Raw genomic sequence first — 57,671 nt, 5'->3', positions numbered from 1 at the left:
CGAAAAATCCATTTTTTCAACAGTTTGCAAAAAGAAATATAAAATAAAAGAATCGTGATTTTTAAACTGTCGAAGGAACAATTAAGAAATAGGCCTTGGTTTGTATGAATGCTTACAAAAAACAGCAAAAGAAAATGACAAATTAAATAGATATAAATATTATAAAATCTTTTTTTAACATTTTCATTTATTAATTCTATTTGTTTTTTTTATATTCGTCGATTTGTTCTTAATTTCTTTAACTGTGTTGACGAATTCGATATTCTCCGTTTATCATATAAGATATAAGTGTTTTTTTATCCACTTAAAAATAGGGTACATAGGAGGAGAAGGTATGAAAAAGTTTAGGGTGATCGGCGGGTTGATTTTGCTCAGCAGTTTATTAGTAACGATGACTGCTTGTTCAGGCGGCGGTGAAACAAAAAAAGCTGAGAAAAAAGAGAACACAGCACAAACATCAAAGGTCGAAATGAGTGTCGAAGGGGGAAGCTACATTATTCCTGATGGTGAAAAGGTCGATGATGAAACAGGCTTCTTGGCACTGGAGATCAAAGTCAAAAACAAGTCAAAGGACAAATTAGATGTTTCTTCCAATGATTTTGCTTTATACGATGAAGATGGAAAAAAAGTTTCTTCAGAGCACGTCTATGATTCCAATGATAACTTTAAAGTAATGAGCAGTGAAAGTTTATCCGAAGATAAGAGCTTTACGGAACCATTGGTATTTGAAGTGAAAAAAGATGGGGAATATGAGCTGCATTACAAGCCAACATATTATTCAGAAGATGAAAAAGATGAAGGTATTGAACTGAAGCTTGATACTAAGAAATACAGCGATGATACCAAAGCTGTGCAAGCACTGGTGAGTCAATATGTAACAAAAGTCTTTTACGGTTCTGATGAAGTGAAGGATGAAGATAAGAAAGCAGCTGGGAAACTAGAATTAGCCAATGATGTTGAAGCAGAGCGTAAGACCTTCAAAGAAGACAGCGCCAATAGTTTGAAGGAAGAGTTCTCAGATTACGAACCTTCGACAGCTGAGCTGGAAAAAGTAATCACTCAGATTCAGCAGACCAATGCTGAAAAAGGCAAAGTAACTTACAGCTTTAAAGAATTCTTCCCAGAATCAGCAGTGATCTATGTTCGTCCTGAGATGGTATTCTTAGACGATGTCGATACCGAATCGATCACGGATAAATTTGTAGAAGAAAATAAAGGGAAATATACTGATTACACTAGTGTTCGTCGTGATGCTGAAAAATATTTATTGCAAGAATTACCAGGGAAAATCAATGAGGCACCGATCAACACGGATGACAACATGAATGGCGAAGGCTATCAAGTGAAGCTGGAGAAAAAAGACGGCAAATGGGAAATTAATTCGTCTAATGAAAGCCGAAACTACTATTTTAAATCATTGAAAGCGGCCTTCAGAGGCGGACTCAATGACTAAAAAGACTGGAATGCTGGCAACGATCGCGTTAGCAGCGCTGATTATTTTCGGATTTGTTGGCTATTCTAGTTATAAAAATAGCGAGGATGCAACGGTGGATCGCCTTGCGACTGCGTTACTTGAAAATGATGAGGCAGCAATCAAGGGGTACATGCCGAGCTATTCAAATAAGAAAAAGATTACGAAAGACGCGCGAAACGTGTTTCAACAACAGCTGAAGAAGCTGAAAAAGAAGCAAGTCATTAAATTACTGAAAGACGAAAACAGTTTTTCGATTAAAAAGGGTGCTTCTTTTTTGAAACCAGCGCAAGTTTATCCAAATGCTCGTTTTTTTGTAATAGAGCTGCCTAAGGGCGCCGAGCTTCGAGCGACGCTTCAGGGACAGGACATTACTGGCGACTATGCGGAGCAATGGCAGAAATACACTTTCGGTCCCTTTTTACCTGGGAAATACCAAGTGGCCTATGAAACGGCGCATCCAAAATTTGGTTCAAAGCAGGAAAAAGAATCGCTTGACCTCAATGCAGAGGATCAACAGTTGACGGTGAAGGAAAATAGTTTATATGAAGGCAATCAAAGATTTGAGAAGCATTTGCTGGCTTCTGCGGTCAACTACTTCGAATCTTTCAATAAAGGGGTTCGTGAAGATCTGAACGTCTCTCAGCTGGCGGCTTCTAAGCAGCACAAAGAAGAGATGGCGCTCAGCTTTGAGAGTTTGAAGCCTTATTTGAAAAGCTTTGATCAGCAATTTCAGACGATCAAGCTTGATTGTGATTCGATCTCAGTCAACTCTGGTCAGACAAAGGTTCAATTCGATTTATACATCGATCTTAAGCGTTCGATGCAATTAGTCGAGGAGATTGGGATCGACGAAGCGTTGTCTTCGGACAATAAAAATGCGATCGCGAGTCTTGTTTACGATGAGGATCAAGAGAAGTGGCTGGTGGATGATCTCGATTTCAACACCTATCAGCAAGACCCTGAGAAATGGGAGCACGTCCAAAGCTATCGTGCGGAAAGTGAACAGAAAGCGCATTGGAATAAAGATGAAGCAGCTGAGGTTGTTTAGCTGAGTTGTTTAAATGGGAAGAACTGCGGGTGGATAGCTGCCCGCAGTTTTTTTGACATTAAAGGAAGTATAAAGTTTTCGCATGAATAAATCGCTTAACAGCAATGATATCCATGTTTGGCTTCACGAACTAGCTTTTCTATGTAAGCTACGCATATTGCTAAATTACATTAAGCAGAACTAGCATATCGGCAATAAGACCAAAAACTGAGCGCGCTCGCGAAGCCTTTCTTATGGTCACAGCGTGAAGTCTGCGAGGGAAATATCTGGTCCCATAAATGTGTGAATAGGCTGTTTAGAGGAATCGTAGGGGAAACGAGGTCTTCTTTTCCTGCTTTTTAGAAAAACTCCTACCATTCAAGGAGCCTGCTGATTATTAAATTGATGGCAGCAAGTCGAATGGAATCTTTTATTTTCAAGCAAAAACAACTATAATAGGACAAGATGCTTAACTAGAGAAGGGGAAAAAAAGTGCGCTTACTATTCATTGGAGATGTTGTTGGTTCGTTAGGTCGGCAAATGCTGAGTGATTATTTACCGCGATTGAAGAAAAAATACCATCCACAATTGACGATCGTCAATGGCGAGAACGCGGCGGCAGGTCGCGGAATTACAGAAAAAATCTATAAAAAATTTTTACAAGATGGTGTCGATGTTGTTACGATGGGGAACCATACATGGGACAATAAGGCGATTTTTGAATTTATCTCTGACGCGAAGAAAATGATCCGGCCGGCAAACTTTCCAGAAGGCACACCGGGAAAAGGCCATTTGTATGTGAAGGTGAATGATTTAGAACTGGCGATTATCAACTTGCAAGGCCGTTCTTTTATGACGGATTTAGATGACCCATTCCGTATCGCGGATCAGCTAATTACGGAAGCTCGGAAACGCACCCCCTATATCTTTGTTGATTTTCATGGGGAAACAACGAGTGAAAAGCAGGCAATGGGCTGGTTTGCAGATGGCCGCGTCTCAGCGGTAGTTGGCACGCATACGCACGTTCAAACCAATGACGCGCGTATTTTGCCCAAAGGGACGGCTTATCTGACAGATGTCGGAATGACGGGACCCTATGACGGCATTTTGGGAATGAAGAAGGAACCGATCATTGAGAAGTTTCTGACGGCGCTGCCCCATCGTTTTGAAGTGATCGAGGAAGGCCGGACGTTGTTGTCCGCTTGTGTGATCGACATCGATAAAAATGGTCATGGACAAAAAATCGAAACGATCGTGATCAATGACGATCGTCCATTTAGAGAATAGAAGCAGAGGGATAACATGAATTTAGCAAATGAAGCCGCTGTCGAAGCGGCTTTATCTCATTTAACAGCATTATTAGGAAAAAATGAAGAGATCATCCGTTTCCAGCAGCTCCAAAAACGAGTAGAAGAAAACGAGACGCTGCAGGAATTAGAAGAAGGAATCAAAGCTGCACAAAAAGATGCGGTCCAATTCGCTCATTACGGCAAACCAGAAGCAGAACGCGAAGCGCTGAAGGAAGCCGATCGTCTGACCAAAGAATTCGATCAGCATCCGTTGGTGGTTGCCTACCGTGAACAGCTTTATGAAGCCAATGATATACTCCAGCATTTGACGACTATGATCCAAAAAGAAATCAATGCCGCGATAGAAGCAGACGAGGCTTCAGAAGATTCAGCCAATTGATTTGGCGGATGTTTCAATCGTTAGTTTCGCTGGATGAACGAAATAATAGATAAAGATAAAAGAAACTAGGAGGAGCAGAATGCCTCAAAAAACAAAAAACACGCCAATGATGGAACAATACTTGGCGATCAAAGAACAATACAAGGACGCGTTTTTATTTTATCGTTTAGGAGATTTTTACGAGCTTTTTAACGAAGACGCGATCAAAGTGTCACAGCTATTGGAATTAACCCTGACCAGCCGGAACCGCAATGCAGACGACCCGATCCCAATGTGCGGCGTGCCGCATCACTCAGCCCAAGGCTATATTGATACCCTAGTCGAACAAGGATACAAGGTTGCTATCTGTGAGCAGATGGAGGACCCGAAAGAAGCCAAAGGGATGGTCAAACGCGAAGTCGTCCAATTGATCACACCTGGAACTTTGATGGAAGGCAAAGGCATCGAAGCTAAAGCCAATAACTTCTTGACCGCAGTCACACACGTCAAAGACAAATTTGGTTTTGCCTATGTCGATCTTTCAACCGGCGAACTGAAAACAGCGCTGTTACATGATGAAGAAGCCGTAATGAATGAAGCGACCGCTCTGCAAACCAAAGAGATCGTCTTAGGCAGTGAGATCCCGGCAGGACTGCAGAAAAATCTAGCCGAACGTCTCGGCCTAGTCTTTTCGCAACAAGAAAGAATCGAAGACAATGCGGAATTCAGCTTTTTAACCGCTGATATTACAGAGGAACTGGAAAAAGAAGCGACCGGGAAACTGTTGACGTACTTATCGGTCACTCAAAAACGTAGTTTAGGGCATATTCAAAAAGCTGAAGAATACCAGCCAGAGCACTTCTTGAAGCTGGATTATTTCTCAAAGACAAACTTGGAATTGACCCGTTCGATTCGAACAGGAAAAAAACAAGGAACACTTTTGTGGTTATTAGATGAGACAAAAACCGCGATGGGCGGACGCCTATTGAAACAATGGATTGATCGTCCGTTGATCCAAAAGCGTCAGATCAACGCTCGCCAAGCGATGGTTTCTTCTTTATTGAACGCTTATTTTGAACGGATGGATCTAAACGAAACCCTGACTAAGGTATATGATTTGGAACGTCTCGCTGGACGAGTTGCTTTTGGCAGTGTCAATGGCCGTGATTTGATCCAATTGAAAACCTCCTTGATGCAGGTTCCTCAGATTCGGCAGTTACTGACCGGGATCAATCAAGGGGAGTGGAACGATCTTTTAGTGGATATGGAACCGATGGATGATTTGGTGGCGTTGATCGAAAAAGCTATCAACGATGAAGCGCCGCTGCAAATTACCGAAGGAAATGTGATCAAAGACGGGTATAACGAACAACTGGATCAATACCGTGAAGCCATGACCAACGGCAAGACCTGGCTGGCGGAGCTGGAAGCGCGAGAACGTGCCGACACCGGGATCAAAACGCTGAAGGTCGGTTATAACCGGGTGTTCGGCTACTATATCGAGATCACCAAGTCGAATCTTGCTAACCTTGAAGAAGGCAAATATGAGCGGAAACAAACGCTAGCAAATGCGGAGCGCTTTATCACACCGGAATTGAAAAAATTAGAGACGTTGATTTTAGAAGCTGAAGAAAAATCAGTCGCCTTAGAATACACGCTCTTCCTAGAAGTCCGCAACGAAGTCAAGAAAGCCATTACGCGTTTGCAAAAATTAGCGAAAAGCTTGAGCGCGACGGATGTGCTGCAAAGCTTCGCGACAGTCAGTGAACGCTATCAATATGTCCAACCAACGATGGAAGTCGGCACCCATAATTTACAGATCAGTGAAGGCCGCCATCCAGTTGTAGAAAAAGTTCTTGGACACCAGGAGTATATTCCTAACAGTGTTCACATGAACCCTGATGAGTTGCTGCTGCTGATCACTGGACCGAACATGTCCGGTAAAAGTACGTATATGCGTCAATTAGCCTTGACCGTGATCATGGCGCAAATGGGCTGTTTTGTCCCTGCTGAAAGCGCCGCGCTGCCGATCTTTGATCAGATCTTTACTCGGATCGGTGCCAGTGATGACTTGATCGCCGGTCAATCGACCTTCATGGTGGAAATGATGGAGGCCAATCAGGCATTGCGTCATGCGACACCAAACAGCTTGATCCTATTCGATGAATTGGGCCGTGGAACAGCGACCTACGATGGCATGGCATTGGCTCAAGCAATCATCGAATATATCCATAAGAATGTTAAAGCCAAAACATTGTTTTCAACGCACTATCATGAATTGACCGTCTTGGAAGAAAGCCTGCCGCAATTAAAAAATGTTCACGTTGGTGCCGTAGAGCAAAATGGCGAAGTTGTCTTCCTGCACAAATTGATGGATGGTCCTGCTGATAAAAGTTACGGGATTCATGTAGCGAAAATTGCCGGGATGCCGACAGATCTGCTTTCACGAGCGGCGACGATTTTATCCTCCTTGGAGGCAGACGCGCCAGTACAGAAAAATACGGATATTGTTGAAGAAAACGAGCAGCTTTCGTTATTCAACGAGGTGTCTACTGCCGAACTTGGCGTGGTGGACAGTATTAAGAAAACCAATCTACTTGAAATGAACCCGATGGAAGCATTAAACTTCCTATACGAATTACAAAAACGGATTTAACTTTTTAAGAAAGGACGGATAGGATGGGAAAAATCCAAGAATTATCCGAACGCTTAGCCAATCAGATCGCCGCGGGTGAAGTTGTCGAACGCCCGGCATCAGTCGTCAAAGAATTAGTCGAGAACGCCATTGACGCGAAAGCCACGCAAATCGATATTTTGATCGAAGAAGCCGGTTTGAAAAAAATTCAGATCGTGGATAACGGTGAGGGAATCAGCCAAGCCGATGTCGAAAATGCCTTCAAGCGGCATGCTACCAGTAAAATTCACAATCGAGACGATCTGTTCCGGATTCGCACATTAGGATTCCGCGGTGAAGCCTTGCCGTCGATCGCCTCTGTTTCCGAGATGACTTTGGAGACAGCGACCGCTGATGAGTCACAAGGCTCTTATCTATTCTTAAAAGGCGGCAAGATCGAAGAGCAGCGTCCTACCTCATTGCGGACAGGAACGAAGATCACTGTTGAGAATCTATTTTTCAATACACCTGCTCGTTTAAAATATGTGAAATCACTGCAAACGGAACTATCGAATGTTGGCGATATCGTCAACCGTATGGCGTTGAGCCATCCTAATGTGGCCTTCCGATTGGTTCATGATGGGCATAAAATGCTGAGCACCAGCGGCAGCGGTGATTTGAAGCAGACGCTTGCCGGAATCTATGGTGTGGCAACCGCCAAAAAAATGCTGAAGGTCGAAGCGAAAGATTTGGACTTTACGCTGAATGGCTATGTGTCGCTGCCCGAGGTTACAAGAGCAAGCCGAAACTATTTATCAGTAATTATCAATGGCCGTTATATTAAAAATTATGCGTTGAACAAGGCGATCGTCCAAGGCTACCAGTCAAAATTAATGGTGGGACGATTTCCGATCGCGGTGCTTGAAATTACGATGGACCCGTTATTAGTCGATGTGAATGTCCATCCCACCAAGCAGGAAGTTCGTTTATCGAAGGAAAAAGAATTAATGGACCTGATCAGCAGCGGAATCGCTGAGAGCCTGCGCCAAATCAATTTGATTCCTGATGTCGGCGAGAATCCCAGCTTCAAACGCAAGGTCGAAAAAATCCAAACGGAACAATTGGATCTGCCATTAGAAGAGCAGCCGAAGAAGAAAAGTAATCTGAATTACGATCCGAAGACCGGTATTTTCTATGTTGAACCCAAAGAAACTGAACCAATTGAGACGCAAGTTCCAATCCAAGAAGAGGTGCCTGAGGGATCATTTTCTGTGCCGCTGGATCAACCAACAGAGGAAAGAATTTCGATCGTGGAGGAAACACCCGAAGCCGTTCTAGAGACACCCGAAGAAGCGAGTCCTCCGGTTGAGGAAGAGGTCTATGAAGAAGCAGCTAGTGCCGATCACCCTGAGTTTGATCTAAGTACTCAATCAGGAGAAAAAGTGATCGAACAAGCCATTACGAAGTTGGAAAAAGAACGGCCTAAAGAACGATTCCCGATGTTGGAATATTTTGGTCAAATGCATGGAACGTATTTATTTGCCCAAAGCCAAGATGGGCTATACATTATTGATCAGCATGCAGCGCAGGAACGAATTAAATATGAATATTTCCGTGAAAAGATCGGGGATGTTTCTGATGATCTGCAAGAATTATTAGTGCCTTTTGTATTGGATTATCCTAGCAATGATGCGATCAAGCTGAAGGAAAAAACAGAATTGCTGCAAGAAGTTGGCATCTATCTGGAAGAATTTGGTCCAAACAGTTTCATCGTACGGGCACATCCAACTTGGTATCCAGCAGGACAAGAAGAAAGCATCATTCGCGAAATGATCGATATGCTGTTGATCACAGGTTCAGTTAGTGTTAAAAAGTTCCGTGAAGCGACCGCCATCATGATGAGTTGCAAACGTTCTATCAAAGCGAATCATCATTTGAATGAGGCTCAAGCAAGGGTGTTGTTAACAGACCTGGCCCAATGTGAGAATCCTTTCAACTGTCCTCATGGCCGACCTGTATTGATTCACTTTAACAATGGTGATATGGAACGCATGTTTAAACGAATCCAAGACCCGCATTAGCCAAAAAGGGAGCACAAACAAATGACAGTTATTTTAGCGTCACAGTCACCAAGACGGCAAGAATTATTACGTTGGCTGATTGCTGATTTCGATGTTCAGCCTGCGGATATTGACGAAGAAGTCAAAGACCAGTACGCACCGACAGAGTATGTGATGGAGATGGCTCGACAAAAAGCAGCGGTAGTTGCCGACGAACACCCAGAAGCATTGGTGATCGCTAGTGATACCGTCGTCGTGCTGGATGAACAAATCTTAGGTAAACCCAAAAGTCGTGAAGAAGGATTTAGTATGCTGAAAAGAATGAGCGGCGGCAGTCATTTGGTTTATACTTTCGTCGTAATTCGGCAAGGCGGACAATCAGCAGAAAAACTAACTTCGGCCACAGTAACCTTCTATCCTTTGAACGATGAAGAGATCAATCGCTACCTCGACAGCGACGATTACAAAGATAAAGCTGGCGCATACGGTATTCAAAACGGCGCAGGTGTCTTTGTTAAAAAAATCGCAGGTGATTATTACAGCATCGTCGGATTTCCAATAGGGACGGTAAATCAGATGTTGAAAGAATTTGAGTATTAAAACTATTAAAACGGTGGGCTTCGGCTCATCGATTTTTTTGTTAGAGCTAGCTACTGCACACTTAGAGCAGCGGTTTTTAGTAAGATACAGTAGAAAATAGTATCGTTCATGAGCATATTCTTCGTATCTTTCCCTGATCGGGTGTATGCTCGGCGTGTTCAAAGGATGCTTGAAAGAGGGGAAGAATGATGGAACAAGAAGAGCTGAAAAAGAAACTTTCACCGATGGAATACGCAGTGACACAGGAAAACGCGACTGAACGTCCATTTTCAGGAAAATATGATGACTTTTATCAAAAAGGGATTTATGTTGATGTCGTCAGCGGCGAACCGCTGTTTTCTTCTAGTGATAAATACGATGCTGGCTGCGGTTGGCCAGCCTTTAGTCGGCCGATTGAAAAGCGCGGTGTCGCAGAGAAAGCTGATTTTTCTCACGGCATGCATCGAGTAGAGATTCGCAGTAAAGAGGCAGATTCTCACCTCGGACATGTATTTAATGACGGCCCGCAAGATCAAGGCGGTTTACGCTATTGCATCAATTCCGCAGCGTTGCGTTTTATCCCGATTGAAGAAATGGACGAAGCAGGGTATGGAGAATATAAAAGTCTTGTGAAGTAAGATGTGCTGATTTTGGCACATCTTTTTCTTTTCAGAAAATGCGTGAAATTTCGACAAAACTTGGAGAGGAAACACTCATTTTTTCGCTATACTAGAAATATCTTATTTTTAGAAAAGGCGATAGTAGTGAAGATGTTTAAGGAATTAAGTTTGTTAGTACTCTATTCAATTGTTGGAGAAGGCGTGCGGATTTTTTTTCATATACCGGTTCCGGGAAGTATTATCGGTATTTTACTTTTGTTTATTTCTTTCCAAACCAAGCTTTTGAAACCGATGGCAATTGAAGATACAGCAAATTTTTTGTTGAATCATTTAACGATTTTATTTGTACCGGCAGGTGTCGGCTTGATGCAATATTATGGAGCAATCAAATATACTTGGCCAATTCTTCTTGGTGCGGTTGTGGTCTGTTCGTTAGTGTCACTTGTGGCAGTTGGAAAAACGGCGGAATTTGTCGAGAAAATCAGCATGAAGAGTCGTGAAGAAAAAGCGCGTTTGGCTGAAAAGGTTGAAAAGATGAGAGGTGAAGCGGATGATCTCAGCGCTGGCGAATAATCCGCTTTTTGGTCTAGCCCTCACTTTACTAATTTACACATTGATGGAAAAGGTGTTGAGTAAAATCAATATTACCTTTATCAACCCTTTGATTGCAAGTGTGGTCATTATCATCGTCTTGCTGAAATTCAGTGGAATCAGCTACAAGGATTACAATATAGGCGGTAATTTATTCACGATGATGATTACACCTGCAACTGTAGCACTAGCTTTACCGTTGTATCAAAATTTTGATAAGCTGAAGAAATATTTCTTGCCAGTTATTCTAGGAACGCTAGTGGGCGTTGTTCTTAATTGCTTATTAAGCGTTGGAATCGGGCGATTATTTTCATTGAACAAAGGGATTATTGTTTCCTTATTGCCGAAATCGGTGACGACAGCGATCTCTGTTGACCTCTCCAGTCAGATGGGCGGAATTTCACCAGTCACCTTAGCAATCGTTGTCTCTACAGGAATTTTTGGTGCTTTAGTGGGGACGAAGGTCTTCCAGCTTTTCAATATCCAAAGCCCTGTTGCCAAAGGTATTGCATTAGGCAGTACCTCCCATGCGATTGGCACTGGCCGTGCGATTGAGATCGGCGAACTGGAAGGCATTTTAGCTGGCCTGTGTATTTGTGTCAATGGGATAGCGACGGTAGCGTTATTACCGATTTTGTTTCACTTGTTCGAAGGTCTTTAGTAACGGCTCCTTGCGCTCTTTTGCTAAAATAGAGTGCGAAGGAGTTTTTTTATGTATATCAAAGCGCTGGAACTGCAAAATTACGAAAAAGATATTTATTTTAGTGTTCGTCTAATGGAGCTATTGAATGATGGAGCACCCCATAAAAAAAGCGATTTAGCTGAAGCGGTAGGCTTGGATGCTCGGAGTGTGCAGCGATTGTTGGAAGAGTTAAGTAAGAACTATCGGCGATTCACTGAAGCGGAGCTCTCTTTATTTGAAAAAGAAGGCAATAATTATCGTCTGCTGATCGCAAATCAAATTATGGAGCAAAATCAGTTCTTGGTTGATCTGATCCGCCACTCGTTATCCTATCGCTTGCTGAATTTATTGGTCGCTGGAAAAGCGCGGACGGTCAAGGAACTAAGTGACAAGCTTTTTCGTAGTGAGTCCACGATTCGCCGTAAATTGAAAGAGCTGCGTAACGAACTGGAGCCATTGCAGTTAACGATCGAACGGGGAGAGGTTCTTTTTCAAGCGTCGGAATCAGTCGTGCGGATGTATTTGTCCGTCTATTATTGGCGCTTGTTTCGAGGCAAGGATTGGCCATTCGCTCCTTTGCAGCATGACTTAGTTGGAGAAATCAGCACTGGAATCCAACGATTTTTCCAAGTTGCTTTGAATCCTATTAAAGAGCAACGTTTGGAATATTTGGTAGCGGCTCATTTATTGCGAGAAGTTCAACATTATTCGTTAGAAAAAAATTCAGCAAGTCAAAAGACACTTGCCGATGATCCGCTTTTCAAAGCGTTTTATCGTCAGCTAAAACCGGTTTTACCAGCATATTTTCACAAATCAGAATCCGTGGGTAACCTATTTTTAAATTTGTTGACACGAGAAGAATACTATCATGTACCTGCTATCACGAAAAAAATTCATCATTTGCTGGCAAAGAAACCCTTCGTAGTAATGGATGAAATGGATGAGATGTATCAGCTTTTAGAAAAGAAGATCAATGATCCCATTACATGGAAAAAATTCCGAGCCTTGCAGGCGGAAAATTATTTGATCAGCGGGCATTTGTACCACCGTCTATTTCCGATGATCCGATTTAACATCAATGGCAGAGCGTTTTGGACGAATATCACTCAGCAACAGCCGCAGCTAGTCACTTTTGTGACGGAAATTTTATTGGATCAAGGAGGCAGCGAATCGATTTTATTTGGCCGCTATCTATCGGTGCTGCGTCTTCTGCCGGAGCTAACTGTTCAACCCGTCTTACGAATCTTTTTGCAAACGGATTTGCCTGAGTTTGAAGAGACAATTTTAAAGGAAGATTTACGGCGTTTTTTATCGAATGATTTTCAAGTTGTTTTTGTTGAGAAATTGGAAAGCAGTGATCTTTGTCTAACAACGAGTCTGCTCTATGAGGATGATGAGATACCGACATTAGCGATTACGCAGGAATTACGGATGTCAGATTATTTTGCTTTATTACAGTTATTGCAAGGATTCGGCGGTAAGAGTTTTTAACCGCCGCTTTTTGTGCTAGAATAATGAGAACATATGTGCAGAAATGCCAACTCAACGCGCTGTAGTTTTGATTCGATCATCTGGCATCAAAGTAGATTGAATTGTCTAGTTGAGTGGTAAAGAAGTACTGTATATTACCTATCAAGAGAGGAACAATTATGTACGAATATATTACAGGTCGTTTGACCTTCATCAGCCCTAGTTATGTAGTGCTGGATGTGAATGGCATCGGCTATCAAATCGCGTTAGGGAATCCCTATCGTTACAGTAGTAAAATGGAGCAGTCCGTAACGATTTATGTTCAGCAGATCATTCGCGAAGATGCTCATTTATTATATGGATTTGAAACTTTGGCGGAAAAAGAACTATTTCTGCGTTTGCTTTCAGTCTCTGGGATCGGACCTAAAAGTGGGTTAGCAATCATGGCGAACGATGATCATCAAGGCTTGATCCAAGCGATCGAAGCTGGTGATGTGACCTATTTGACGAAATTTCCAGGAGTTGGCAAGAAGACAGCGCAGCAAATGGTCTTAGACCTAAAAGGCAAGTTGACTGAGCTAGTCGAGGACCCAATGTCCTTGTTCTATGAAGGCAGTGACGACACAGCTCTAGCCGAGGCGATGGAAGCTTTGCAGGCGTTGGGCTACAGTCCAAAAGAGATCAAAAAAGTCGAAAAAGCACTGGAGAAAGAAACGCTGCAAAATACCGACGATTACTTGCGGGCAGCACTGAAATTAATGATGAAGAAATAAGGGGGCGACATAGATGGATGAAGAACGTTTGCTATCACCCGATGCGGATGATGGTGATAAAAGCTTAGAAAAATCGCTGCGTCCTCGTTATCTTGCACAATATATCGGTCAGGACAAGGTCAAGCAAGAACTGTCGATCTATATTGAAGCGGCCAAAAATCGTCAAGAAGCGTTGGATCATGTTCTGTTATATGGACCGCCAGGCTTAGGGAAAACAACAATGGCGATGGTGATCGCTAATGAGATGGAAGTTCAGATTCGTTCTACCAGCGGGCCAGCCATTGAACGTCCGGGTGATCTAGTAGCAATTTTGAATGAGTTAGAACCTGGCGATGTGTTGTTTATCGATGAGATCCATCGTTTGCCGCGAGTGGCGGAAGAAACGCTGTATTCCGCGATGGAAGATTATTATGTAGATATCATGGTTGGACAGGGACCAACCGCGCATCCGGTTCATTTTCCATTGCCGCCCTTCACTTTGATTGGGGCGACGACACGAGCAGGAATGCTGTCTGCACCTTTGCGTGATCGTTTTGGGATCATATCCCATATGGAATATTATGAGGAACACGATTTACGTGAGATCGTGCTGCGTTCGGCGGATATTTTTGCTACCGAAATCGTCGAAGAAGGTGCGGTCGAAATTGCCCGCCGTTCGCGAGGAACGCCGCGAATCGCCAATCGTTTGTTGAAGCGAATTCGCGATTACGCTCAAGTTCAGTCTGATGGTGTGATCAATCGGAAAATTGCGGATCAGGCTTTGGGGTTATTGCAAGTCGATGGTGCAGGACTAGACCACATTGATCAAAAATTATTAAAAACGATGATCGAGTTGTATCATGGCGGTCCGATTGGACTTAGTACGTTAGCTGTGAATATCGGCGAAGAACGTGAAACGGTGGAAGACATGTACGAACCGTATCTGATCCAAAAAGGATTTATCAAACGAACACCGCGGGGCCGCATGGCGACGCCGTTAGCTTATGAACATTTCAATTATCCTTATCAAACATAGAAGGTGAAAAAATGGCGGAAGGAAAAGCGACCAAAGAAACATTTGTGCAAGCGTTAGTTGCATTGTGCCAAGAAAAAAACTATGACAAAATCACTGTTCAAGATATCAGTCAAAAGGCCAGCTTGAACCGCCAAACATTTTATTATCACTTTAAGGACAAGAACGATCTGCTCCATTACGCGTATTATCATCGCGGGCTGCAGTACCTAGTCTCTGATGAATTGGCGCTGACCAATTGGGAAGAGTCCGTCCTGAAAATGTTGAAAGAGATGCAAATCTGTCATCGATTCTATTTGAATACGGTGACCGCGACACCCAAAGTACTAACAAAAGAGTTCAATGAGCTAGCGCAGCGACTATTTGTCCGATTATTTGATGAGGTCGATCAAGAAGGGGCGCTTTCTCAGACAGATAAAGAATTTTACGCTCGCTTTTTAGCACATGGCTGCGGCGGGATATTGATCGATTGGCTTTTAGCTGGAGCTGATCAACCGCCGATCACAATTGCGGCGCAATTATTTCGTTTTGCCAAGGACATCGAATTTTTTGCTTATCGCTTATATGAAAAAGACTGGAGCGAGCGTTAAGCCCAATCCAGTCCATTTACGATATGTTTGATGGGTTCGTGTTTTTCGATGGCAATCGCGTTTTTCGCGACGATCTCTGCCATTTGATCTCGAGCTTCCACACTGGCATTGCCGATATGCGGTGTTAAGATGACATTGGCTAATGCTTTCAAGCCGTCTGTTACGCTTGGCTCGAACTCATAAACATCCAAAGCGGCACCCGCAATTTCTTTGTCTTTTAATGCTTGTAGCAAAGCTTCTTCATCAATCAACGGACCGCGGGACGCGTTGATCAGAAAGGCGCTGTTTTTCATTTGTTTAAAGCGCTCGCTCGTTAATAGATGATGTGTTGCTTCAGACAAGGGGGCGTGTAAGGTCAAAATATCGGACTGCTGAATCACTTCCTCTTGTGAATAGTAGGTTGCCTGTAATTTTTCTTCTAGTTCAGGAGTTAAGGGATGACGCTGGTTATAAATGATTTTCATACCAAAAGCGCGCATCATTTGTGCTAAGGCTTGGCCAATCTGTCCCATACCGATGATTCCTAAGGTTTTGTCTTTTAATTCGTGGCCTAGGAAAAACAAAGGTGCCCAGCCGTCAAACCCTTTGCCGTGCATCAAACGGTCGCCTTCAACGATTCGGCGAGATAAGCCGATGATTAAACCAGCGGTTAATTCTGCCGTTGCATTGGTTGAGACTACCGGGGTATTCGTTACATAAATTTTCCGCTCTTTTGCATAAGCGGTATCAATATTGTTGAAGCCGGCACCAAAGTTTGCGATCAATTTCAGCTTTGGCGCGGCATCAATGACTTCCCGATCCACTTGGGTAGAAAGCGGACAAATCAACACGTCGCAATCAGCAACGTTTTTGATCAACTCTTTTTTTGAAATTACCCCGCTGCCTTCATAAACCTTATATTCAAGTGCTGCTTTTTTTAATAGTTTTGTGCCAAGCTCAGGTAGTTTGGCGGAAAGATAAATTTTACTCATTTACGATCCCTCGTTTCATTTCGATAAATTGACTATAGCACAGGAGGAATGACATGAAAAAGATTCTATTTGTTTGTATGGGAAATATTTGCCGTTCACCGATGGCGGAAGCCATTTTCCGTGATGCCTTTCAAAAAAATCAAGAGGATCAATTCCAAGTTGATTCGGCGGCGACTAGTCGTTGGGAAGTTGGGAATCCGCCCCATCAGGGTACGCAGAAAATATTAGCACAGCACCATATCTCTGCTAAAGGGATGCAGGCGCGTCAAGTGACCGCTGCTGATTTTTATACCGCTGACTACATCATTGGGATGGATCAAGAAAATGTTTATGATCTAGAGTCAATGGCACCGGAAGGCACAGAAGACAAAATATATTTATATTTGGATCGAGTGTCTGGGTCTGCCGGTGAAAATATTCCTGACCCATGGTATACAGGAAATTTTGAAGAAACCTATGATTTAATTCAAAAAGGTTTAAACGAATGGTTAACTTTTTTTGAATTGGACTAGATTCCTTGTTTTTTCCTCAAAATTTAAGTAAAATCATACTACATAACCATGCTCTTGATAGGAGGAAGCTGAATGACTAAAAACGAGAAGCCTAAAAAGAATTTAATCAAGCTGTTTTCGAATTCGTCGTACCGTTTCATCTCGGATTTTTTGAATGATTCTGCTGAAAAACGAGCCCAAGAGCAAGCCAACGAGAACATTTTTCTCAAACTGAAGATGGCAGCTCTGCAAAATAGTTTAGTAGTCATTCAAGTTCAAGACGAAAAAGACGAAGAAAAATTTCAAACGATCTCAGGCTGGTTGCCTAAAGTAGTGACGAATGAATCCATCGTTATTCGAACCCAAGATAATCAATTGATGATGCTGACGATTGATCGGATCAAAAAAGTAACAACTTTGTCACCAAGCGGAGATCAAGAAAGCATTTCGCGTTAAAAGTATTTCATACCTTTACGAGTGAACAGACATCTGTTATACTCTGGGGGTACTAAAAAATAGAATAATACTGTCGCAAAGGGGAGCCTTCGGGCTGAGATTGAGATGACTCTAAACCCTAGTACCTGTTTCGGTTATTCGAGCGTAGGAATTGTGATGAAGTAATGATTGTTACTTCTCCTTTGTGGACTGTATGTTCAAAAGGAGGAGTTTTTTTATGTATAAGACAAGAATTTTAGTGGAAGGCACAGTGGTGGCGGCTTTGGCGCTGGTATTAACTTTCATACCAACGACTATTGGCAGCAGCTTTACGATTTCGTTGGGAATGATTCCGATGACGCTATTTGCTTTACGCAGAGGATTGAAACCAGCAATAATGTCGGCATTTATTTGGGGAATCTTGCATTTTCCAGCAAGCCAGGTAGTTTATCTGAGTGTTGTTCAAGTGTTGATAGAGTATCCGATCGCTTTTACGTTTGCCGGTTTTGCTGGATTATACGCAAAGAAGGTTCAACAAAGTTTAGCTGATCAAGATATGTGGAATGTTCGAAAGAATATTATTCTAGGTACTTTTGTTGGTACAGGAGCAAGATTCTTCTGGCATTTTATTGCAGGGGTTGTTTTCTGGGGCAGCTATGCGTTGTGGGGGATGAATCCGTGGATATTCTCGCTTGTTATGAATGGCATCAGCGGATTAGCGACAGCAGTCGTAACTGCGATTGTTGCGGTTTTAGTTGCAGAAAAGGCACCGCAATTATATCTGCCTAAAGATGGCAATTTGGTTCGAAAACAAAGCCAACAACAATAATAAAAAGCAGTTGTCCGTTTTTCAGGACAACTGCTTTTTATTATTAGCGGAATGAGAAGACAGGGTCATCATTTTGAACGTCCAGTGACCATACTTGCTTGGACGTATCATAGGTAATCTCTGCGATCTGCTGTTCCTTTTTGTAATTCTTCGGACTGCGACGCCAACCCTTTTCATCAGATAAAAAGATTGGGATATGGTAAATTTTATTTTTCAATTCAGACATGTCGAGGCAGAAAATGGCGCCCTCTTGTAAGATTGGATATAATTCCTTCAACAGTTCCCCATCTAATGGAGCGACAGAAGACCCCTTGCGGAAAAATGAGCGGCGATCATTGACTTTCTCCAATACGATCCGTGTTAGTTTGCTTGCAAGGATTCGGTAAAATTCGTCTAAATAGCGGTAATAGACACGCATAGTTTCGTTGCCTAAATTGAAATAAACAAAATTATTTTGCAACTTATAAAAAAAGGGTGAATGCAGATGTGTCCGCATGTGCCCAAAATATAGCAATTCTGAGATTTCTAATGGCGTCAGCTCTTTCAACATCGCCAGATCATTAAAATCGATCCACTTGGTTCCTTTTGAATGAGTAAAAACTTTGTTGCCGAAGAATTGTTGGACTTGTTCCGGACTATTAACGATTTTCAAACCTGTGTGTGGCTCGTATTCACCAGCTTCTGCTACAGGGTCTAGCAATAACAAATGTTTAGGCTGATGGACGATACCGTCGACAAAATCGTTGGGTGAAAAACCTTTTGATAGCACAGCATTACTTGTGGAATCAATATATGCAAATATCGTATCTGGCACAAATGTTCACCCTTTCTAATAGTCGTCACAATCATTTTAACCCAATAATAAAAAAAAAGCTCGTATCTTTTATTTTAAAATTAGATTACAAATCCCTTAAAACTTGCAACATTGAAGCGCCTTTTTAACAATTAAAATCATTTTAATAAATAACAATACTCTAATGTATTTTTTTCTTTTTTTAATTTTTTCTCTAGTAAGTGAAAGTAGTATCACAGAATTGAATGGAGTATGATATGATTAGCTGGAGAATGTGGGAGGATCGAGATGAAGAAAAAAAGAAATTGGCTGATAAATATTTTTCTTTTCTTACTACTGTTAGTAGGGTTAGCTTTGATTTTCAACAATCAAATCAAATACTTTTTGATGCAATATAACGGTGAGCGTTACGCCGTAGCGAAGATGGATAAAACCGAGATCGATAAAAATATGCAAAAAGAGGCCTCGTTTGATTTTGACGCGGTGCAGCCGGCAAGTACTGAAGCGGTGTTGCAAGCACAATTAAACAATAAACGATTACCTGTTATCGGTGGAATAGCGATTCCTTCTGTCGAGATCAATTTACCAATCTTCAAAGGTTTGTCTAATGAAGTGCTTCTGTATGGTGCTGGGACATTATCACCGGACCAGAAGATGGGTGAAGGCAACTATGCGTTAGCGAGTCATCGTGCAGACCGTCCAGGACTTTTGTTTACGCCGCTTGAAAGCGTAAAGGAAGGCGATCTGATCTATTTAACAGATTTGCACAATATTTACACCTACAAAACGACGCTTAAAGTTCGTGTGCAGCCGACGGAAGTAAAATATTTGGATGTTCAACCAGATAAACAACAGCTTACATTGATAACTTGTGGTGAAATCGAAGGTGTGACACGGATCATCGTTCAAGGCGATCTTGTAGCTATGACCTCGGTCAATAATGCCACTGATCCGATGCGCAAAGCCTTTGAAATGGAACAGCGAACATACTAAAGCGATTTTTATTCAAAAAACTTCAAGGCCTGCCTTGAAGTTTTTTGTTGTCGGGAAATTTCTGCTATACTGAAACAAACATGCTGAAGTTATTACGTAATAAAAATGGGAGGAAGCGATGGAGCTAAAACGAATTTATAAATCCGATTTGTTAGCCGCTTGGGATAAATTTCAACAGTCACATTTGCTTTTTCCATTTTATGATTCTCATGGTCAAGCGCGTTCGGAATTTTTAGCGTCCGTCAAAAGAGGACACGGTTATTGGATCCAACGAAATTCACAATGGCTGCTGGTAGATAAAATTGATGAAGACGATACATGGCAGATCAATAATATATTGATCTCAACGGATCTTGGCTGGCGGACAGCCTTTTTATTATTAGAAAATGCAGCCAGACAAACATTTAAGCGAGCACTGTACTTCAAGCTCGAAGCCAATTTGATTTTGCAGCAATGGTTAACTTCGCAAGGATACCAATTGCTAGATGGTGTCTGGCAAAAAGAGTTGATCTATCATACCGGATTGGTTCTGGGAGGCGGTGGTGCTCGCGGGGCATATCAAATTGGCGTTTGGAAAGCTTTGCTGGAAAAAAATATTCAATTTGAAGTCATTACTGGAACTTCGGTCGGCGGCTTGAATGGTGCCCTGATCGCACAAGGTGATTACGATCAGGCGTTGGCATTGTGGGAAGAAATTGAGACAAATAAAGTTTTAGATATTACGTTCAAAGAAGTTGAGGTGCTGGATTTTTCAGCACAAGTTGATCAGCTTCGAACTTTTCTTCGAACGTCTTTGCAGCAGAGGGGAATTTCTTCTGAGCCTCTCAGACGATTGTTGGAAGAGCGACTGGAAGCGCAAAAAATTCATTCTGGTTGTCCTTTTTATGTTGTTACGACAAAGGTTCCGGCCTTCCAAGAAATTGTGGTGCCGATTCATAAATGTCCAGAAGATGAGATTATTGACTGGTTGCTGGCATCATCGGCTTTCTTTCCTATGATGGCGATGGCGAAAATCAAGAACGAGCTTTATGTCGATGGCGGGTATCGGAATAATTTACCTGTGGATATTGCCCTACGCACGGGAATAACTGAATTGATTGTAGTGGACGTCCATGGTCCTGGATTGGATAAAAAGTATCGATTACCAGACGAAATCTCTGAGTTAGTATTAGCGAGTCCTTGGAGTTTAGGGGATTTATTGCTATTCCAAAGCGCTCGCTCATCTGAAAATATCGATCTGGGCTATTTAGAGACTAAACGAGCATTAGGAGAATTGCAGGGTTATCGTTACTTTTTCAGCTGTCATGCTGACTTTGAAGCTATAACCAAAGACTTTTTCCGTTACCTTAAAAGCAAACTCATAGTTGATATGACATCTCTTTATCCAGAACTGCAAAAATTTTTTCGTCAAAGTGTGCCAATAGAGAGGATGAGTTTAGCGTTCTTAGAGTTTTTTGCTTACTGGGTGAAAGTCTCACCAGTGGGGATTTTTACGCCAGAAGAGTTTGTTGAAACGATCTTAAAACAGTTTGAAATGCCGATCAAATTAAACGCAAATTTTTCGGTTCAAGAACAAATTGAGGATTTCATTGAGAATCATAATGTTTTTTCAGATTATTATCAGGTGTTACAAATTTATCAGCTGGAAGGGTCCTTGGAGACTATTTATCGTCGTTGGCCAATCCCGACCCTGTTGGCACTTTTTTTTAGATATATACGTAAGGAGTACTAAAATAGATTCTAGTAGCAATTAGGAGGAACTGCAATGGCAGAATTTAATTATGAAATCGTAGAAGAAATCGCCGTCTTATCAGAAAATCCGAAAGGCTGGCGCAAGGAATTGAACTTAGTCAGCTGGAATGAACGGCCACCGAAGTTTGATTTGCGAGACTGGGCACCAGAGCATGAAAAAATGGGCAAAGGCGTTACTTTGAGCAATGAAGAATTTGCTGTGTTGAAAGAAACATTGAAGAATATGTAGTGAGTGATTTTTTCAAAAGAAGGGAACAAACCAAATGAAAAGTATGACAGGCTATGGTCAGGCGTTTCAAGCGAGTGAGACGTATGAACTGAATATCGAGTTAAAAAGCGTCAATAATCGTTTTTTAGACTTGCAGATCCGAATGCCGAAAGAATTGAATCCTTTTGAAGCGTTGATTCGCAAGATTGCGAAAGAGAAGATTCAACGTGGTCGAGTGGACGTGTTCATCAATTTAACCCCTTTAAAAAGCGGCAACAAAAAAGTTTCTGTTGATTGGGAGTTATTGCAACAATTGGTCATGGAGCTGCAAAACGGAGGGAAAGAACATTTTGGTATTGTAGATTTTCCTGCAGAGCAGGTTCTGGTCAAAGCGATGGAACAATCGGATTTTGTAACGCTAGTCGATCAACCAACTGAAAAAGATACATTAGAAGGATTGGTTCAAGCAGTAGCGACCGAAGCGTTCACGCAATTAGCAGTCAGCCGTGAACATGAAGGAGCTGGGATTCAAAAAATACTGAAAGAATATGGCAGCAATGTTCGAACTCTTGTAACTGAATTGAAGAGTTTTGTGACCGAGTATGAGGCAGACTTCCAACAGCGTTATCAAGCAAAATTAGAGGAGTACTTAGGAAATACTGTTGATCGGGATCGCTTGCTGACGGAATTAGCAATTTTGTTGGAACGCGGAGATATCCATGAAGAACTGGATCGTCTGACTATCCATTTGGAGAAATTGGCACAACTCTTGGAAACAACTGAGCCTGTTGGCCGCGAGCTGGATTTCTTATTACAGGAAATGAATCGAGAAGTCAACACGATTGGTTCCAAATCAAGCCCAATCCAGATCAAGGACATCGTTGTCCAATTAAAAACGATCCTAGAAAAAATTCGCGAACAAATTCAAAATGTCGAATAAATTAGGTGGGATTTCCTAAGAAATAGAAGCTTAGGTAATTATACCTCTTGAAATATTCACAAAAAAAGTGCACAATAGGCGTTAGCTAAAAAGAGCATGAAAGGGCGTTAGTATGTCTGAACGAGGACTGTTGATTGTATTGTCGGGACCTTCCGGAGTTGGAAAAGGAACGGTCAGAAAAGCCATTTTTGAAAGAGACGATAATGAGTTCCAATACTCTGTCTCAATGACCACTCGTTCGATGCGAGCTGGCGAAGTTGAAGGCGTCGATTATTATTTCCGTACCAAAGAAGAATTTGAAGCAATGATCGAAGCAGGCGAAATGTTGGAGTATGCTGAATACGTTGGAAATTATTATGGTACCCCTTTGACTTATGTGAATAAAACATTGGATGAAGGGAAAGATGTTTTTTTAGAGATCGAAGTCCAAGGCGCTCAACAAGTAAAAGAAAAAGTGCCTGATGGAGTCTTTATTTTTCTGACACCACCGGATCTCGCTGAATTAAAAGCACGGATCGTTGGTCGAGGTACCGATAGCCCTGAAGTGATTGAAGAACGAATGCGCGTTGCGCGCCAAGAAATCGAAATGATGGCTCTTTATGATTATGCTGTCGTTAATGATCAAGTACCAAAAGCTGTCGATCGTATCAAGGATATTATCGTCAGTGAACACTACCGAGTTGACCGAGTGATTGGTAAATATATTAAAATGTTAAAGGAGATATAAGCTTATGATGTTAAAACCTTCTATCGATACGTTGTTAGACCATGTGAATTCAAAATATTCACTAGTAATTTTAGCCAGCAAACGCGCCCATGAACTAGATGCAGGTGCGCAACCAACGTTAGATTCCTTTGAATCAGTTAAGAGTGTTGGACAAGCATTGGAAGAAATCGATGCAGGAGCTGTAATCAATGATCCGCATCCAGAAATCAAACGTGAACGTTTGAAAATGGAAGAGGAAGAGCGTCACTTGCAACGTGAACGTGATCAACGCGATCTAGAAGCACGTATTCGCAACGAACAAAACTAAGCGCGGAAAAATTTCTCGCTGATGAAGTGTAAATGGGATTGTACCAAATACTTTTGGCGCAGTCCCTTCTTTTTGTGTCAAAGAATTTTTTACATAACTTCATAAATTTAGACGTACCTACATAAAATTTAGTACACTGTTTAGGAATGGAGGCGGAAAGAATGAAATTAGCACAAGTGATCGTAGATGTACCAGCGATGCAAACGGATCAGCCGTTTAGCTACTTGATCCCGCCTCAATTAGCGGTAGAAATCGGAATGCGAGTAGAGGTCGGTTTTGGTCCTCGGCATGTTCAAGGATTTGTTGTCGGTTTTGAGTCAGCTCCTGAACCGTTACCTGATAATTTGAAACCGATTATTCGAGTGTTAGACTTAACGCCTGTCTTAAATCAAGAATTATTGGCGTTGGCTGATTACATGAAAGACACCACATTTGCTTTTAAGGTGACCTGTTTGCAGACGATGCTGCCCAGCGTAATGAAGGCCGATTATCAAAAACGGTTGTATCTTGTCGTGGACGATCCAACGGTTCAAAATAAATATTTCGGGGAAGCAGATTCTTTAACTTGGGAAGAAGCTGAAGCTCAAGGATGGTTAAAAGAACTAGCAACGTTGCGTGAGCAAGGAATCATTGAGCTGCGTTATGAAGTTCATACAAAAAATAGAATAAAGACTGAGCGCTATATCAAGCGAACCTTTCCAGTAGAAAAATTAGAAGAATTAAAAGCGGATTTGCGTAAAAACTCCTATAAGCAAGAACAATTATTGGATTATTTAGCGATACTTTCAGAGGAAGCATTGATTTCTGTTAAACAGATGAAGGCGGAGGATTTCACGGCGTCTAACTTGAGTCAGGCAGAAAAAAAAGGCTGGTTGGAGTTTATTGCAGTTGAAAAATATCGTGATCCCTACGCTGAGCGAGAGATTAAACAAACTTCAGCGTTAGAGTTAAACCCAGAACAGAGAACTGCGTACGAGGCGATCAGTCAACAAAGTTTGGCTAACAATCATCAGGTTTTCTTATTAGAAGGGGTGACTGGAAGCGGCAAAACGGAAGTCTACTTACAAGTTATCCAAGATGTATTGGCAAACGGGCAAACTGCGATGATGCTAGTACCGGAGATTTCTTTGACACCACAGATGGCAACACGGTTCAAAGCACGTTTTGGCAGTGAAGTGGCTGTTTTACATAGCGGATTGTCTCAAGGAGAGAAGTACGATGAGTGGCGTAAGTTAGAACGCGGCGAAGCCCATGTAGTAGTTGGCGCACGTTCAGCTGTTTTTGCTCCGCTTGAAAATCTCGGTGTAATCATTATTGATGAGGAGCATGAAACAAGCTATAAACAAGAAGAGACACCCCGCTATCATGCTAGAGATTTAGCTGTTTGGCGCGGTAAGTATCATAATTGTCCAGTTGTTCTTGGCAGTGCGACCCCTTCTTTGGAGTCTCGTGCTCGTGGTCAAAAAGGTGTTTATCAGTTATTAAAGTTAACTGAACGAGCGAATGCCAAAGCCCAATTGCCGACAGTTGAGATCGTTGATATGCGTGAAGAAATGCAGCGGCGCTTGAATTCCTCTTTCTCCGAAGTGTTGGAAGGGAAAATACGCGATCGATTGGCGAAAGGTGAGCAAAGTGTCCTATTGTTAAATCGACGCGGTTATTCTTCTTTTGTCATGTGTCGCGACTGCGGGTTTGTTTTGCCTTGTCCCAATTGTGATATCTCTCTAACGCTCCATATGGATACGAAAACGATGCGTTGTCATTATTGTGGTCATGAAGAGAGAATTCCACATCATTGTCCGAATTGCGGCAAAGACAAAATTCGCTATTTCGGGACAGGTACGGAAAAAGTTCAAGAAGAGTTAGCAGAGTTGATTCCGGAAGCACGCGTTTTACGAATGGATGTCGATACGACACGACGTAAAGGTGCACATGAAAAAATATTAACCGCTTTTGGTGATAAAGAAGCAGATATCTTGTTAGGGACACAAATGATAGCAAAAGGATTGGATTTTCCCAATGTGACGCTCGTTGGGGTGTTAAACGCAGACACAGCGTTAAACTTACCAGATTTTCGCTCGAGTGAGCGGACGTTCCAATTGCTGACGCAGGTCAGCGGTCGGGCTGGACGCGGTGATAAAGCGGGCGAAGTGATCATTCAGACGTTTAACCCAGAGCACTACACGATTCAATTAGCCCAGCATCACGATTATGAAAGCTTTTTCCAGCAAGAAATGCGGATTCGACATCAAACAGATTATCCGCCGTATTATTACACGGTTAAGGTAACAGTCTCTCATCAAGAAGAGATGCGAGCTGCACAAAAAGCGTTCCAATTGGCTGAGCAATTGCGACAACAATTAAGTCCGCAAAGTATTTTGTTAGGTCCGACGCCCGGAGCAATCTTACGAATCAAAAATCGTTATTATTACCAACTGATCATCAAATATAAAAATGAACCAAAACTGCAAGCGACCTTAGAGGATATTTTACAGGTGAGTCAAAAGGATCAGCGCCAAGGCTTGTTGATCGCTATTGATAATGAACCGATGTATTTTATTTAGGAAGCCGCAATGAAGGAGGACGTTAGTAATGCGTTACCCAATTATTATTCACCCCGATGAACGTCTGCTAAGAAAGGCTGAGCCAATCGAATACATCACTGATGAGATTGTTACATTGCTAGATGATATGTATGAAACGATGGTAGCTCATGACGGCATTGGGATTGCTGCACCCCAAATCGGAAAAAATTTACGAATCGCAGTCGTGGAAGTCGAAGAAGGCGATCGTTTTGATTTTATTAATCCAGAGATTATTGAACATAAAGGAACGAGTATCGATGTTGAAGGGTGTCTTTCAATACCAGAAACTTACGGAACAGTTGAACGAGCCGATGAGGTAACTGTGCGCTATTATGATCGCGAGGGGTCTGAGATGGAGGTCACAGCTTATGGCTATTTAGCTCGTGCCTTTCAACATGAAATTGATCATTTAGATGGCAAATTATTTATCGATCAAGTGATTGAAATCATCACACCTGAAGATTTAGAACGTTATATGGAGGAACATGCCGATGACTAAAATTATATTTATGGGTACTCCGGCTTTTTCAGTGCCGATTTTAGAAAGTTTAATCGAAGCGGGTTATGATATCGCTGCGGTCGTTACCCAACCAGACCGTCCAGTTGGACGTAAGAAGATCATTACACCAACACCAGTGAAAGAAGCCGCATTGAAGCACGATTTATTGGTTTTACAACCTGAGAAAATCAGTGGTTCGCCAGAAATGGAAAAAATCAAAGAATTAGCACCAGATCTATTGGTTACGGCAGCTTTTGGACAATTCTTGCCAGAAAAATTATTGCAAGTTCCTAAATTAGGTGCAATCAATGTCCATGCCTCGTTATTACCGAAATATCGTGGTGGGGCTCCTGTCCATTATGCAATTATGGAAGGCGAGACTGAAACAGGCGTAACAATCATGGAGATGATCAAGAAAATGGATGCTGGCGGTATTTTCAGCCAGCAAAAAATCGCCATAACTAAACAAGACGATGTTGGATCAATGTTTGAAAAATTAAGCCAAGTTGGAAAAGAATTATTGTTAAGGACGTTGCCTAAGATTATATCTGGCGAGCTGAAGCCAACGCCTCAAAATGAAGAAGAAGCGACTTTCTCACCAAATATCAGTCGTGAGCAAGAAGCGATTGATTGGCAGAAGACAGCTGAGGAAGTTGATAATCAAGTTCGCGGGATGCACCCGTGGCCTGTAGCTTTTACAACCTATGAAGGCGCTCGTTGGAAAATTTTTCGAACGACACCATTAGAAGAAACAACGACAGAAGTAGCTGGAACGATTGTTTCTCGTACGAAAAAAGCACTGCATATTGCTTGTGGGGACGGTACGGTGCTAGCTGTAGATGAATTGCAGCCAGCCGGTAAAGCTAAACAAACAATTCAAGCTTTTTTAAACGGCAGCGGTCAAGTTGTCACAGAAGGACAGCAGGTGGGGTAGATGGCAAAAATTCCAAAAAAACTATTACGTTCAGTCCGTTTTACCGCACTTGAAGCAATTGAACGAATTAATCGCGGCGGCGCTTATTCGAATTTATTATTGAATGAATTGATCCAAAAAAATCAGGTTGATGGAAAAGACACAGCCTTATTGACTGAGCTTGTATATGGAACAATTAGTCGTCAACTTTTATTAGCGTATGATATCGAACCGTTTATAAAAAAAGCGAAAAAAGTTGACCCCTGGGTTAAAAGTTTGTTGCAATTATCTGTCTATCAAATGCTTTATTTAGACAGGGTGCCCGATCATGCGATCATCAATGAAGCGGTTGAAATCGCTAAGGCTAAAGGAAACCCGGGCACAGGCAAATTCGTTAATGGCGTCTTACGTTCAATTCAGCGTGAGGGCGTGCCATCACTGGATCAAATTCAAGATCCAATTGAACGTTTAGCAACAGAGATCAGTCTGCCTAACTATCTAACTGAAAAATTTGTGGCAGAGATCGGTGAAGATGAAACTCGTAAACTGGGGTTGTCTTTGCTGGAGCCGAGTCGAGTTAGTGCACGAATTGATCTGCGCTTTCTAACACGAGCTGAGGCTATCGAAGCCTTGGAAGAAGATGGAATCGAAGCTCGAATCAGTGAGCTTTCCCCGTATGGTGTTGTGGCAGACAAAGGCTTTTTAGCAGGTAGTGAGTTGTTTCAAAATGGTTGGTTGACCATCCAAGATGAAAGCTCTATGTTAGTTGCTCAAGCGCTACAGATAGAGCCAGGGCAAAAGGTTTTAGATGCTTGTGCTGCTCCTGGGGGAAAAACAACTCACATCGCTGCTTTGTTGCAAGACGAAGGATCAGTAACGGCATTGGATATCCATGAACATAAGCTAAAATTAGTTAACGAAAATGCGGAACGTTTGCGTGTAGCAGATACTGTAGTGACGAAAAAAATGGATGCTCGTGAAGCATCAGAACATTTTGCAATAGAAAGTTTTGACCGTATTTTGGTAGATGCACCATGTTCGGGTCTGGGGTTGATGCGTAGAAAGCCGGACATTAAATATCAGAAAAAACCACAAGATTTTATTCAATTACCCAAAATTCAGCTAGAAATTTTAAAGAATTGCGCTCCTACATTGAAATCTGGTGGAATTATGGTATACAGTACATGTACAATTGCTAGGGAAGAGAATCAAATGGTGGTTGCAGAATTTTTAGCGGCGCACCCTGATTTTGAAAAAATTGAACTAGATTTAGAAATGAAATTACAGCCGGCGATTCATGAACAAATGTTGGTTTTATATCCAGAAATGTTTATGACAGATGGCTTCTTTATTTGTGCAATGCGAAAAAAATAGATAAATGAGGTGGACAAAAAGATGGAGATCCAATTTCAATCAGACATCGGTAAGCGGCGCAATATGAATCAAGACTATGCAAATGTTTTTACCAATCAAGCAGGTATGTATTTGGCGATATTAGCCGATGGCATGGGCGGTCATTTGGCAGGGGATGTCGCTAGCAAGATGGCTGTTGACGGTTTAGGCGCTGCTTGGTCGACCTCGACTATCGCACAGCCGGAAGAAGCAGCTCAATGGTTTTTAGAAGAGATTCAAAAGGTCAATGAAGCAATTTATCAAGAAGGAATCGATCATCCAGAGATGCAGGGAATGGGGACAACAATTGTTAGTGCCGCCTTGCTAGATGAAAAATTTGTTTTGGCTCATGTAGGCGACAGTCGAGCATATCTAATTCAGAATGACCGATTGCAGCAATTGACAGACGATCATTCATTGGTAAATGAATTGCTGAAATCTGGCGAAATCACAAAAGAAATGGCAGCTATTCATCCACAAAAAAATGTTTTAACGCGTTCAGTTGGGATTGCTGGAACAATTAAAACCGATGTTTCAGAACATCAGTGCCATCAAGAGGATTACTTATTGTTGTGTTCAGATGGTCTGACTAATATGGTGAGCGAGGAAAATATTTTAGCGATCGTGGAAAGCGACCAAACCTTAGAAGCAAAGACTAAGCAATTGATCAATGCAGCTAATGACGCTGGCGGTGCGGATAACATCACTGTTTTGTTGATTCATTTTGAAGGGGAGGCTCGTCCATGATTGAAATAGGCAAATTGGTCAATGGACGGTATAAAGTCATCGCCAGTATCGGCAGCGGCGGTATGGCTAACGTCTTTTTGGCCCACGATTTAATTTTGGATCGTGATGTTGCCATCAAAATATTGAGATTTGACTTTCAAAATGATCAAACTGCGATTCGACGTTTTCAGCGTGAGGCACTAGCGGCGACCGAAATGGTTCATCCTAATATCGTTGGTGTTTACGATGTAGACGAAGAAAGTGGTATGCAGTATTTGGTCATGGAATATGTGAAGGGAATGGATCTGAAGCGTTACATTCAAACGCGTTCACCTATCCCTTACGGAAAAATTGTAGATATCATGGAACAAATTCTATCTGCAGTAAGTTTGGCTCATGCCCACGGGATCATTCACCGTGACTTGAAGCCTCAGAATATTTTGATGGATCAGGCAGGCGTGGTAAAAATTGCTGACTTTGGGATTGCGATCGCCTTATCTGAAACCTCTCTGACCCAAACGAACTCTATGCTGGGTTCTGTACATTATCTATCACCAGAACAGGCCCGCGGCAGTATGGCAACAAAACAATCAGATATTTATGCTTTAGGGATTATTTTGTATGAGATGATCACCGGTAGTGTGCCTTTTGATGGAGAATCAGCTGTTACAATCGCATTGAAACATTTTCAAGATGAGATGCCATCGGTAAAAGGCTTTGATCCAGAAGTGCCGCAAGCGTTGGAAAATATAGTCATGCATGCTACTGCGAAGGAGCCCGCGGACCGTTATAAAACAGCAGAGGAAATGGCGGCGGACCTTTCGACAGCATTGACACCAGAGCGTGCAAACGAATTGCCCTGGCGTCCAACCGCTATGTTGGATGAAACAATCGTACTGACTCCGATTCAGCCGGAAGATATTCCTGCTGAAAAACTAGAAGAAAAACCCCCAGTAACTGAGGAAAAACCGAAGAAGAAAAAAGGCAAGAAACGTTTTATTGCTATCTTCTTATTATTGATGCTGGCAATTGGCGGATTCGTAGGGTATCTTTTGACTAGTTCAGCAGAAGTTTCAATCCCGCAAGTTGAGAATATGACTGAGACGGAAGCACGTACAGCATTAAAAGCTGCGAAATTAACTATCGACAGTAAAACGGATGAGGTGCCTAGTGACACGATCAAAAAGGGCCGTGTTGTTAAAACCAATCCAGAGGCTGGAGCAAGGATCAAAAGGAATCGTTCTGTCCGACTATACATCAGCTCGGGTACGAAAAAGGTGACTCTAAAAGACTATGAGGGTGACTCAATTGACGATGCGAGAGAAGAATTAGAAAAAATCGGTTTTTTAGAAAAGAATATTCGAATCAAGAAAGTTAATGACGAGTCAGCTCCTGTAGATCAGATTTTAAGTCAAAATCCAAAGTCTGGCACAAAAGTTGATCCGAAAGAAGATGAGATCACACTTGAAGTTTCGGAAGGACCTAAGACATTTAAAATCGAAGATTATTCTCAAATGACTTATTCGGATGCTGAACAAAGTCTATTGCAACTGGGCCTTACAAAAAATCAAATTAATCGAGTGGATGTATCAAGTGAGACAGCGCCAGCTGAAGAAGTTGTCAGTCAAGATCCAGTCAGCGGGACTGCCTTGACATCAAAAGATACGATTACTTTGAAGGTTAGTTCTGGTTCAAGTTATGTTAAGTTAGACGACTTAACGGGACAGGATAAGGCAACAGCAGAAGCCACAATCTCAAATCTTGGACTGAAGTATTCTGAGCAGCAAGAATTTTCAGATGATGTTGAAGTAGGTAAAGTTATACGGACAGAGCCAGGTGCAGGAACATCATCATTGAAAGCCGGTGATACGGTGACTGTATATATTTCCAGAGGCCCCGAAAATAAAGAGACTACTTTTGATGTAACGATTTCAGCGAAGTTTACTGGTCAAGAAAATCAACAAGATACGATTACTGTAATGTTGAAGGATGCTAAAAATACAAGCTCGACACAAGTTTTGAATTTTAAATTGGACAAAAATACCTCTTCGACGGAGCAAACGGTTTCTGTTACAACTACTGAGGGCGGATCAGCGACTATTGAAGTTCAGCGAAACGGAAAAGCAGCTGTTACTAAAACTGTTCAAAAGGCAGAAACAATCACAGTACCATAGAAAAAACCTTTCCTATTTTTTTAGGAAAGGTTTTTAGGTTATTTGTACTGTAATTAAATTTGAAGTATGCTACAATAAACTTGAAATTAAAGGAGATGAGACGGATCGAAGGACAGATTCGTAAAGCCTTAAGTGGTTTTTATTATGTTGCTAGTGAAGAAAAGATTCATCAGACTCGTGCACGAGGAAATTTTCGCAAAAAGAAATTGACACCTTTAGTCGGAGATGAGGTGATTTTCAGTAGCGAAGAAAACAGTGAAGGTTACATACTGGAACTACTACCGCGAAAAAATGAATTGATTCGTCCCCCCGTAGCCAATGTTGATCAAGGTGTGATAGTGACAAGCTTGGTCGAACCGAATTTTTCTTATAATTTATTGGATCGCTTTTTAGTTACATTGGAAGATAAGTACATTCAACCAATTATTTATTTATCCAAGACAGATTTGGTTGCTGATCAAGGATTAGTAGAAGAAATTCGTTCAGTTTATGAGCCATTAGGTTATCCAGTGATCGATGGAGAACAGGATAAACAAAAGCTAACAGATCTATTCGTGAATAGGCTAACCGTTTTTATGGGACAATCTGGAGCTGGCAAGTCAACGTTATTGAATGATGTTTCACCGGATTTAAATTTAGAGACTGGGGAGATTTCTGATTCATTAGGACGCGGACGTCATACTACCCGACACGTAGAATTATTAGATATATTTGGTGGATTAGTAGCTGATACACCTGGGTTTAGTTCAATCGATTTCTTAGAGCTTTCTGTGGAAGAGCTGCCTAAAGAATTTCCTGAATTTCGTGCTGCTGCACCGGAATGCCGGTTTCGCGAATGTCGACATGTCAAAGAGCCAGGCTGTGAAGTGAAACATCGTTTGGAAGAAGGCAAGATTGCTAAAACGCGTTATGAGAACTATTTACAGTTTTTGCAGGAGATCGAAAAACGCCGTCCCATTTATAAAAAAAATAAATGATCCATTTAATTTTCCTGAAGGGGAAAATAAATACATTAAAATGAAAAAGGAGTACAGACTATGAAAATTGCACCATCGATTTTAAGTGCAGATTTTGCACGACTAGGCGAAGAAGTAAAAATGGTGGAAGACGCAGGGGTTGATTACATTCACATTGATGTCATGGACGGAAACTTTGTGCCGAACATTTCTTTTGGTCAAGTCGTTGTGAGTGCGTTGCGACCAGTGACTAAACTACCATTGGATGTTCACTTGATGATTGCTAACCCAGAAAATTATATTAATGATTTTGCTAAGGCTGGCGCGGATATCATTATGGCTCATGTGGAAGCTACACCGCATATTCATCGTGTTGTTCAAATGATTAAAGCAGCTGGGGTGAAACCAGGTGTTGTGTTAAATCCTGGTACACCGGTTGAGTCGATCAAATATGTTTTAGGCGATGTTGACCAAATTTTAGTGATGACAGTTAATCCAGGTTTTGGCGGACAATCATTTATTGAAAGTACTGTTGATAAAATTGCAGAACTAGATCGTTTACGTAAAGAACATGGGTATCGCTATGAAATTGAAGTAGATGGTGGGATTCAACCAGACTCAGCTAAAAAATGTGCAGCGGCAGGTGCCGATGTTTTCGTTGCAGGATCATATATTTATGACGCAGAAAACCCGCAAGAAAAAATCAATGCATTGCGAGCAGCCATCGATTAATGAAAATTTTACTTGTTGCAGGCGGTGATCCTAATCACTGGCCTGCTTTTTCATATAAATTTGATAAAATCGTTGGTATTGATCGAGGCAATTTATTCCTTTTGCGTCGAGGGATTGTGCCCGACCTAGCAATCGGTGATTTTGATTCATTGAACGAAGATGAAAAGAAGGAAGTATTTGATGCAGTCGTTGAAGTGTCGACCTCTCCAGCAGAAAAAGACGACACGGATACGCAACTGGCATTAGTCAAAGCGTTTGACCGTTTTCCAGATGCCGAAGTTACATTGATTGGTGCAACTGGAGGACGTTTGGATCATTTATTAGCCAATCTATGGCTAGGTGTTGAACCGCGCTTCTTTCCATATTTGTCGCAGTTAAAGATTGAAGATCAAGGGAATATAGTGAGTTACATCGTACCTGGAAGGCATAAAATCACTAAAAAATCGGCCATGAAGTACTTGGCGTTTTGCTGTTTGACGCCTGTAAAAAAACTGACATTGAAAAATGTAAAATATGAACTTTCGGAAGTTGATTTTTTACAGCCGACGAGTCTAGCTAGTAATGAATTTATGACAGGAGATGCTGAAGTCAGTTTTTCAGATGGATTGATTGCAGTGATTCAAAGTCGAGATATTTAAAAGGAGTGGTAGAAGTCGTTTTTCGAAACGAATTTGCCGCTTTTTTTCTATTTTATGAGAGATACTAAAATTCTTTAAAATCAACCGTCGATGCTTTTTAATCCCTGCGTTTAGTGGTAAAATTTATTCTATATTATAGCGTTCAGAGGTGCCTAAGTGAGAAAGTTTAATCCAAATAAGAATATTATTATCCTATTAATTGTAGTTATTATTGTTGTGGCAACAGTCATGATCACAGCATCGAATCGTGCGAAAGACAGTGATACGAATATTGTCCAATCAGCTGTGAATGACACTATTGGTGTTGTTGATAAAGTAATTACCGCACCTGGACGTTGGATCAGCAGCGGCGTTCAATCTGTTTCCAATTTGATTAACACTTACGATGAAAATCAGAAGTTGAAAAGTGAAGTTGATCAATATGATGAAATGAAACAGCAAACAAAAAATCAAGCACAAGAAATCGAGCGTTTAAAGGAAGAGCTCGAATTGAATCAAACGTTGACTAGCTATGAAAAAGTTACAGCAAATGTCATCACACGTTCTCCAGATACGTGGCAGGATATGCTGATTGTTGACAAAGGCAGCAGTGATGGTGTCGAAGGAAATATGGCGGTCATGTCTCAAAAAGGATTGATCGGTCGTGTGTTGGAAGTAAATGCACATTCATCTAAAATTCAATTATTAACTTCTGATAATAAAAGTAGTAATCATTTTCCTATAAAAATAAGTACAGGTGACGGCAATTCTTTTGGCGTTTTGAATAAGTATGATGTAAAAAATCAGCAGCTAGTTGCCACACAAGACAATGGTGAAAAAGATATTAAAGAGGGGGATGTCGTCCAAACTTCAGGATTAGGTGGGAAATCACCAGCTGATCTTGCTATCGGTACAGTCGTAAAGGTGAAACCAGACAGTAATGGATTAAATCGAGAAGTGTACATCAAACCCTATGCGCAGATGTATGACATTTCCGTTGTAACGATTATCCAAAGAATGGCGGGAGCGACCGAATGATTAGACGGACAACCCTAAAGTACATCACACCAATTTTATTATTTTGCTTGTTTTTACTAGACGCTCATGTCACTCGGATCATTGCTTCACTAACAGATAATGCGTATGTTGCGAATGCTCATTTAGCACTATTAGTCTTAATGATCATTTCGCGCGTTGTCAATGAGCGATTTCTATTAGTAACCTCTTTGGTTTTGGGGACTTTGTATGATCTTTATTATATTGGAGTTATTGGAATCTATGCCGTGATATTTCCGTTGCTAGTCATGTTGTTCTATCTTTTCAGAAAAACGATTCAACAAAATATCTTAACACTCTTTTTTACGGTCGTGATCAGCGTGACTCTTTTTGAACTGCTTAGTTTATTGTTGCAAACCATATTTGGTCTGACTGGGGTCAGTAGCGACTTTTTTGTACCTCGCTATTTAGGACCAACATTGCTTTTTAATATCCTTCTTTTTGTGATTTTAATTTTCCCATTAGAGAAAATTTTGATTGGACCGCCAGAGGAAGAGCTTGGTATATAAAGGAAAAGCATAAAATTTCAACAGAAATAAAAAAACAGAAGAATTTTTCTTCTGTTTTTTTGTATTCTCAATTTGTAACTAAAAAATAGTGAAATGAAATGTTTTTGTAACAAAGCTATTATACGGATGACATACAGCTGTGGTAAACTCATGAATGTGTTAGAAAAAAGTCTAATAAAATTCAAAATAAAACATTAAGTAGTCGGAGGACATTAGAGTGAAAAAAAGTTTGTTATCAGCATTAATGGTATGTTCAGTAACATTAAGCGCATTAGCAGCTCCAGCCGCAGCTTCTGCCGATGAATTTGATAGTAAAATTGCTGACCAAGACGCAAAAATTTCAAGTTTACAAAACCAACAGACTGATGCACAATCACAAATCAGTGCATTAGAAGGCGAAGTTGCTTCAATTAACGATAAAGCACAAGGTCTATTAAATGAACAAGCATCATTGAGAGAAAAGTCTCAAGAATTGCAAAAGCAAATCGAAACATTACAAAAACGTATCGAAAAACGTTCAGAAGCAATCAAAGAACAAGCGCGCGATGTACAAGTAAAACAATCATCAGCAAATGTTATTGATGTAGTATTGAATGCTGAATCATTCAGTGACGCTGTTGGCCGCGTTCAAGCAATGTCAACAATCGTGAAAGCGAACAACGATTTGGTTGAACAACAAAAAGCGGATAAAGCAGAAGTTGAACAAAAACAAACTGAAAATCAAAAACAACAAGAACAAATCACTGCTAACCAAGCAACATTGGAAAGCCAAAAAGGTGATTTAATTGCAAAACAAGCAGACTTAAACGTTCAAACAACGACATTAGCTGCAGAACAAGCAACTGCTGAGAGTGAAAAAGCAAACTTGACGGAGAAACAAGAGGCTGCTATTAAAGAACAACAACGTGTTCAAGAAGAAGCTCGTAAAGCAGCAGAAGCGCAAGAAGCTGCTCAAAAAGCGGAAGCAGACAAAGCGAAAGCTGATGCAGACGCTAAAGCAGAAGCTGATCGTAAAGCACAAGAAGAGGCTGCTGCAAGTACTGCAACAACTGAAAGTTCAACAGTTGAATCTTCATCAACTGAACAACAAACACAATCAAGTGCAACGGAATCTTCTTCAACTAGCGAAGATAATTTCCAAGGCGGCGGAGCGACTCCGACACCTGCACCAACGACTCCATCAACAACAGAGCCGACTACACCATCAACACCTGAAACACCGGCTACTAATACTGAAACACCGGCTGTAACTCCAACACCTGCACCATCTGGAAATACTGGCGGGGTAGTTGCGGAAGCGATGAAGTATATCGGTACGCCTTATGTATGGGGGGGGAAAACACCTGCAGGATTTGACTGTTCTGGTTTTACTGCATATGTTTATCGTCAAGCTACTGGTCGTGAAATCGGCGGCTGGACAGTTCCTCAAGAATCAGCTGGGACTCGTATCTCAGTTGGTGAAGCACAAGCAGGAGATTTGTATTTCTGGGGTAGCCCTGGTGGTTCATACCACGTAGCTATCGCAATGGGTGGCGGACAATATATCCACGCACCACAACCTGGTGAAACAGTTACTGTAAGTTCTGTAAGCTACTATGCACCAAGCTTTGCAGTTCGCATGTAATTTAACTTAATCAATCGTGACCGGTACGAAATTCGTACCGGTTTTTTTAATGGAGGAAAAAGCAATGCAGAAACAATTGAAAAACGGTAATTTCTATTTAGCTCTAGCTGGTTTGATGATGGTGATCCTCTTCATCAGCTCATCGATGACTTATCAGCAGCAAAGTCAAGTATCGTTGATTCAAAAATTATTGGTGAACGAACCGTTGAAAGATTTTTTTAGTCGAGTTTCATTTGACTACGCTGGTAGTGAAGTAAGCATTTCTACAAAAGGCTATGTTAAATTTGTTGAATTCTTTATTCGTAAAGCCGCTCATTTTATGACATACTTTATTTTAGGCGGTAGCCTATACTTAGGATTATCACCCAAACTGAAACAAAAATCATCGGTCTTAGGTCTGTTTTTCGCTTGGTTGGCCGCAACAGGTTATGCAGCTACAGACGAGTTTCATCAAATGCTCACTGGTGGGCGAACCCCTTTATTTCAAGATGTTATGCTAGACTCATGTGGGGCATTAACTGCATGTCTGATTATCATCGCTTATCGAACAATCCGCAAGAAACGATGATAGGGATTATTCTTGACGAAAAATGTTTTCAGGCGGACAATAATAGAGATTAAAATAATTGGAGGTATACTACCATGTCAGGACACAGTAAGTGGAATAATATTCAAGGGCGAAAAAATGCTCAGGATGCTAAAAGAGGAAAAGTTTTTCAAAAGATATCGCGGGAAATTTATATGGCAGCTAAAGCTGGTGGTCCTGACCCGAGCATCAATCCTGCATTACGACTAGTAATTGATAAAGCTAAATCGGCTAATATGCCCAATGATAATGTTGATCGTGCTATAAAAAAAGCAACTTCAGCAGGTGAAGGTGAGCATTACGATGAAATCACATATGAAGGGTACGGTCCAGGAGGTGTGGCAATATTAGTCCATACGTTAACAGATAACCGCAATCGAACGGCTACGAATGTTCGTGTAACTTTTTCGAAAAATGGTGGTAATTTAGGAGAGACTGGGTCCGTAAATTATATGTTTGACCGTAAGGGATATATTGCTATTGAACGTGAAAACTTATCGACGAATGAGGATATGATGTTTGAGAAGGTACTAGAGGCTGGTGCGGAAGACATGGAGATCTCCCCAGAAGTTTTTGAAATTTATACTGCCGCAGAAGATTTTACTACTGTGCGTGATCAATTAGAAGCAGACGGATTTACTTTAGCGCAAGCTGAACTGACTATGATTCCGCAAACGACAGTTAGTTTAGACGAAGGGCAGCAGGAAAAATTAAATCATTTAGTTGAGAGGTTAGAAGACGATGATGATGTTTCTGAAGTCTTTACTTCGGCAGAATAAGCAGCACTTTTGAGGAGAATGTAACAAGTATGGAGTAAACAAAAAAACCAGCGAATTTTCGCTGGTTTTTATTTTGTTCTAAAAGACTAGTACTGGTGTGCCGACTTCCACCATATCGAATAATTGAGCCATTACGCTTGGTGGTGTATTTACACAACCGTGAGAACCGCGTGTCTTCCAGAGCTCGCCGCCATATTCAGGTTGCCAGTCAGAATCATGTAGCCCAACGCCGGTCCAGTCAATTGGCATCCAATATTTAACTGGGCTTGCATAATCGGAACCATCATCGTTTTTCCCTTTTAAGGTTTTGTTGGTTTCTTTCGACCAAACATAATCGACACCAGCCGGAGTAGGTGAAGTTGGTTTACCGCTGACGATATCAGTTTCTAAAGCGACTTTACCATCTTTGTAGTACCACATATGTTGGCTTTCCAAATCTACTTCGATATACGTTTTATCTATTAGCGGTTTATCCGCTGTTGTTGCACCGGTGACGACTGGTGAACGAGTGAAATCTTTACCTTCTAAAATTTGTTTTGTCAAAGCATCAACTTCTTCTGACGTATTGATTGTCCAACTATACGTGCCGGATGGAACAGATACTTTTCCACGACGAGTACTATTAAATTCTGTCGGTTTCGAACTGGTGTTGTATTTTTCACCTAAGCTTGTAACATAGGCAGTGACTTTCTCTTTATCAAGAGACATCGTGCCATCTTTGTCAACTAACCAGCTGTTGATATCTGAAGATGGGATTTGGAAAGTTTCTCCATTGATACTGTAGTTAGCTTTAATTTTTGCTACGGCGTTCATTTTATCCATGGTCTTTTTCAAATCAGCATCATCTTTAGTGATGGTTGGTTTGGAAAGATATTCATCAAAATCGATATCGTGTTTACCATCTTTAGCAGCTTCCTTAAAAGCAGTTACGGCAGCATCAACATCAATCGTGTTTCCTTGTTTTTCAGGCGTGATCTCAAAACCATCGTCAGTTCGAGTAACTTTAGCATTTTCTGTTGCTGTCCGTGTGGTGTTCGTTTGAGTCAATTCTGCACGAATCGCTTCACTAACAGCGTCTAATTCATTTTCGTCTAAAGTGTTGCCGTCAACATCTTTTGTATCTGCGGCAGAAACTAATTGCATTCCCCAGCTAAATGGGTTTTGCTTTTTCTGTAGCGCCTTTAAACCAGGGAGGTAATCGTTTTTCCATCCTAGGTCTTTACGATTGATTTCTTTCCAATTTTTACTGTCGATTTTAATTAGGAAAGGTGAATCTGACAGCTCACGAGTAATTTTCCGGTTTGCTTCGCTCACCGTCAAGTTATTGATTTTGACCCCATTGACTACCGTGTTAGGGAGAAATCTTTGAGCGTAATATGTACTGCGAAAGGCGTAACCGCCAACTAAAATTACCAATAAACCTAATACAACAATCATACCGATTCGCGTTCGGCTACGAGAATTTCTTTTTTCATTTCTTGTCATCGAAATAACTCCTCATTGCATTTCCTTTTATTTGGTCCTCATTATATATCGAAGGATCACTATACAAAATAGTAGTCGAATTCAAAATGATATACCGAATATAAATATACCATAGAATGATTTAAATACGAGTGATATGTTTTGAAACGTTAGTAAATATTAAAAAAACCGCAAAGAATAATTCATAATTCTTTGCGGAGAAAATAGTTATTTTCCTTCAGCTTCAAGATCAGCGAAAGCTTTATCCATCACTTCTTTTAGTTGAGAAGCAGAAGCGTCCATCCGATCCTTTTCAGCATCGCTTAATGGTATCTCGATGATATTTTGGATTCCTTTAGCATTGATTACTGCAGGAGCTCCGATATAAATATCGTTTTGGCCGTATTGCCCTTCTAAGTATACAGATAATGGGAATACTGCACTTTCGTCATTTAGGATTGCACGAGTGATACGCGCTAGGGCAACAGCGATACCATAGAATGTAGCACCTTTTTTCTCGATGATTTCATAAGCTGCATCACGTACACCGAAGAATAAGTTTACTAAAGCTTCTTCATCAACTTCAGGGTTGTCTTTTACCCATTCGTAAATTTGTAGTCCAGCAACGTTGGCGTGTGACCAAACTGGAAATTCTGAGTCGCCATGTTCGCCTAGAATATAAGCGTGGACGTTACGAGCATCAACGTCGACTAATTCAGCGATTGCTTGACGGAAACGAGCTGTATCTAGTGAAGTACCAGAACCAATAACGCGTTCTTTAGGGAAGCCAGAGAATTTCCAAGTAGAGTAAGTTAAGATGTCTACTGGGTTAGCGGCAACTAAAAAGATTCCGTCGAAGCCAGAAGCAACAACTTGTTCAACGATACTTTTATTGATACGCAAGTTTTTACCGACTAGGTCTAAACGAGTTTCACCTGGTCTTTGTGGCGCTCCAGCTGTAATAACAACTAGATCAGCATCATGACAATCCTCGTATGAGGCAGAATAAATTTTCTTAGGGGATGTGAAGGCCAATGCATGTGATAAGTCAATTGCATCTCCTTGTGTACGGTTGCTATCGATATCGATAATACCGATTTCTTGTGCGATATTTTGATTGACTAGAGCGAAGGCATAACTTGAACCTACTGCGCCGTCTCCGATTAACATTACTTTTTGATGGGTTTTACTAGCTGCTGTTGCAGTCATGTGTACCAATCCCTTCTTATATTTGTTTTTCCAGTGGAATGATAACACTAATTAATGAAACTTGTCACGTATTTTACTCATTAATAATACAGTTATTTTTGCTGTTTCAAAAGAAAACGCTTCATGTGCTAATAGCTTAGGAGACTGATACGATAAAGTTTTTTCAAAAATAACAGAATATTAAAGGAGACTTAAAGTACTGAAAACGGTCACTACAGGTTAGTTTGTGTTATACTGTATAAAGAAAATTTTGGACTGGGTAGTCATTTGACTATCCAGCATTTTGTCATGCAGATGAAAATCGATAAAATGTTTAAGTATGAAGAAAATGTTATCTATCTAAAATAAGAATGAGGCGGAATAATATGAAAATGATTGTAGGTCTGGGTAATCCAGGCAAAAAATATGAAAATACAAAGCACAATGTCGGTTTTATGGTTGTGGATCGTTTGGCGAAAGAACATGGAGCCCTTTTCAAAAAAAACGCTTTTGAAGCAGAAGTGGCGGATTATTTTATTAATGGCGAAAAGATTCTATTAATAAAGCCGCTGACTTTTATGAATGAGTCCGGACGTGCTGTAGGTCCGTTGATGACCTATTTTGGTGTCCATTTGGAGGAGTTGGTAGTAATTGCTGATGATTTAGATATGGATCTTGGTAAATTACGCTTGAGGCAAAAGGGGAGTGCCGGCGGACATAATGGACTAAAAAGCATTATTTCACATATCGGGACACAAGAATTTAATCGAATCAAAATTGGGATCGGTCGTCCAAATGGGAAAACAGTTGTGAATCATGTATTAAGCACTTTTAGTAAAGAAGATACGGCTGTTATTGCAAACAGTGTTGCTCGAGCGGCTGAAGCCGTTGATGATTTTATCTCAGGCAACGACTTCCTGCAAACAATGAATCGATTTAACTAATGTATTGCTAAAAGAATTTAGTTCAACAGATGAAAAGGAACGTATAAGGAGCAAGAAGAATGAATTTGATTGAATTTATAAATCGACTGCCGTTAGTGAAAGAATGGCAAGATAATTTGGACAAAAAAGCCAAGCGGCAATTATTAATTGGACTTTCTGGTTCAGCGAAGGCCTTAGTAATGGCGGCTGCACATCAGATGAGTCAAAAACAAACCGTGATTGTTGTGCCAAATCTCTACTATAGTAATCAATTGGCTGATGAACTGCGCAATATTATTGAGGATGTTCACCTTTTTCCAGTAGATGAAGTCCTTTCGGCCGAAATGGCTTTTGCATCGCCAGAAGCACGAGCAGAACGAGTAGCGACTTTGCAAGCTTTGTCTCAAGGCGAGAAAGGAATCTATGTTTTACCTGTTGCGGCATTACGAAAATATTTACCCACGATTGAAACATGGCAAGCCAATCAATTGCATTGGAAAATCGGCAGTGAAGTTGACTTAGAGAATTTAGCGCAGCGTTTAGTACTGATGGGCTATGAGCGTCAAACAATGGTCGGCAAACCGGGAGAATTCAGTATGCGCGGCAGTATTGTCGATATTTATCCTCTGACGACAGAGTATCCTGTACGAGTTGAATTATTTGATGTCGAAGTTGATTCATTGCGCTACTTTGAACCAGAGACTCAGCGTTCGGTGGAAAATCTAAATGAGGTCTGGATCACTCCTACTACAGATTTAGTCTTTTCTGCGGAAGATCTAGCGCAAGGTGTTCAAAAAGTAAATCAACTTCTACAAAATCGTTTAGCGGTTACGAAAGAAAAAGAAGCCTACAATTTTTTGAATGACTATTTTGGGCAATTGATTGCTTCTTGGGAAGATGGTATTCCGACGGATCAGGCCAAGTATTATACAGATCTGTTGTATGAAGAAAAAGTTTCGCTATTGGATCATTTTGCTAAGGATGCCCTCCTGTTCGTAGATGATTATCCTCGCATGATGGAAACTCATCGTGAAATGGAGAGGGAAGAGGCCGAATGGCATACACAAAAAATTGAAGAAATGCGCGTCTTCTCTGAACAATCTTTTGGAATGAATGCTCATGATCTGATAAAAAAAGCGAAACTTGTTACAAGCTTCTTCTCATTATTTCAAAAAGGAATGGGAAATCTGCGTTTTGAGGCGATCCATAATTTCCAATATCGCTCGATGCAACAATTTTTTGGCCAAATGCCTTTGTTAAAAACGGAAGTGGATCGTTGGCAGAAACAAGAGCAGACTGTTTTGTTCCTTGTATCAGACCAAGATCGTCAAGAAAAATTGACCAAAGAATTTCAAGATGTCGATATTCAGGCGGTTCAAACAACGCCTAACGATTTATTAGTTGGACAGACCCAGATTGTTACGGGAACGTTAACAAATGGGTTTGAGTTGCCGCAGGACAAATTGGTTGTGGTGACGGAACGTGAAATTTTTCAAAAGGTCACTAAAAAACGCGCGCGACGACAAACGATTTCCAATGCTGAGCGCTTGAAGAGTTATAATGAACTAAAACCAGGCGATTACGTTGTACATGCGAATCATGGGATAGGAAAATACATCGGGATGGAAACGATTGAGATCGACGGTGTCCATCAAGATTACATGTCGATCTTGTATCAGAAAGATGACAAGCTGTTTATTCCAGTTACTCAGCTAAACTTGATCCAGAAGTATGTTTCTTCTGAAGCAAAACCGCCGAAAATCAATAAACTGGGCGGCAGTGAATGGACGAAGACGAAAAGCAAGGTTTCGAAAAAAATCGAAGATATTGCCGACGACTTGATCGAATTGTACGCTAGACGGGAAGCGGAACGTGGTTATGCATTTGGGCCGGATGACGAGTATCAAAAGGAATTTGAGGATGCTTTTCCATATAGTGAAACCGATGATCAGCTGCGAAGTACTGCTGAAATTAAACATGATATGGAAAAAACGCGTCCAATGGATCGCTTGTTAGTCGGCGATGTTGGGTTTGGTAAGACTGAAGTTGCTTTACGCGCGGCGTTTAAAGCGATCAAGGAAAATAAACAAGTTGCTTTTCTTGTACCCACAACGATTTTGGCACAGCAGCATTATGATACGATGACTGAACGTTTTGAAAATTTTCCAGTCAATGTCGCGATGTTGAGTCGATTCCGTACGAAGAAACAGCAGAACGAAACCATTGAACAGATTCGTACTGGGCAGGTTGATATCGTTGTAGGAACTCATCGTCTTTTATCACAAGATCTGCAGTTTGCTGATTTAGGTTTATTAGTCATTGACGAAGAACAACGTTTTGGAGTGAAGCACAAAGAACGTTTAAAACAATTACGCTCTCAAGTAGATGTTTTGACGTTAACAGCGACGCCAATTCCTCGAACATTGCACATGTCGATGTTAGGTGTTCGTGATCTATCCGTGATTGAAACGCCGCCTGAAAACCGTTATCCAATCCAAACTTATGTGATGGAAACTAATCCAGGTGCGATTCGTGAAGCCATCGAACGTGAAATGGCTCGTGGGGGTCAATCTTTCTACCTATATAATCGTGTAGAAACAATTGAACGGAAAGTAGAAGAACTGCAAATGTTGGTGCCGGATGCTAAAATCGGATTTGCTCATGGGCAAATGACGGAAGTTCAATTAGAGAACACGCTGATGGACTTTATTGACGGACAATATGATATTTTAGTTACCACGACGATTATCGAAACGGGTGTGGATATTCCTAACGTCAATACACTATTCGTTGAAAACGCTGATTATATGGGGTTATCAACCTTGTATCAGCTGCGTGGGCGAGTTGGGCGAAGCAGTCGAATTGCTTATGCTTACTTCATGTACGAACCGCAAAAAATATTGAATGAAGTCAGTGAAAAACGTCTTCAGGCAATTAAAGACTTTACCGAATTAGGTTCGGGATTTAAGATCGCGATGCGGGACTTATCAATTCGCGGTGCAGGGAATCTTTTAGGTGCGCAGCAACATGGCTTTATCGATGCGGTTGGTTTTGATATGTATTCACAAATGTTATCTGAGGCAGTTGATCGCAAACAAGGGAAAAACACCCAAGTTGAACGGACTTCGGTAGAAATCAATTTAGGAATCAATGCGTATATTCCAGGAACTTATATTGTAGATGAACGACAAAAAATCGAAATCTATAAACGAATTCGCGAGTTGGAAAGTACAGAGATGTTGGATGAAGTAGAAGCTGATCTGGTAGATCGATTTGGTGATTACCCAGATGAAGTGGCGAACCTATTAAACATTGGACAAATTAAAATGGACGGCGATCGTGCTCTGGTTGAAAGTATCCAAAAACGCCAGCAGCAGATCATCATTACCTTGAGTAAAGTCGGTACGAAGGCTTACAAAGTCGAGCAGCTTTTTGAAGCGTTAAGTGCAACAAAGATGAAAGCTACATTGGGTATTGAAAAAGATCAAATGGTTATGAAATTAACGATTGCTAAAAATATGGACGAGGCTGTTTGGTTGCGTGAAATCAGTTTATTCGTTCGTGCGTTGCGAGAGCAAAAATACAAAGAATAGGCGGTGGAGTCACTGGCGAATAAAGAAATGCGAGTCATGATGCAAGGTGCCTTCGTCTTGACTGCCGCATCATTTGTAGCGAAGTTATTGAGTGCCGTTTACCGAGTACCTTATCAAAACTTCGCTGGTGATGAAGGATTCTATGTGTATCAACAAGTTTATCCAATCTATGGCATCGCCATGACGTTAGCTTTATCAGGCTTACCACAATTTATTTCAAAGTATGTAGCAGAGCAAAGAGAACCGCGAGATCAACGACAGGCGCTGGAAAAATTATTCCCTTTAATCAGCGGATTTGGCTTGGTTTTATGGGCATTGTGTTTCTTCTCAGCACAACCATTAGCTAACTGGATGGGCGATGGAAAATTGGCTCCGTTGATTCGGATCGTATCCTTTACTTTTGTGATCATGCCCTCTCTATCGATTACACGAGGAGAGTTTCAAGGAAAGTTATTGATGGTTCCAACAGCTGTTTCACAAGTGGTTGAACAGCTGCTTCGTGTTGGAGTAATTGTGATCGCCGCTTGGTCGTTTAAACAATTTGGTTGGGACGTTTACCATACAGGAACAGTAGCGATGTCGGGAGCCTTGGTTGGCGGGATCGCAGCAGTTCTGGTTCTATGGTATTATCGCCGAAAAATATTGGGAACGAGTATTGTTCGAAAGCTGCCTGATCTGGGCGGAGAAACCTTATCCTTAGGCAAGCGTTTGCTGCTTGAAGGTGGATTAATGACGATCTATAGCGGATTGTTGATTTTGTTTCAGCTAGTCGATTCTTTTACTGTCAAAAAAGCTTTAGTTGATTTTGGATTAAGCGAACATGGGGCGAAGCTGGCAAAAGGGGTTTATGACCGCGGTCAACCGCTAGTACAGTTAGGCTTAGTAGTTGCATTGGCATTGAGTTCGAGCTTTTTACCATTATTGACACGCCATTTAGTCAATCGTGATCATGGAATGTTTGTTAAGACCAGTCAGATTTTTTTACGTTTAACCTGCGGAATTGCGGCAGCTGCCTCGATGGGATTAGCGATGTTGCTGCCGTATGTGAATTATGCGTTATTCAAGGACTATAAAGGAAATGGCACGTTGGTTCTATTCATTTTTGCGATTTTCCTGATGGCAATGGTGCAGGCATATCAAAGTATTGCCCAAAGCCAAAACCATTATCGAAGTTCGTTGCAAGCAGCTGGAGTTGGACTATTGCTAAAAGTAGTTGTTACTGGTGGACTGACGAAGCAATTTGGAACGGTTGGAGCAAGTCTTTCAACCTTATTAGGGCTAATCGTAGCTTTGTTTATTCTGCACTTCACTTGCGATCGTGAAACACGTACCTACGGCAGTCAGAGACACTTCACGCGAAATCTTTTGATTTGCTTAATAGGCATGGTGGTAGTGCTTTTATGTTATTATGGCGGTATCAGTATTATTTTTGGAGGGGTTCAAAAAAGAAGTTTGGCGTTGATAATAGCTGTTTTTGGTGTGGGAATCGGCGGAAGTGCCTTTTTGATCTTGGCTATTCAACTGCGTTTATTAACGATTCGCGAGTGGTTGATGTTGCCATTCGGCAGTAAACTATTGAGAATTAATTGGAAAAGGAGATAATTCATGCGATTAGATAAGTTTTTAAAGATTTCACGGATCATCAAGCGTCGTCCGGTGGCAAAAGAAGTTGCCGATAAGGGACGAATTCAAGTGAATGGAAAATTAGCAAAATCTTCAACAGATGTGAAATTAGGAGACAAGTTGCGTATCCAATTTGGGAATAAAGTCCTAGAGGTTGCGGTAGAAGAGCTCCATGAGTCTACTAAAAAAGAGGATGCGGCGAAAATGTATCGAATTATTAGCGAGACTCGAGTAGAAAATAACGGTAATTAAGGATAATTCAAATAGACAATTATATCCCGAATTGATATAATAGTAAAGAATTTCATGGTAAGGAGCGAGCAAGAATGAATGAAAACGAGACGCAAAAAATTGCTTCACTAGATACACCATATGCAAAAGAGCAATATCGTAAATTTCAAAAGCAACATCGTCAATTAATTTTTAAGCGTCGTCGTTTAGCAGCGCTCTTTGCTGTTGCAGCCTTTGTCGCTATTGTCATGGGAGTTCAAATCTTCAACGAACAACGTCATTTGAGTGAATTAAAAGATATTAAAGTCAAAACAGTTGCAGAATCCGCAAAGGTGGATGAACAGGTGGATGGCTTGAAACAAGACGTGAAATTGTTGAAAGATGATAACTATGTTGCGAAATTGGCTCGTAGTCGTTTCTATTATTCAAAAGATGGTGAATTGGTTTTTGTTTTACCAGATTCAGCGAAAACGCCTAGCAAAGACAAACAGTCTGCTGACGAAGTAGTAAAGTCCGAAACTGCCAAATAAGTTTAGTAGCAGTTTTAAAATAAATTGGAAAAAAATTAGGAGGAACATTTTTTTTATGTCAATCGAAGTAGGAGCTAAGCTGCAAGGAAAAGTATCAGGGATCACCAATTTCGGTGCCTTTATCGACTTGGGAGAGGGTAAAACGGGCTTAGTCCATATCAGTGAAATTTCTAACGGTTTCGTTAAAGACATTCATGATGTGTTGACTGTCGGTGATGAAGTAACGGTGAAAGTGACTTCTGTTGGAGACGACGGCAAAGTAGGACTTTCAATCCGTAAAGCACAAGATCAACCGCAATCGCAACCAGAAAAGAAACCTTTCAAGCGTGAGTTCCGCGACAATAATCGTCCGAAACCGTCTGGTAAGGGCAAACCTCAACAAAATAGCGGCAAACAAGACTTCGATTCATTGATGAGTTCCTTTTTAAAGGATAGCGATGATCGCTTGTCATCGATCAAACGCAATACCGAAGGAAAACGCGGGGGCCGAGGCGGTCGTCGCAGTTAAAATAGAGAGGCTGAAATTCTTTTAGGATTTCAGCTTTTTTTATAGTTGAAGGAGCTTGGCATGGAACAAGAATTTTTTCGTGAAAATCCTGAATTAGTTACAGATAAAAAAATACTACTGGCGGTTTCAACTGGGGTAGATTCGATGGTTCTTTTACATTTGTTGGAGCAACAGGGAGTTAATATTGGTATAGCTCATGTGAACCATCAGTTACGCTCAGAATCAAAAAAAGAAGCGGAATTTATACAAGACTACTGTGAAGCGCGCCAGCTTCCGTTCTATTTAAAAACTTGGGAACAGCCGACTGAAAAAAATATCGAGGCCGAAGCGCGGCGTCTACGATATGATTTTTTCGAAGCAGTCATGGAACAAGGAAAATATGATTTGATTTTAACTGCTCATCATGGTGATGATCAGCTAGAAACTTTATTGATGCGCTTGACACGTGGCGGCTCGCTTGCCGGTCATGGAGGGATCTCTCGAAAGCAAAAATTTGGCAGAGGGACTTTGTTGCGACCGCTGTTGAACTTTTCAAAAGAAGAGATTTATAAATACGCTAAAGAGAAAAAGTTGATCTATTTTGAAGATATCACAAACACTTCGCAAGATTATTTTCGTAATCGAATCCGTCAAAATGTTGTATCGGAATTAAGAAAAGAGAATCCACAAATTTTGGAGCATGCTCAGCAGTTTCATCAGCAATTGATTTGGGCGAATCAACTGATCAATCAGATGCTAAAAGAAAATTTAAGAAATATCGAATTTGATGGTCAACGCTGGTTTTTTTCCTATGAAACTTTACCGGCCGAAACAGGTGCTCGTTATTATTTTCTGTCTGCCTTTTTTCAACAGACTGCGACGCAAACAAAGCTAGCCGTTTCACAACGGCAACTATTTTCACTTCTAGACCAAATTCAGCGACCTGTCAGCCAGTGGATCGTGGATATCAGTGGCGCTTGGCAATTTGTACGAAGGTATCAAAATTTCTATTTAGAGAAGAAGACAATAGTCAATTCAGCGGATTTTCTTTTAGAGGAAAACACCAGATGTGCCTTGCCAGATGGGGCAACAATCACTTTGAGAAAGAGTGATGAGGCAGGTGGAAATGGAATGTACCAAGTTCCTTTACCGCTTACGATCAATCTACCTTTAATGATTCGTAAAAGAAGACCGGGTGATCGAATTCGTTTGACGGATGCTTTAATAAAACGTATAGGACGTTATTTTATCGATAAGAAAATCCCTGCTGATGAACGTGAACAGGCGTGGGTGGTTGAGGATTCTGCAGGAGAAATCGTAGCGCTTTTACCTTTTGTTAATTCCTATTTGAGTATTACAACTGAAACTGATAGAATACACTACATACTTGACTATACGCTTCAAGTAGCGAAATGAAAGGAGTTTCTACATGCTAGCAAAAGATATTGAAAAGGTATTGATTACTAGAGAAGATATTCAAAAACGCTGTGTCGAACTAGGTGCACAATTAACTGCGGATTATACCGATAAAAATCCTTTGGTGGTTGGTATTTTAAAAGGAGCCGTACCTTTTATGGCCGACATCGTTCGTGAAATAGATGCTCATCTAGAATTGGATTTTATGGATGTTTCGAGTTACGGCAATCAAACGGTCTCTTCGGGAGAAGTAAAAATCATTAAGGACCTAGATACGAATGTTGAAGGTCGAGATTTGTTGATTGTTGAAGACATTATTGACAGTGGCCGTACATTAGGCTATTTAGTTGATCTTTTTAAATACAGAAAAGCTAAATCAGTGAAGATTGTCACATTGTTGGATAAACCAGAGGGCCGTGTGGTGGATATTCATGCTGATTATGTCGGATTTGATGTTCCAAATGAGTTTGTAGTCGGCTACGGACTAGACTATGCAGAAGCGTATCGTAACCTGCCATATGTGGGTGTATTAAAGCCAAAAATTTATCAATCAAATTAGTGACCGAAAAAATCACAGTGTGATATACTTAAAAGGTCAAAATTGATAAAACTTTTTTAACAAGCTAATAAGCTAACAAGTGCGAGGAGGACGCAGATGAACAAAAACAATAAGGGAGTAAAAAATGCTCTCTATTATATTCTCGTCATCTTGGCTATGGTCATGGTTGTTTATTTCCTTTTTGGAGATAACAAATCAGCTTCGCCAGATATCGAGTATTCAACCTTTACTGAACAAATGCAAGAAGGCAAAATCAAAAATCTCAAGATCCAACCGGCTAGTGGTGTGTATAAAATCACTGGTGAGTATAAGGAAAAGCAAGAGGTTGCTAATTCTGGAGGCTTGAGCATCATTGGAGGAGGAACAGAATCAAAAACAACAAACTTCTCAACGATTGTTTTGCCAAATGACTCAACCTTGAGTCAAGTTACAGATCTAGCAAAAGAAAACAAAGTTAAGACACAAATTGAAGAAGAATCAAGCAGCGGTATGTGGGTTACTTTATTAGTAAGTTTCTTGCCAATCTTGATCATGATCTTCTTCTTCTACATGATGATCGGTCAACAAGGCGGCGGTGGCGGCGGCAATGGCCGTGTTATGAACTTTGGTAAATCAAAAGCCAAAGAGGCAGACAAAAAAGCGAACCGTGTACGTTTCTCTGATGTAGCCGGTGCAGAAGAAGAAAAACAAGAATTAGTCGAAGTAGTAGAATTCTTGAAAGATCCACGTCGTTTCGTTGAATTAGGTGCTCGTATACCAGCCGGTGTTTTATTAGAGGGACCTCCTGGAACGGGTAAAACATTACTTGCTAAAGCCGTAGCCGGTGAAGCAGGTGTGCCTTTCTATTCAATCTCAGGTTCAGATTTCGTGGAAATGTTCGTTGGTGTCGGGGCATCTCGTGTCCGTGACCTATTCGAAACGGCCAAGAAAAATGCACCAGCGATTATCTTTATTGATGAAATTGATGCTGTCGGTCGTCAACGTGGTGCCGGTATGGGTGGAGGTCACGATGAACGTGAGCAGACCTTAAACCAGTTGCTAGTTGAAATGGATGGATTTGATGGTAATGAAGGTGTTATCGTCATTGCCGCAACGAACCGTTCAGATGTATTAGACCCAGCGTTGTTACGTCCAGGTCGTTTTGACCGTCAAATTTTAGTTGGTCGCCCAGATGTTAAAGGACGTGAAGCGATTCTTAAGGTTCACGCACGTAACAAACCTTTGGCAGACGATGTTGATTTGAAAGTTGTTGCTCAACAAACACCAGGTTTTGCTGGTGCTGATTTAGAAAATGTCTTGAATGAAGCTGCATTAGTTGCTGCTCGTCGTAACAAGAAAAAGATTGATGCTTCTGATGTGGACGAAGCAGAAGATCGCGTGATTGCTGGACCAGCTAAGAAAGACCGTGTTATCAGCAAGCATGAACGTGAAATGGTTGCTTATCATGAGGCAGGCCACACGATCATCGGAATGGTATTGAATCGCGCACGTGTTGTTCATAAGGTAACGATTATTCCTCGTGGACGTGCTGGCGGATATATGATTGCTTTGCCAAAAGAAGATCAAATGTTAATGTCTAAAGATGACATGTTTGAACAAATCGTTGGTTTATTAGGTGGACGTACCGCTGAAGAAATCGTGTTTAATGCTCAAACAACGGGTGCATCAAATGACTTTGAACAAGCAACATCACTGGCTCGAAGCATGGTAACTGAATATGGGATGAGTGACAAACTTGGCCCAGTTCAATACGAAGGAAATCATCAAGTCTTTGTTGGCCGTGATTATGGTCAAACAAAAGCTTACTCTGAACAAGTGGCCTTTGAGATTGATGAGGAAGTTCGTAATATCTTGATGCAAGCACATGAAAAAGCGCGTGAGATTATCGAAACTCACCGTGAACAACATAAATTGATTGCTGAAAAATTATTGGAATTTGAAACATTGGATGCCAAAGCAATCAAATCATTGTTTGAAACAGGCGAAATGCCAGAAGGTAAAGGCAGCCCTTATCCAAGTGAAAAAGCTCAAGCACAAACTTTCGAAGAAGCAAAACGCGCTTTGGAGGAAAAGGATGCGGAGAAACAAGCTGAAGATAAAACGCCTGAACAACAAAATTCAGACGATAAAATCGAACCAGATGATACAAACGATAATCAAGAATAAAAACAAACGGTGTGTCTTCGGGCATGCCGTTTATTTATTTGCAGGTAGTAGCAAAAGGGCATTTCGCTTAAATGTGAGGAGGTATAAAATGAAAGGAAAAATTAGTGTGTGTACTATTGAGAATCTAGCAGAACTGCAGAGGATAAGTATTGAGACTTTTACTGATACCTTTGCATCGGAGAATGCCCCTGTTGATTTACAAGAGTATCTTTCCGAAGCTTATGGATTAGAAAAGTTAAGAAATGAGATATTAAATTTTGAATCACGTTTCTTTTTTATTTACTTATCAGAGGAGTTGGCAGGTTATTTGAAGTTGAATACCGGAACGGCTCAAACAGAGATGTCAGATAGGAATGGATTGGAAGTTGAACGGATATATATTCGAAATGAGTTTAAACGACATGGGTTGGGGCGACAATTATTAGAGTATGGGTTTGAATTAGCTAACAAAGAAAAACGTGAAAATATTTGGCTGGGGGTATGGGAAAGAAATACGAGTGCTTTGCAATTCTATCGAACATTTGGTTTTGAAAAAGTTGGGACCCATAGTTTTATTGTGGGAAATGATCAGCAAACAGATCTAATTATGATGAAGAAACTCCTTTGATTTGGCATACTAACCATGCTGGCGTAAAATGATGCCGAGGGGGAGTCGAAATGAATCACAACGAAAAAACTGAGCAAATGATGGATAAACTCAGTCGAGTATATGGAAGCGAAGAAATAAAGGCGCGTCCCGAAGTTCAAAAATTTTTATTGAAAAATGCACAATTGCTGGAGCAAACAGAAAATTATGGACTGGTAGCAACTAAAATATGTAAAGAAATCACTTTATATGCGTTGGCTCATCAGCATGATTTTCCCAAGGCTTTGGGTGAATTACATAATCAACTCAAGAACGAGGCGATGAAATATGATGCTACAGCGATGGCGGCAATTTTGTTGCCTGTATGGTTTTAGGGAGCGAGTGAGTAGATCACCTGCTTCTTTATTTTTTTCTGAATGAGATTATTAAGCTTTTCTATCAAGCGTATACAGAGAAGTTGAAAAAAGTTGGAACACCTAGTATGATGCAATCACGAGTAAAATAGGAATGAGGAGCAGATAAATGAGTGATTATTTAGTAAAAGCATTAGCCTATAAGGGGTTTGTTCGAGCGTATGCAGTCAATGCGACAGAAACAATCGCAGAGGCACAACGCCGTCATGATACATGGAATACATCTTCAGCAGCATTAGGACGGACGATGATCGGAGCCTTGATGTTAGGTGCGACTTTAAAAGGTGAAGACAAAATGACTGTGAAAATAGAAGGAAATGGACCGGCCGAAGCAATCATCGTCGATAGTAACGGTAAAGGTGAAGTAAAAGGCTACATCAAAAATCCGCATATCAGTTTGCCATTAAATGAAGTCGGAAAAATTGATGTAAGAGGTGCAGTTGGAACGGAAGGTATGTTTACTGTTATCAAAGATTTAGGACTAAAAGAACCCTTCTCTGGTCAAACACCAATCGTATCTGGTGAAATTGGTGAGGACTTTACCTATTATTTAGCTGTATCAGAACAAATTCCATCAGCAGTTGGTGTGTCTGTCTTAGTTGATACCGATGATTCTATAAAAACGGCTGGAGGGTTTCTGATTCAAATCATGCCGGGAGCAAGCGACGAGATTATAGACCAAATTGAGGCACGTTTAAAAGAAACAACTCGTATTTCGACCTTATTAGACGAGGGACAAACACCAGAGGAAATTCTGCAAAACTTACTTGCTACAGATGACGTAATGTTTTTAGAAAATATGCCTGTTCAATTTAAATGTGATTGTTCTAAAGAAAAATTTGCTTCTGCAATCATTACGTTAGGTGCAGAACAAATTCAGGAATTAATTGATCAAGATCATGGTGCAGAGGCAATCTGTGCATTTTGCAATAATAATTATGAATACAGTGAAGCCGATCTTTACGAATTGAAGCAAGAAATTTTGGGGGAATAATAGTGAAACCATTAAATGGTACGTGGAAAATAGGAAATGTGGAAGTGCCGAATCGGGTAGTAGTGGCCCCGATGGCAGGAATCACAAATGCCGCTTTTCGTGTAACAGTTAAAGAATTTGGTGCCGGATTGGTTGTTTGCGAAATGATTAGTGATCAAGGTATTCATTTTAGAAATAAGAAAACCTTAGAGATGCTGTACATTGATGAAGGTGAACATCCGTTAAGCCTACAAATTTTTGGTGGGAACAAAGATTCATTAGTAGAGGCTGCGCAGTTTGTCCAAGAAAATACCGAAGCGGATATCATAGACATCAATATGGGCTGTCCAGTGAATAAAGTGATTAAGGCTGAGGCTGGCGCAAAATGGTTATTAGATCCTAATAAAGTTTATGAAATGGTCGATGCTGTTTCTTCTGCTGTAGATATTCCTGTAACCGTTAAAATGCGAATTGGATGGGATGAAGAGCATATTTTTGCTGTTGAAAATGCACTAGCTGCTCAAAGCGCTGGCGCTTCAGCAATTGCTATGCACGGACGAACAAGGGTACAAATGTATGAAGGACAAGCAAATTGGGATGTTTTGAAGCAAGTAGCAGATCGATTGACGATTCCTTTTATGGGAAATGGTGATGTACGTACTCCGGAAGATGCAAAAAAGATGATTGAAGAGGTTGGTGTAGATGCAGTAATGATCGGTCGAGCTGCTCTAGGAAATCCTTGGATGATTCATCAAACGCAGCATTATTTAGAGACTGGTGAGTTAATTCCTGAGCCAAGTGCTAGGGAGAAGATTGAGACGGCAAAACTGCATTTGGAACGTTTGATCAATCTAAAAGGCGAAAAGATAGCCTGTCGCGAATTTCGTCAACATGCGAGCTATTATCTAAAAGGAATCTCGCGTTCAGCGAAGGTTAAGCTCGCCATTAACCAGACTGAAGAAAAACAAGTGATCTTAGATTTGTTGGACTGTCTTGTAGAAAAGACCGAATCAAGAGAAAAAATTAGCTGATCTTCAAGCCGAATGAGGAATTCGGCTTGATTTTTTACCTATTCATTGGCATTATAAGTAAGAGTAATTACATATCGAGGAGGAACATTCGTGACTGAGGAACAAACAAATTTGACAGAAATGAACGACCAAATGCGTGTCCGCCGCGAAAAAATGGAAAACCTTCGTGAAGAAGGAATTGATCCGTTTGGCGCGCGCTTTGAACGCACAGCAAATTCAAAAGAACTGCATGAAACATATGATGCAAATACTAAAGAAGAGCTTTTAGAGAAACAATTGACTGCAAGTGTAGCTGGTCGTATGATGACCAAACGTGGAAAAGGAAAAGTAGGCTTTGCTCACCTACAAGATCGTGAAGGACAAATTCAAATCTATGTCCGTAAAGATGAAGTTGGTGAGGAACCATATGCCATTTTCAAAAAAGGCGATTTAGGAGATTTCTTTGGTGTAACAGGAGAAATCATGAAGACGGATACTGGAGAAGTATCAATTAAAGCAAAAGAGATTACGTTGCTGTCTAAAGCGCTACGCCCGTTACCGGAAAAATATCACGGGTTGACGAACGTGGAACAACGTTATCGTCAGCGCTATTTAGATCTGATTAGTAATCGTGAAAGTTTCGAGCGTTTTACTAAACGTAGTCAAATCATCAGCCAAATCCGACGTTATTTGGATGGGTTAGGTTATATCGAAGTAGAAACACCTGTCTTGCATAACGAAGCTGGTGGTGCAACTGCACGTCCGTTTATCACACATCACAATGCGTTGGATATGGATTTGTATCTGCGAATTGCCCTTGAATTACATTTGAAACGCTTAATTGTCGGTGGAATGGAAAAAGTTTATGAAATTGGCCGTGTGTTCCGTAATGAAGGGATCGATACCACTCATAATCCTGAATTCACTATGATGGAGGTATATACGGCGTATCAAGATTTCTTAGATGTAATGAATTTAACAGAAGGAATCATCCGAGATGCTGCACAAAATGTTCTTGGAGAAACTACTCTTTCTTATGATGGACAGACAATTGATTTAGGCTCTGAGTTTAAACGTGTCCATATGGTAGATGCCATCAAGGAACAGACTGGGGTAGATTTCTGGCCTGAAATGACTATCGAGGAAGCTCGTTCATTAGCAAAAGAGCACAATGTTGAGATAAAAGATACAATGGAAGTTGGTCATATTATCAATGAATTCTTCGAAACGTTTGTTGAAGAAACACTTGAACAACCAACTTTTATTTATGGTCATCCAGTAGAAGTATCTCCGCTTGCGAAGAAAAATGCTGAAGATGGACGTTTCACCGATCGTTTTGAATTATTTATCGTAGGGCGTGAATTTGCGAATGCCTTTACCGAATTAAATGATCCTATTGATCAAAGAGAACGTTTTGAAGCTCAAGAAAAAGAACGGGAACAAGGAAACGACGAAGCACATGGTGTGGATGAAGATTTCTTAGAGGCGTTAGAATATGGGATGCCGCCAACTGGTGGTTTAGGGATTGGAATCGACCGTCTGGTTATGTTGTTAACCGATGTTCAGTCGATTCGTGATATTTTACTGTTCCCGACAATGCGTTAAAACAAAAAAACTAGACGTTCAGCTCAGCTGAACGCCTTTTTTACTGTTCTCAAAAAGAATTATTAAAAAATGATGTCATATCTCAAAACAAAAAAACGATTGAATTTCTTGTGAAAAGGTAATTTTCAAACAGCTTTCATGTTATTTGCG

The 57,671-nt window shown here is 41.0% G+C and carries 55 protein-coding genes and 1 riboswitch; of the genes, 51 read left to right on the top strand and 4 right to left on the bottom strand.

The window, feature by feature from the left end; all coding sequences use genetic code 11:
- Positions 1 to 334 precede the first annotated feature (334 nt).
- The 14 genes from IGI38_RS21670 (at position 335) to IGI38_RS21605 (ending at position 15,160) form a co-directional block, all read left to right on the top strand.
- Positions 335 to 1,453 (top strand): DUF4352 domain-containing protein, encoded by a 1,119-nt coding sequence (locus IGI38_RS21670; protein WP_438733971.1) that lies wholly within the window; start codon positions 335 to 337, stop codon positions 1,451 to 1,453.
- Positions 1,446 to 2,522: a hypothetical protein gene (locus IGI38_RS21665; protein WP_438733970.1), complete on the top strand. Its 1,077-nt coding sequence runs from the start codon at positions 1,446 to 1,448 to the stop codon at positions 2,520 to 2,522. The genes IGI38_RS21670 and IGI38_RS21665 overlap by 8 nt, the downstream gene beginning before the upstream one ends.
- Positions 2,523 to 2,993: 471 nt before the next feature.
- Positions 2,994 to 3,788 (top strand): TIGR00282 family metallophosphoesterase, encoded by a 795-nt coding sequence (locus IGI38_RS21660; protein ID WP_438733969.1) that lies wholly within the window; start codon positions 2,994 to 2,996, stop codon positions 3,786 to 3,788.
- Between the two features lie 15 nt (positions 3,789 to 3,803).
- Positions 3,804 to 4,190, top strand: a complete 387-nt coding sequence (locus tag IGI38_RS21655) for a YlbF family regulator (protein WP_438733968.1) — start codon at positions 3,804 to 3,806, stop codon at positions 4,188 to 4,190.
- Positions 4,191 to 4,269: 79 nt separating this feature from the next.
- Positions 4,270 to 6,825 carry a DNA mismatch repair protein MutS gene (gene mutS / locus IGI38_RS21650; RefSeq protein WP_438733967.1) on the top strand — a complete coding sequence of 852 codons (2,556 nt, stop codon included), beginning with the start codon at positions 4,270 to 4,272 and terminating at the stop codon, positions 6,823 to 6,825.
- Positions 6,826 to 6,848: 23 nt separating this feature from the next.
- Positions 6,849 to 8,864, top strand: a complete 2,016-nt coding sequence (gene mutL / locus IGI38_RS21645) for a DNA mismatch repair endonuclease MutL (RefSeq protein WP_438733966.1) — start codon at positions 6,849 to 6,851, stop codon at positions 8,862 to 8,864.
- A 21-nt stretch (positions 8,865 to 8,885) separates the two neighbouring features.
- Positions 8,886 to 9,443, top strand: a complete 558-nt coding sequence (locus tag IGI38_RS21640) for a Maf family protein (protein WP_438733965.1) — start codon at positions 8,886 to 8,888, stop codon at positions 9,441 to 9,443.
- Between the two features lie 185 nt (positions 9,444 to 9,628).
- Entirely contained in the window at positions 9,629 to 10,060 is a 432-nt protein-coding gene (gene msrB / locus IGI38_RS21635) for a peptide-methionine (R)-S-oxide reductase MsrB (RefSeq protein WP_438733964.1), read from the top strand.
- Positions 10,061 to 10,186: 126 nt separating this feature from the next.
- Positions 10,187 to 10,615 carry a CidA/LrgA family protein gene (locus IGI38_RS21630; protein WP_438733963.1) on the top strand — a complete coding sequence of 143 codons (429 nt, stop codon included), beginning with the start codon at positions 10,187 to 10,189 and terminating at the stop codon, positions 10,613 to 10,615.
- Entirely contained in the window at positions 10,596 to 11,294 is a 699-nt protein-coding gene (locus tag IGI38_RS21625; RefSeq protein ID WP_438734383.1) for an LrgB family protein, read from the top strand. The genes IGI38_RS21630 and IGI38_RS21625 overlap by 20 nt, the downstream gene beginning before the upstream one ends.
- Positions 11,295 to 11,345: 51 nt before the next feature.
- Positions 11,346 to 12,806: a helix-turn-helix domain-containing protein gene (locus tag IGI38_RS21620; protein ID WP_438733962.1), complete on the top strand. Its 1,461-nt coding sequence runs from the start codon at positions 11,346 to 11,348 to the stop codon at positions 12,804 to 12,806.
- A gap of 158 nt (positions 12,807 to 12,964) precedes the next feature.
- On the top strand, positions 12,965 to 13,558 hold the full coding sequence (gene ruvA / locus IGI38_RS21615) for a Holliday junction branch migration protein RuvA (protein ID WP_438733961.1): 594 nt from the start codon (positions 12,965 to 12,967) through the stop codon (positions 13,556 to 13,558).
- A gap of 13 nt (positions 13,559 to 13,571) precedes the next feature.
- The gene (ruvB, locus tag IGI38_RS21610) at positions 13,572 to 14,573 is read left to right on the top strand and encodes a Holliday junction branch migration DNA helicase RuvB (RefSeq protein ID WP_438733960.1); all 1,002 of its coding nucleotides are present in this window, start codon (positions 13,572 to 13,574) and stop codon (positions 14,571 to 14,573) included.
- An 11-nt stretch (positions 14,574 to 14,584) separates the two neighbouring features.
- The gene (locus IGI38_RS21605; protein ID WP_438733959.1) at positions 14,585 to 15,160 is read left to right on the top strand and encodes a TetR/AcrR family transcriptional regulator C-terminal domain-containing protein; all 576 of its coding nucleotides are present in this window, start codon (positions 14,585 to 14,587) and stop codon (positions 15,158 to 15,160) included.
- On the opposite strand, the gene IGI38_RS21600 is transcribed toward IGI38_RS21605, so the two are convergent.
- Positions 15,157 to 16,131 (bottom strand): 2-hydroxyacid dehydrogenase family protein, encoded by a 975-nt coding sequence (locus IGI38_RS21600; protein ID WP_438733958.1) that lies wholly within the window; start codon positions 16,129 to 16,131, stop codon positions 15,157 to 15,159. The two genes, IGI38_RS21605 and IGI38_RS21600, sit on opposite strands and share 4 nt — an antisense overlap.
- A gap of 53 nt (positions 16,132 to 16,184) precedes the next feature.
- Between IGI38_RS21600 and IGI38_RS21595 the strand changes: the two genes are divergently transcribed.
- The 3 genes from IGI38_RS21595 to thiT all read left to right on the top strand — a co-directional run bounded on the left by IGI38_RS21595 (position 16,185) and on the right by thiT (position 17,886).
- Positions 16,185 to 16,643 (top strand): low molecular weight protein-tyrosine-phosphatase, encoded by a 459-nt coding sequence (locus IGI38_RS21595; protein WP_438733957.1) that lies wholly within the window; start codon positions 16,185 to 16,187, stop codon positions 16,641 to 16,643.
- Between the two features lie 72 nt (positions 16,644 to 16,715).
- The gene (locus IGI38_RS21590; RefSeq protein ID WP_438733956.1) at positions 16,716 to 17,078 is read left to right on the top strand and encodes a hypothetical protein; all 363 of its coding nucleotides are present in this window, start codon (positions 16,716 to 16,718) and stop codon (positions 17,076 to 17,078) included.
- A 69-nt stretch (positions 17,079 to 17,147) separates the two neighbouring features.
- Positions 17,148 to 17,246: riboswitch (TPP riboswitch) on the top strand.
- Positions 17,247 to 17,295: 49 nt separating this feature from the next.
- On the top strand, positions 17,296 to 17,886 hold the full coding sequence (thiT, locus tag IGI38_RS21585) for an energy-coupled thiamine transporter ThiT (RefSeq protein ID WP_438733955.1): 591 nt from the start codon (positions 17,296 to 17,298) through the stop codon (positions 17,884 to 17,886).
- Positions 17,887 to 17,929: 43 nt separating this feature from the next.
- Here the strand turns inward: thiT and IGI38_RS21580 are convergent, their stop codons facing one another.
- The gene (locus tag IGI38_RS21580) at positions 17,930 to 18,700 is read right to left on the bottom strand and encodes a hypothetical protein (protein ID WP_438733954.1); all 771 of its coding nucleotides are present in this window, start codon (positions 18,698 to 18,700) and stop codon (positions 17,930 to 17,932) included.
- A 267-nt stretch (positions 18,701 to 18,967) separates the two neighbouring features.
- Between IGI38_RS21580 and IGI38_RS21575 the strand changes: the two genes are divergently transcribed.
- From IGI38_RS21575 to IGI38_RS21480, 20 genes are all read left to right on the top strand, one after another.
- A complete protein-coding gene (locus IGI38_RS21575) occupies positions 18,968 to 19,672 on the top strand; it encodes a class A sortase (RefSeq protein ID WP_438733953.1) in 705 nt (234 codons plus the stop codon).
- 118 nt (positions 19,673 to 19,790) lie between these two features.
- Positions 19,791 to 21,404 carry a patatin-like phospholipase family protein gene (locus IGI38_RS21570; RefSeq protein WP_438733952.1) on the top strand — a complete coding sequence of 538 codons (1,614 nt, stop codon included), beginning with the start codon at positions 19,791 to 19,793 and terminating at the stop codon, positions 21,402 to 21,404.
- A gap of 33 nt (positions 21,405 to 21,437) precedes the next feature.
- On the top strand, positions 21,438 to 21,653 hold the full coding sequence (locus IGI38_RS21565) for a YdbC family protein (RefSeq protein WP_438733951.1): 216 nt from the start codon (positions 21,438 to 21,440) through the stop codon (positions 21,651 to 21,653).
- 34 nt (positions 21,654 to 21,687) lie between these two features.
- A complete protein-coding gene (locus IGI38_RS21560; protein ID WP_438733950.1) occupies positions 21,688 to 22,572 on the top strand; it encodes a YicC/YloC family endoribonuclease in 885 nt (294 codons plus the stop codon).
- Between the two features lie 112 nt (positions 22,573 to 22,684).
- On the top strand, positions 22,685 to 23,299 hold the full coding sequence (gene gmk / locus IGI38_RS21555) for a guanylate kinase (protein WP_438733949.1): 615 nt from the start codon (positions 22,685 to 22,687) through the stop codon (positions 23,297 to 23,299).
- Between the two features lie 4 nt (positions 23,300 to 23,303).
- On the top strand, positions 23,304 to 23,606 hold the full coding sequence (gene rpoZ, locus IGI38_RS21550; protein ID WP_316402343.1) for a DNA-directed RNA polymerase subunit omega: 303 nt from the start codon (positions 23,304 to 23,306) through the stop codon (positions 23,604 to 23,606).
- A gap of 161 nt (positions 23,607 to 23,767) precedes the next feature.
- The gene (gene priA / locus IGI38_RS21545) at positions 23,768 to 26,170 is read left to right on the top strand and encodes a primosomal protein N' (protein ID WP_438733948.1); all 2,403 of its coding nucleotides are present in this window, start codon (positions 23,768 to 23,770) and stop codon (positions 26,168 to 26,170) included.
- Positions 26,171 to 26,198: 28 nt separating this feature from the next.
- Positions 26,199 to 26,690, top strand: a complete 492-nt coding sequence (gene def / locus IGI38_RS21540; protein WP_438733947.1) for a peptide deformylase — start codon at positions 26,199 to 26,201, stop codon at positions 26,688 to 26,690.
- A complete protein-coding gene (gene fmt / locus IGI38_RS21535; protein WP_438733946.1) occupies positions 26,683 to 27,624 on the top strand; it encodes a methionyl-tRNA formyltransferase in 942 nt (313 codons plus the stop codon). The genes def and fmt overlap by 8 nt, the downstream gene beginning before the upstream one ends.
- Positions 27,625 to 28,977, top strand: a complete 1,353-nt coding sequence (gene rsmB, locus IGI38_RS21530; protein WP_438733945.1) for a 16S rRNA (cytosine(967)-C(5))-methyltransferase RsmB — start codon at positions 27,625 to 27,627, stop codon at positions 28,975 to 28,977.
- Between the two features lie 21 nt (positions 28,978 to 28,998).
- Positions 28,999 to 29,742 (top strand): Stp1/IreP family PP2C-type Ser/Thr phosphatase, encoded by a 744-nt coding sequence (locus IGI38_RS21525; RefSeq protein WP_438733944.1) that lies wholly within the window; start codon positions 28,999 to 29,001, stop codon positions 29,740 to 29,742.
- Positions 29,739 to 31,895 (top strand): Stk1 family PASTA domain-containing Ser/Thr kinase, encoded by a 2,157-nt coding sequence (gene pknB, locus IGI38_RS21520; protein ID WP_438733943.1) that lies wholly within the window; start codon positions 29,739 to 29,741, stop codon positions 31,893 to 31,895. Before IGI38_RS21525 ends, pknB begins: the two co-directional genes overlap by 4 nt.
- A 95-nt stretch (positions 31,896 to 31,990) precedes the next feature.
- Entirely contained in the window at positions 31,991 to 32,872 is an 882-nt protein-coding gene (gene rsgA, locus IGI38_RS21515; protein ID WP_438734382.1) for a ribosome small subunit-dependent GTPase A, read from the top strand.
- A gap of 60 nt (positions 32,873 to 32,932) precedes the next feature.
- Complete coding sequence (gene rpe / locus IGI38_RS21510) at positions 32,933 to 33,583, top strand: ribulose-phosphate 3-epimerase (protein ID WP_438733942.1); 651 nt, start codon at positions 32,933 to 32,935, stop codon at positions 33,581 to 33,583.
- A complete protein-coding gene (locus tag IGI38_RS21505; RefSeq protein WP_438733941.1) occupies positions 33,583 to 34,221 on the top strand; it encodes a thiamine diphosphokinase in 639 nt (212 codons plus the stop codon). The genes rpe and IGI38_RS21505 overlap by 1 nt, the downstream gene beginning before the upstream one ends.
- A gap of 156 nt (positions 34,222 to 34,377) precedes the next feature.
- A complete protein-coding gene (gene mreC, locus IGI38_RS21500; protein WP_438733940.1) occupies positions 34,378 to 35,238 on the top strand; it encodes a rod shape-determining protein MreC in 861 nt (286 codons plus the stop codon).
- Positions 35,235 to 35,765, top strand: coding sequence for a rod shape-determining protein MreD (mreD, locus tag IGI38_RS21495; RefSeq protein ID WP_438733939.1), 531 nt, complete (start codon positions 35,235 to 35,237; stop codon positions 35,763 to 35,765). Before mreC ends, mreD begins: the two co-directional genes overlap by 4 nt.
- A 217-nt stretch (positions 35,766 to 35,982) precedes the next feature.
- Positions 35,983 to 37,389 carry a C40 family peptidase gene (locus tag IGI38_RS21490; RefSeq protein WP_438733938.1) on the top strand — a complete coding sequence of 469 codons (1,407 nt, stop codon included), beginning with the start codon at positions 35,983 to 35,985 and terminating at the stop codon, positions 37,387 to 37,389.
- A gap of 64 nt (positions 37,390 to 37,453) precedes the next feature.
- Positions 37,454 to 37,957, top strand: a complete 504-nt coding sequence (locus IGI38_RS21485; protein ID WP_438733937.1) for a VanZ family protein — start codon at positions 37,454 to 37,456, stop codon at positions 37,955 to 37,957.
- A 74-nt stretch (positions 37,958 to 38,031) separates the two neighbouring features.
- Complete coding sequence (locus IGI38_RS21480) at positions 38,032 to 38,754, top strand: YebC/PmpR family DNA-binding transcriptional regulator (RefSeq protein WP_438733936.1); 723 nt, start codon at positions 38,032 to 38,034, stop codon at positions 38,752 to 38,754.
- Positions 38,755 to 38,832: 78 nt separating this feature from the next.
- Here IGI38_RS21480 and IGI38_RS21475 read toward each other — a convergent pair whose 3' ends face one another.
- Together IGI38_RS21475 and IGI38_RS21470 are read right to left on the bottom strand one after the other, a co-directional pair.
- On the bottom strand, positions 38,833 to 40,239 hold the full coding sequence (locus tag IGI38_RS21475; protein ID WP_438733935.1) for a L,D-transpeptidase family protein: 1,407 nt from the start codon (positions 40,237 to 40,239) through the stop codon (positions 38,833 to 38,835).
- Positions 40,240 to 40,446: 207 nt separating this feature from the next.
- The gene (locus IGI38_RS21470) at positions 40,447 to 41,427 is read right to left on the bottom strand and encodes an L-lactate dehydrogenase (protein ID WP_438733934.1); all 981 of its coding nucleotides are present in this window, start codon (positions 41,425 to 41,427) and stop codon (positions 40,447 to 40,449) included.
- 365 nt (positions 41,428 to 41,792) lie between these two features.
- On the opposite strand from IGI38_RS21470, the gene pth reads away from it, so the two are divergent.
- The 14 genes from pth to lysS all read left to right on the top strand — a co-directional run bounded on the left by pth (position 41,793) and on the right by lysS (position 57,521).
- Positions 41,793 to 42,350 carry an aminoacyl-tRNA hydrolase gene (gene pth / locus IGI38_RS21465; protein WP_438733933.1) on the top strand — a complete coding sequence of 186 codons (558 nt, stop codon included), beginning with the start codon at positions 41,793 to 41,795 and terminating at the stop codon, positions 42,348 to 42,350.
- A gap of 59 nt (positions 42,351 to 42,409) precedes the next feature.
- A complete protein-coding gene (mfd, locus tag IGI38_RS21460) occupies positions 42,410 to 45,922 on the top strand; it encodes a transcription-repair coupling factor (protein WP_438733932.1) in 3,513 nt (1,170 codons plus the stop codon).
- Between the two features lie 39 nt (positions 45,923 to 45,961).
- Positions 45,962 to 47,524 carry a putative polysaccharide biosynthesis protein gene (locus IGI38_RS21455; RefSeq protein ID WP_438734381.1) on the top strand — a complete coding sequence of 521 codons (1,563 nt, stop codon included), beginning with the start codon at positions 45,962 to 45,964 and terminating at the stop codon, positions 47,522 to 47,524.
- A 3-nt stretch (positions 47,525 to 47,527) separates the two neighbouring features.
- Entirely contained in the window at positions 47,528 to 47,797 is a 270-nt protein-coding gene (locus IGI38_RS21450; RefSeq protein ID WP_438733931.1) for an RNA-binding S4 domain-containing protein, read from the top strand.
- A 74-nt stretch (positions 47,798 to 47,871) separates the two neighbouring features.
- Complete coding sequence (locus tag IGI38_RS21445) at positions 47,872 to 48,306, top strand: FtsB family cell division protein (protein WP_438733930.1); 435 nt, start codon at positions 47,872 to 47,874, stop codon at positions 48,304 to 48,306.
- A 55-nt stretch (positions 48,307 to 48,361) separates the two neighbouring features.
- Positions 48,362 to 48,814: a S1 domain-containing RNA-binding protein gene (locus tag IGI38_RS21440; protein ID WP_438733929.1), complete on the top strand. Its 453-nt coding sequence runs from the start codon at positions 48,362 to 48,364 to the stop codon at positions 48,812 to 48,814.
- A 60-nt stretch (positions 48,815 to 48,874) separates the two neighbouring features.
- Entirely contained in the window at positions 48,875 to 50,209 is a 1,335-nt protein-coding gene (gene tilS / locus IGI38_RS21435) for a tRNA lysidine(34) synthetase TilS (protein WP_438733928.1), read from the top strand.
- A gap of 13 nt (positions 50,210 to 50,222) precedes the next feature.
- On the top strand, positions 50,223 to 50,768 hold the full coding sequence (gene hpt / locus IGI38_RS21430; protein WP_438733927.1) for a hypoxanthine phosphoribosyltransferase: 546 nt from the start codon (positions 50,223 to 50,225) through the stop codon (positions 50,766 to 50,768).
- Between the two features lie 96 nt (positions 50,769 to 50,864).
- Positions 50,865 to 52,934 carry an ATP-dependent zinc metalloprotease FtsH gene (gene ftsH, locus IGI38_RS21425; RefSeq protein WP_438733926.1) on the top strand — a complete coding sequence of 690 codons (2,070 nt, stop codon included), beginning with the start codon at positions 50,865 to 50,867 and terminating at the stop codon, positions 52,932 to 52,934.
- A gap of 88 nt (positions 52,935 to 53,022) precedes the next feature.
- The gene (locus IGI38_RS21420; protein WP_438733925.1) at positions 53,023 to 53,541 is read left to right on the top strand and encodes a GNAT family N-acetyltransferase; all 519 of its coding nucleotides are present in this window, start codon (positions 53,023 to 53,025) and stop codon (positions 53,539 to 53,541) included.
- A 50-nt stretch (positions 53,542 to 53,591) separates the two neighbouring features.
- Positions 53,592 to 53,894, top strand: coding sequence for a bacteriocin immunity protein (locus IGI38_RS21415; RefSeq protein ID WP_438733924.1), 303 nt, complete (start codon positions 53,592 to 53,594; stop codon positions 53,892 to 53,894).
- Between the two features lie 148 nt (positions 53,895 to 54,042).
- Positions 54,043 to 54,927: an Hsp33 family molecular chaperone HslO gene (gene hslO / locus IGI38_RS21410; protein ID WP_438733923.1), complete on the top strand. Its 885-nt coding sequence runs from the start codon at positions 54,043 to 54,045 to the stop codon at positions 54,925 to 54,927.
- A gap of 2 nt (positions 54,928 to 54,929) precedes the next feature.
- Positions 54,930 to 55,937, top strand: a complete 1,008-nt coding sequence (dusB, locus tag IGI38_RS21405; RefSeq protein WP_438733922.1) for a tRNA dihydrouridine synthase DusB — start codon at positions 54,930 to 54,932, stop codon at positions 55,935 to 55,937.
- A 120-nt stretch (positions 55,938 to 56,057) separates the two neighbouring features.
- The gene (gene lysS / locus IGI38_RS21400; RefSeq protein ID WP_438734380.1) at positions 56,058 to 57,521 is read left to right on the top strand and encodes a lysine--tRNA ligase; all 1,464 of its coding nucleotides are present in this window, start codon (positions 56,058 to 56,060) and stop codon (positions 57,519 to 57,521) included.
- Positions 57,522 to 57,671 lie beyond the last annotated feature (150 nt).

It is taken from the genome of Enterococcus sp. AZ128 (genome assembly GCF_051714485.1).
Classification (GTDB): Bacteria; Bacillota; Bacilli; order Lactobacillales; family Enterococcaceae; genus Enterococcus_A.
Note: the sequence above shows the minus strand (reverse complement) of the source record. Positions and strands in the feature narration are given on the sequence as shown.

Bases quoted from the DNA above. Each gene is read 5' to 3' on its own strand.
- IGI38_RS21560 (WP_438733950.1), top strand. From the start codon at position 21,688: ATGAAAAGTATGACAGGCTATGGTCAGGCGTTTCAAGCGAGTGAGACG.
- IGI38_RS21420 (WP_438733925.1), top strand. From the start codon at position 53,023: ATGAAAGGAAAAATTAGTGTGTGTACTATTGAGAATCTAGCAGAACTG.
- hslO (WP_438733923.1), top strand. From the start codon at position 54,043: ATGAGTGATTATTTAGTAAAAGCATTAGCCTATAAGGGGTTTGTTCGA.
- priA (WP_438733948.1), top strand. From the start codon at position 23,768: ATGAAATTAGCACAAGTGATCGTAGATGTACCAGCGATGCAAACGGAT.
- rpoZ (WP_316402343.1), top strand. From the start codon at position 23,304: ATGATGTTAAAACCTTCTATCGATACGTTGTTAGACCATGTGAATTCA.
- fmt (WP_438733946.1), top strand. From the start codon at position 26,683: ATGACTAAAATTATATTTATGGGTACTCCGGCTTTTTCAGTGCCGATT.
- ftsH (WP_438733926.1), top strand. From the start codon at position 50,865: ATGAACAAAAACAATAAGGGAGTAAAAAATGCTCTCTATTATATTCTC.
- rpe (WP_438733942.1), top strand. From the start codon at position 32,933: ATGAAAATTGCACCATCGATTTTAAGTGCAGATTTTGCACGACTAGGC.
- IGI38_RS21470 (WP_438733934.1), bottom strand. From the start codon at position 41,427: ATGACTGCAACAGCAGCTAGTAAAACCCATCAAAAAGTAATGTTAATC.
- IGI38_RS21445 (WP_438733930.1), top strand. From the start codon at position 47,872: ATGAATGAAAACGAGACGCAAAAAATTGCTTCACTAGATACACCATAT.
- ruvA (WP_438733961.1), top strand. From the start codon at position 12,965: ATGTACGAATATATTACAGGTCGTTTGACCTTCATCAGCCCTAGTTAT.
- IGI38_RS21600 (WP_438733958.1), bottom strand. From the start codon at position 16,131: ATGAGTAAAATTTATCTTTCCGCCAAACTACCTGAGCTTGGCACAAAA.
- msrB (WP_438733964.1), top strand. From the start codon at position 9,629: ATGATGGAACAAGAAGAGCTGAAAAAGAAACTTTCACCGATGGAATAC.
- gmk (WP_438733949.1), top strand. From the start codon at position 22,685: ATGTCTGAACGAGGACTGTTGATTGTATTGTCGGGACCTTCCGGAGTT.
- rsmB (WP_438733945.1), top strand. From the start codon at position 27,625: ATGGCAAAAATTCCAAAAAAACTATTACGTTCAGTCCGTTTTACCGCA.
- IGI38_RS21485 (WP_438733937.1), top strand. From the start codon at position 37,454: ATGCAGAAACAATTGAAAAACGGTAATTTCTATTTAGCTCTAGCTGGT.
- tilS (WP_438733928.1), top strand. From the start codon at position 48,875: ATGGAACAAGAATTTTTTCGTGAAAATCCTGAATTAGTTACAGATAAA.
- IGI38_RS21640 (WP_438733965.1), top strand. From the start codon at position 8,886: ATGACAGTTATTTTAGCGTCACAGTCACCAAGACGGCAAGAATTATTA.
- def (WP_438733947.1), top strand. From the start codon at position 26,199: ATGCGTTACCCAATTATTATTCACCCCGATGAACGTCTGCTAAGAAAG.
- IGI38_RS21455 (WP_438734381.1), top strand. From the start codon at position 45,962: ATGCAAGGTGCCTTCGTCTTGACTGCCGCATCATTTGTAGCGAAGTTA.
- IGI38_RS21665 (WP_438733970.1), top strand. From the start codon at position 1,446: ATGACTAAAAAGACTGGAATGCTGGCAACGATCGCGTTAGCAGCGCTG.
- IGI38_RS21620 (WP_438733962.1), top strand. From the start codon at position 11,346: ATGTATATCAAAGCGCTGGAACTGCAAAATTACGAAAAAGATATTTAT.
- mutS (WP_438733967.1), top strand. From the start codon at position 4,270: ATGCCTCAAAAAACAAAAAACACGCCAATGATGGAACAATACTTGGCG.
- IGI38_RS21565 (WP_438733951.1), top strand. From the start codon at position 21,438: ATGGCAGAATTTAATTATGAAATCGTAGAAGAAATCGCCGTCTTATCA.
- IGI38_RS21655 (WP_438733968.1), top strand. From the start codon at position 3,804: ATGAATTTAGCAAATGAAGCCGCTGTCGAAGCGGCTTTATCTCATTTA.
- IGI38_RS21595 (WP_438733957.1), top strand. From the start codon at position 16,185: ATGAAAAAGATTCTATTTGTTTGTATGGGAAATATTTGCCGTTCACCG.
- IGI38_RS21590 (WP_438733956.1), top strand. From the start codon at position 16,716: ATGACTAAAAACGAGAAGCCTAAAAAGAATTTAATCAAGCTGTTTTCG.
- pknB (WP_438733943.1), top strand. From the start codon at position 29,739: ATGATTGAAATAGGCAAATTGGTCAATGGACGGTATAAAGTCATCGCC.
- IGI38_RS21440 (WP_438733929.1), top strand. From the start codon at position 48,362: ATGTCAATCGAAGTAGGAGCTAAGCTGCAAGGAAAAGTATCAGGGATC.
- hpt (WP_438733927.1), top strand. From the start codon at position 50,223: ATGCTAGCAAAAGATATTGAAAAGGTATTGATTACTAGAGAAGATATT.
- IGI38_RS21505 (WP_438733941.1), top strand. From the start codon at position 33,583: ATGAAAATTTTACTTGTTGCAGGCGGTGATCCTAATCACTGGCCTGCT.
- ruvB (WP_438733960.1), top strand. From the start codon at position 13,572: ATGGATGAAGAACGTTTGCTATCACCCGATGCGGATGATGGTGATAAA.
- IGI38_RS21480 (WP_438733936.1), top strand. From the start codon at position 38,032: ATGTCAGGACACAGTAAGTGGAATAATATTCAAGGGCGAAAAAATGCT.
- IGI38_RS21570 (WP_438733952.1), top strand. From the start codon at position 19,791: ATGGAGCTAAAACGAATTTATAAATCCGATTTGTTAGCCGCTTGGGAT.
- mutL (WP_438733966.1), top strand. From the start codon at position 6,849: ATGGGAAAAATCCAAGAATTATCCGAACGCTTAGCCAATCAGATCGCC.
- mfd (WP_438733932.1), top strand. From the start codon at position 42,410: ATGAATTTGATTGAATTTATAAATCGACTGCCGTTAGTGAAAGAATGG.
- lysS (WP_438734380.1), top strand. From the start codon at position 56,058: ATGAACGACCAAATGCGTGTCCGCCGCGAAAAAATGGAAAACCTTCGT.
- IGI38_RS21575 (WP_438733953.1), top strand. From the start codon at position 18,968: ATGAAGAAAAAAAGAAATTGGCTGATAAATATTTTTCTTTTCTTACTA.
- pth (WP_438733933.1), top strand. From the start codon at position 41,793: ATGAAAATGATTGTAGGTCTGGGTAATCCAGGCAAAAAATATGAAAAT.
- IGI38_RS21525 (WP_438733944.1), top strand. From the start codon at position 28,999: ATGGAGATCCAATTTCAATCAGACATCGGTAAGCGGCGCAATATGAAT.
- rsgA (WP_438734382.1), top strand. From the start codon at position 31,991: ATGAGACGGATCGAAGGACAGATTCGTAAAGCCTTAAGTGGTTTTTAT.
- IGI38_RS21475 (WP_438733935.1), bottom strand. From the start codon at position 40,239: ATGACAAGAAATGAAAAAAGAAATTCTCGTAGCCGAACGCGAATCGGT.
- thiT (WP_438733955.1), top strand. From the start codon at position 17,296: ATGTATAAGACAAGAATTTTAGTGGAAGGCACAGTGGTGGCGGCTTTG.
- IGI38_RS21450 (WP_438733931.1), top strand. From the start codon at position 47,528: ATGCGATTAGATAAGTTTTTAAAGATTTCACGGATCATCAAGCGTCGT.
- IGI38_RS21415 (WP_438733924.1), top strand. From the start codon at position 53,592: ATGAATCACAACGAAAAAACTGAGCAAATGATGGATAAACTCAGTCGA.
- mreD (WP_438733939.1), top strand. From the start codon at position 35,235: ATGATTAGACGGACAACCCTAAAGTACATCACACCAATTTTATTATTT.
- IGI38_RS21670 (WP_438733971.1), top strand. From the start codon at position 335: ATGAAAAAGTTTAGGGTGATCGGCGGGTTGATTTTGCTCAGCAGTTTA.
- IGI38_RS21605 (WP_438733959.1), top strand. From the start codon at position 14,585: ATGGCGGAAGGAAAAGCGACCAAAGAAACATTTGTGCAAGCGTTAGTT.